The organism is Nonomuraea ferruginea, from assembly GCF_039540635.1.
Classification (GTDB): domain Bacteria; phylum Actinomycetota; class Actinomycetes; order Streptosporangiales; family Streptosporangiaceae; genus Nonomuraea; species Nonomuraea ferruginea.
In genome coordinates, this window is sequence record NZ_BAABFD010000004.1 from 394,009 (window position 1) to 450,069 (window position 56,061).

Annotated in this window: 52 protein-coding genes (2 of these 52 cut by a window edge); 27 read left to right on the forward strand and 25 right to left on the reverse strand. The window is 72.0% G+C overall.

The annotated features are described in order from the left end of the window. Positions 1-305, forward strand: the 3' end of a protein-coding gene (locus tag ABD999_RS10665) for an OmpA family protein (protein ID WP_345482658.1). The gene continues 1,237 nt to the left of window position 1, outside the view; 305 of the gene's 1,542 nt are visible here — the last part of the coding sequence; its start codon lies beyond the left edge, outside the window; it ends in the stop codon at positions 303-305. Between the two features lie 49 nt (positions 306-354). On the opposite strand, the gene ABD999_RS10670 is transcribed toward ABD999_RS10665, so the two are convergent. The 3 genes from ABD999_RS10670 to ABD999_RS10680 all read right to left on the reverse strand — a co-directional run bounded on the left by ABD999_RS10670 (position 355) and on the right by ABD999_RS10680 (position 2,212). Next, positions 355-837 (reverse strand): DUF4240 domain-containing protein, encoded by a 483-nt coding sequence (locus ABD999_RS10670; protein ID WP_271276827.1) that lies wholly within the window; start codon positions 835-837, stop codon positions 355-357. A gap of 135 nt (positions 838-972) precedes the next feature. Then, positions 973-1,713, reverse strand: coding sequence for a hypothetical protein (locus ABD999_RS10675; protein ID WP_271276828.1), 741 nt, complete (start codon positions 1,711-1,713; stop codon positions 973-975). Beyond that, complete coding sequence (locus tag ABD999_RS10680) at positions 1,700-2,212, reverse strand: SigE family RNA polymerase sigma factor (RefSeq protein ID WP_271276829.1); 513 nt, start codon at positions 2,210-2,212, stop codon at positions 1,700-1,702. Before ABD999_RS10680 ends, ABD999_RS10675 begins: the two co-directional genes overlap by 14 nt. Before the next feature lie 115 nt (positions 2,213-2,327). On the opposite strand from ABD999_RS10680, the gene ABD999_RS10685 reads away from it, so the two are divergent. Next, positions 2,328-3,215 (forward strand): hypothetical protein, encoded by an 888-nt coding sequence (locus ABD999_RS10685; RefSeq protein ID WP_271276830.1) that lies wholly within the window; start codon positions 2,328-2,330, stop codon positions 3,213-3,215. A gap of 9 nt (positions 3,216-3,224) precedes the next feature. On the opposite strand, the gene ABD999_RS10690 is transcribed toward ABD999_RS10685, so the two are convergent. Next, positions 3,225-4,349 (reverse strand): acyl-CoA dehydrogenase family protein, encoded by a 1,125-nt coding sequence (locus ABD999_RS10690; protein ID WP_271276831.1) that lies wholly within the window; start codon positions 4,347-4,349, stop codon positions 3,225-3,227. 2 nt (positions 4,350-4,351) lie between these two features. Further along, positions 4,352-5,374: an acyl-CoA dehydrogenase family protein gene (locus ABD999_RS10695; RefSeq protein WP_271276832.1), complete on the reverse strand. Its 1,023-nt coding sequence runs from the start codon at positions 5,372-5,374 to the stop codon at positions 4,352-4,354. Between the two features lie 93 nt (positions 5,375-5,467). Between ABD999_RS10695 and ABD999_RS10700 the strand changes: the two genes are divergently transcribed. After that, complete coding sequence (locus ABD999_RS10700; RefSeq protein WP_271276833.1) at positions 5,468-6,223, forward strand: enoyl-CoA hydratase-related protein; 756 nt, start codon at positions 5,468-5,470, stop codon at positions 6,221-6,223. Positions 6,224-6,380: 157 nt separating this feature from the next. After that, positions 6,381-9,278 (forward strand): hypothetical protein, encoded by a 2,898-nt coding sequence (locus tag ABD999_RS10705; RefSeq protein WP_271276834.1) that lies wholly within the window; start codon positions 6,381-6,383, stop codon positions 9,276-9,278. 7 nt (positions 9,279-9,285) lie between these two features. Here the strand turns inward: ABD999_RS10705 and ABD999_RS10710 are convergent, their stop codons facing one another. Both ABD999_RS10710 and ABD999_RS10715 read right to left on the reverse strand, forming a co-directional pair. Next, entirely contained in the window at positions 9,286-10,818 is a 1,533-nt protein-coding gene (locus tag ABD999_RS10710; protein ID WP_345482659.1) for an AMP-binding protein, read from the reverse strand. A gap of 53 nt (positions 10,819-10,871) precedes the next feature. Then, entirely contained in the window at positions 10,872-11,279 is a 408-nt protein-coding gene (locus tag ABD999_RS10715; RefSeq protein ID WP_271280449.1) for a nuclear transport factor 2 family protein, read from the reverse strand. A 49-nt stretch (positions 11,280-11,328) separates the two neighbouring features. Between ABD999_RS10715 and ABD999_RS10720 the strand changes: the two genes are divergently transcribed. The 4 genes from ABD999_RS10720 to ABD999_RS10735 all read left to right on the forward strand — a co-directional run bounded on the left by ABD999_RS10720 (position 11,329) and on the right by ABD999_RS10735 (position 14,927). Further along, entirely contained in the window at positions 11,329-12,084 is a 756-nt protein-coding gene (locus tag ABD999_RS10720; protein ID WP_271280448.1) for an enoyl-CoA hydratase/isomerase family protein, read from the forward strand. Between the two features lie 134 nt (positions 12,085-12,218). After that, positions 12,219-12,998 (forward strand): ABC transporter ATP-binding protein, encoded by a 780-nt coding sequence (locus ABD999_RS10725; RefSeq protein ID WP_148035411.1) that lies wholly within the window; start codon positions 12,219-12,221, stop codon positions 12,996-12,998. Further along, positions 12,995-13,849 (forward strand): ABC transporter permease, encoded by an 855-nt coding sequence (locus ABD999_RS10730; protein ID WP_148035410.1) that lies wholly within the window; start codon positions 12,995-12,997, stop codon positions 13,847-13,849. The genes ABD999_RS10725 and ABD999_RS10730 overlap by 4 nt, the downstream gene beginning before the upstream one ends. A 34-nt stretch (positions 13,850-13,883) precedes the next feature. After that, positions 13,884-14,927, forward strand: a complete 1,044-nt coding sequence (locus tag ABD999_RS10735) for an ABC transporter substrate-binding protein (RefSeq protein WP_219542914.1) — start codon at positions 13,884-13,886, stop codon at positions 14,925-14,927. Positions 14,928-14,981: 54 nt separating this feature from the next. On the opposite strand, the gene ABD999_RS10740 is transcribed toward ABD999_RS10735, so the two are convergent. Further along, the gene (locus tag ABD999_RS10740; RefSeq protein WP_148035408.1) at positions 14,982-15,770 is read right to left on the reverse strand and encodes a FadR/GntR family transcriptional regulator; all 789 of its coding nucleotides are present in this window, start codon (positions 15,768-15,770) and stop codon (positions 14,982-14,984) included. A gap of 90 nt (positions 15,771-15,860) precedes the next feature. Further along, positions 15,861-17,423, reverse strand: coding sequence for a class I adenylate-forming enzyme family protein (locus tag ABD999_RS10745; RefSeq protein ID WP_271277338.1), 1,563 nt, complete (start codon positions 17,421-17,423; stop codon positions 15,861-15,863). 94 nt (positions 17,424-17,517) lie between these two features. Between ABD999_RS10745 and ABD999_RS10750 the strand changes: the two genes are divergently transcribed. The 8 genes from ABD999_RS10750 to ABD999_RS10785 all read left to right on the forward strand — a co-directional run bounded on the left by ABD999_RS10750 (position 17,518) and on the right by ABD999_RS10785 (position 26,964). Continuing rightward, the gene (locus ABD999_RS10750) at positions 17,518-18,330 is read left to right on the forward strand and encodes an enoyl-CoA hydratase-related protein (RefSeq protein ID WP_271277339.1); all 813 of its coding nucleotides are present in this window, start codon (positions 17,518-17,520) and stop codon (positions 18,328-18,330) included. A gap of 9 nt (positions 18,331-18,339) precedes the next feature. Continuing rightward, positions 18,340-19,896, forward strand: a complete 1,557-nt coding sequence (locus ABD999_RS10755) for a FadD3 family acyl-CoA ligase (protein ID WP_271277340.1) — start codon at positions 18,340-18,342, stop codon at positions 19,894-19,896. A 91-nt stretch (positions 19,897-19,987) separates the two neighbouring features. Further along, entirely contained in the window at positions 19,988-21,196 is a 1,209-nt protein-coding gene (locus tag ABD999_RS10760) for an ABC transporter substrate-binding protein (RefSeq protein WP_271277341.1), read from the forward strand. Then, positions 21,193-22,050, forward strand: coding sequence for a branched-chain amino acid ABC transporter permease (locus tag ABD999_RS10765; protein WP_271277342.1), 858 nt, complete (start codon positions 21,193-21,195; stop codon positions 22,048-22,050). The genes ABD999_RS10760 and ABD999_RS10765 overlap by 4 nt, the downstream gene beginning before the upstream one ends. After that, a complete protein-coding gene (locus ABD999_RS10770) occupies positions 22,047-23,864 on the forward strand; it encodes a branched-chain amino acid ABC transporter ATP-binding protein/permease (protein WP_271277343.1) in 1,818 nt (605 codons plus the stop codon). The genes ABD999_RS10765 and ABD999_RS10770 overlap by 4 nt, the downstream gene beginning before the upstream one ends. After that, a complete protein-coding gene (locus tag ABD999_RS10775) occupies positions 23,861-24,580 on the forward strand; it encodes an ABC transporter ATP-binding protein (protein ID WP_271277344.1) in 720 nt (239 codons plus the stop codon). The genes ABD999_RS10770 and ABD999_RS10775 overlap by 4 nt, the downstream gene beginning before the upstream one ends. A gap of 21 nt (positions 24,581-24,601) precedes the next feature. Then, positions 24,602-25,747 (forward strand): acyl-CoA dehydrogenase family protein, encoded by a 1,146-nt coding sequence (locus tag ABD999_RS10780; protein ID WP_148035400.1) that lies wholly within the window; start codon positions 24,602-24,604, stop codon positions 25,745-25,747. Beyond that, the gene (locus tag ABD999_RS10785) at positions 25,744-26,964 is read left to right on the forward strand and encodes an acetyl-CoA C-acetyltransferase (protein WP_271277345.1); all 1,221 of its coding nucleotides are present in this window, start codon (positions 25,744-25,746) and stop codon (positions 26,962-26,964) included. Before ABD999_RS10780 ends, ABD999_RS10785 begins: the two co-directional genes overlap by 4 nt. A 3-nt stretch (positions 26,965-26,967) precedes the next feature. On the opposite strand, the gene ABD999_RS10790 is transcribed toward ABD999_RS10785, so the two are convergent. From ABD999_RS10790 to ABD999_RS10815, 6 genes are all read right to left on the reverse strand, one after another. Then, on the reverse strand, positions 26,968-28,473 hold the full coding sequence (locus ABD999_RS10790) for a class I adenylate-forming enzyme family protein (RefSeq protein ID WP_271277346.1): 1,506 nt from the start codon (positions 28,471-28,473) through the stop codon (positions 26,968-26,970). Between the two features lie 4 nt (positions 28,474-28,477). Next, positions 28,478-29,365, reverse strand: a complete 888-nt coding sequence (locus ABD999_RS10795; protein WP_271277347.1) for an alpha/beta fold hydrolase — start codon at positions 29,363-29,365, stop codon at positions 28,478-28,480. Between the two features lie 4 nt (positions 29,366-29,369). Beyond that, positions 29,370-30,326, reverse strand: a complete 957-nt coding sequence (locus tag ABD999_RS10800; RefSeq protein ID WP_271277348.1) for a D-2-hydroxyacid dehydrogenase — start codon at positions 30,324-30,326, stop codon at positions 29,370-29,372. A gap of 78 nt (positions 30,327-30,404) precedes the next feature. Next, complete coding sequence (locus ABD999_RS10805; RefSeq protein ID WP_219542931.1) at positions 30,405-31,244, reverse strand: ABC transporter permease; 840 nt, start codon at positions 31,242-31,244, stop codon at positions 30,405-30,407. Next, on the reverse strand, positions 31,241-32,215 hold the full coding sequence (locus ABD999_RS10810) for an ATP-binding cassette domain-containing protein (RefSeq protein ID WP_148035394.1): 975 nt from the start codon (positions 32,213-32,215) through the stop codon (positions 31,241-31,243). Before ABD999_RS10810 ends, ABD999_RS10805 begins: the two co-directional genes overlap by 4 nt. Before the next feature lie 10 nt (positions 32,216-32,225). Continuing rightward, positions 32,226-32,783, reverse strand: a complete 558-nt coding sequence (locus ABD999_RS10815; protein WP_271277349.1) for an NADPH-dependent FMN reductase — start codon at positions 32,781-32,783, stop codon at positions 32,226-32,228. 104 nt (positions 32,784-32,887) lie between these two features. Between ABD999_RS10815 and ABD999_RS10820 the strand changes: the two genes are divergently transcribed. Continuing rightward, complete coding sequence (locus tag ABD999_RS10820) at positions 32,888-33,478, forward strand: RNA polymerase sigma factor (protein ID WP_271277350.1); 591 nt, start codon at positions 32,888-32,890, stop codon at positions 33,476-33,478. After that, positions 33,475-34,065: a hypothetical protein gene (locus tag ABD999_RS10825; protein ID WP_271277351.1), complete on the forward strand. Its 591-nt coding sequence runs from the start codon at positions 33,475-33,477 to the stop codon at positions 34,063-34,065. The genes ABD999_RS10820 and ABD999_RS10825 overlap by 4 nt, the downstream gene beginning before the upstream one ends. Positions 34,066-34,077: 12 nt before the next feature. Here the strand turns inward: ABD999_RS10825 and ABD999_RS10830 are convergent, their stop codons facing one another. Together ABD999_RS10830 and ABD999_RS10835 are read right to left on the reverse strand one after the other, a co-directional pair. Then, positions 34,078-34,473 (reverse strand): ATP-binding protein, encoded by a 396-nt coding sequence (locus ABD999_RS10830; protein ID WP_219542935.1) that lies wholly within the window; start codon positions 34,471-34,473, stop codon positions 34,078-34,080. Beyond that, entirely contained in the window at positions 34,466-36,337 is a 1,872-nt protein-coding gene (locus ABD999_RS10835) for a SpoIIE family protein phosphatase (protein ID WP_271277352.1), read from the reverse strand. The genes ABD999_RS10830 and ABD999_RS10835 overlap by 8 nt, the downstream gene beginning before the upstream one ends. A gap of 178 nt (positions 36,338-36,515) precedes the next feature. On the opposite strand from ABD999_RS10835, the gene ABD999_RS10840 reads away from it, so the two are divergent. The 3 genes from ABD999_RS10840 (at position 36,516) to ABD999_RS10850 (ending at position 40,740) form a co-directional block, all read left to right on the forward strand. Next, entirely contained in the window at positions 36,516-37,667 is a 1,152-nt protein-coding gene (locus ABD999_RS10840) for an MFS transporter (protein ID WP_271277353.1), read from the forward strand. A 569-nt stretch (positions 37,668-38,236) separates the two neighbouring features. Further along, complete coding sequence (locus ABD999_RS10845) at positions 38,237-39,964, forward strand: ABC transporter ATP-binding protein (RefSeq protein ID WP_219542937.1); 1,728 nt, start codon at positions 38,237-38,239, stop codon at positions 39,962-39,964. A 14-nt stretch (positions 39,965-39,978) separates the two neighbouring features. Then, on the forward strand, positions 39,979-40,740 hold the full coding sequence (locus ABD999_RS10850; protein ID WP_187281494.1) for a glycoside hydrolase family 16 protein: 762 nt from the start codon (positions 39,979-39,981) through the stop codon (positions 40,738-40,740). 47 nt (positions 40,741-40,787) lie between these two features. Here the strand turns inward: ABD999_RS10850 and ABD999_RS10855 are convergent, their stop codons facing one another. Beyond that, on the reverse strand, positions 40,788-42,452 hold the full coding sequence (locus ABD999_RS10855) for a glycosyl hydrolase family 18 protein (protein ID WP_345482660.1): 1,665 nt from the start codon (positions 42,450-42,452) through the stop codon (positions 40,788-40,790). A 173-nt stretch (positions 42,453-42,625) separates the two neighbouring features. Here ABD999_RS10855 and ABD999_RS10860 point away from each other — a divergent pair, with 173 nt between their 5' ends. Then, complete coding sequence (locus ABD999_RS10860; protein ID WP_271277355.1) at positions 42,626-44,296, forward strand: serine/threonine-protein kinase; 1,671 nt, start codon at positions 42,626-42,628, stop codon at positions 44,294-44,296. Here the strand turns inward: ABD999_RS10860 and ABD999_RS10865 are convergent. Next, positions 44,293-44,646 (reverse strand): hypothetical protein, encoded by a 354-nt coding sequence (locus tag ABD999_RS10865; protein WP_148035382.1) that lies wholly within the window; start codon positions 44,644-44,646, stop codon positions 44,293-44,295. The two genes, ABD999_RS10860 and ABD999_RS10865, sit on opposite strands and share 4 nt — an antisense overlap. A gap of 141 nt (positions 44,647-44,787) precedes the next feature. Here ABD999_RS10865 and ABD999_RS10870 point away from each other — a divergent pair, with 141 nt between their 5' ends. From ABD999_RS10870 to ABD999_RS10885, 4 genes are all read left to right on the forward strand, one after another. Next, positions 44,788-46,221 carry a nitronate monooxygenase gene (locus ABD999_RS10870; protein ID WP_271277356.1) on the forward strand — a complete coding sequence of 478 codons (1,434 nt, stop codon included), beginning with the start codon at positions 44,788-44,790 and terminating at the stop codon, positions 46,219-46,221. A gap of 10 nt (positions 46,222-46,231) precedes the next feature. After that, the gene (locus ABD999_RS10875; RefSeq protein WP_219542942.1) at positions 46,232-46,675 is read left to right on the forward strand and encodes an RrF2 family transcriptional regulator; all 444 of its coding nucleotides are present in this window, start codon (positions 46,232-46,234) and stop codon (positions 46,673-46,675) included. 62 nt (positions 46,676-46,737) lie between these two features. After that, positions 46,738-47,922 (forward strand): globin domain-containing protein, encoded by a 1,185-nt coding sequence (locus ABD999_RS10880; protein WP_271277357.1) that lies wholly within the window; start codon positions 46,738-46,740, stop codon positions 47,920-47,922. Positions 47,923-47,974: 52 nt separating this feature from the next. Continuing rightward, a complete protein-coding gene (locus tag ABD999_RS10885; protein ID WP_219542944.1) occupies positions 47,975-48,400 on the forward strand; it encodes a hemerythrin domain-containing protein in 426 nt (141 codons plus the stop codon). A gap of 1 nt (position 48,401) precedes the next feature. Here the strand turns inward: ABD999_RS10885 and ABD999_RS10890 are convergent, their stop codons facing one another. The 6 genes from ABD999_RS10890 to ABD999_RS10915 form a co-directional block, all read right to left on the reverse strand. After that, on the reverse strand, positions 48,402-49,121 hold the full coding sequence (locus ABD999_RS10890; RefSeq protein WP_271277358.1) for a YqjF family protein: 720 nt from the start codon (positions 49,119-49,121) through the stop codon (positions 48,402-48,404). Positions 49,122-49,136: 15 nt separating this feature from the next. Further along, positions 49,137-49,523 carry a DUF2795 domain-containing protein gene (locus ABD999_RS10895; protein ID WP_219542946.1) on the reverse strand — a complete coding sequence of 129 codons (387 nt, stop codon included), beginning with the start codon at positions 49,521-49,523 and terminating at the stop codon, positions 49,137-49,139. Positions 49,524-49,549: 26 nt separating this feature from the next. Next, positions 49,550-49,984, reverse strand: a complete 435-nt coding sequence (locus ABD999_RS10900) for a hypothetical protein (RefSeq protein WP_271277359.1) — start codon at positions 49,982-49,984, stop codon at positions 49,550-49,552. A gap of 9 nt (positions 49,985-49,993) precedes the next feature. Beyond that, positions 49,994-50,515 (reverse strand): DUF5709 domain-containing protein, encoded by a 522-nt coding sequence (locus ABD999_RS10905; protein ID WP_271277360.1) that lies wholly within the window; start codon positions 50,513-50,515, stop codon positions 49,994-49,996. A gap of 75 nt (positions 50,516-50,590) precedes the next feature. Then, a complete protein-coding gene (locus tag ABD999_RS10910; RefSeq protein WP_271277361.1) occupies positions 50,591-52,369 on the reverse strand; it encodes a flavin-containing monooxygenase in 1,779 nt (592 codons plus the stop codon). Between the two features lie 63 nt (positions 52,370-52,432). Next, positions 52,433-52,891, reverse strand: coding sequence for an Lrp/AsnC family transcriptional regulator (locus ABD999_RS10915; RefSeq protein WP_148035372.1), 459 nt, complete (start codon positions 52,889-52,891; stop codon positions 52,433-52,435). Positions 52,892-53,043: 152 nt separating this feature from the next. On the opposite strand from ABD999_RS10915, the gene ABD999_RS10920 reads away from it, so the two are divergent. Beyond that, positions 53,044-56,061, forward strand: the 5' portion of a protein-coding gene (locus ABD999_RS10920; RefSeq protein WP_271277362.1) for an indolepyruvate ferredoxin oxidoreductase family protein. Its footprint extends 381 nt past the window's final position; only the first 3,018 of its 3,399 coding nucleotides appear in the window; it begins with the start codon at positions 53,044-53,046; the stop codon falls past the right edge of the window.

Consider the following 56,061-nt stretch of genomic DNA (forward strand, 5'->3'; position numbering starts at 1 on the left):
CGCGCGAGATCACGATGCAGGACGCCGCCCTGGACGAGGACGCCCGGAGGTCCACCGGCACCACCGACATCGCGGCCTTCGAGTTCTTCTGGCTCTCGCTCGCCGACGCCGACGACAACCGCTATCACGTGCTGCGCACGTCCGGTCCGCCCGCTCACCACTGCCTGTGCAGCCAGCTCGGCAAGCTGCCGCAGGGCGGGCGGGTCAGGACGTTCGCCCTGATGACCTCGCCACCGCCGGACGTGCGGACGGTGGACGTCGAGCTGTTCGCCTTCGAGCCGATGCGCGACGTACCCATCACCTGAGGAGTCGCTGTCGGCGGGCACGCGGCTGGATCGCCGTGGGCGTTCTCCGTCAGCCGCCGCGGTAGTGATACGCGGTCCTCGGCAGCCGCCGGACGAACTCGGCCGGGTCCTCGAAGTCCCACGCCTCGCCCTCGGGTTCCTCCTCGTAGCCGCAGAAGGGGAACCTCGCCTCGACCCCGCGATCCCGGAGCCCTTTCATGTAGTTGTCGTCGGAGCCGCCGGCCTCGTCGTACGCCTGATGCGCCACGTACCCCAGAAGCTCGAACTCCGGCCACTCCTCGTCCGGCCATTTCTGCAGCCTCGTGCACGTCTGCCGGTCCAGCCGGAACCCTCCGTCCCGCGACCAGCTCGTCCGCTCGTGTCTGTACGTCCGCGTCAACCACCGGAGCCGCTGGACGTGCGGCAACTCGACGATCTTGTCAGGACACTCGACGAGTTCCTCGTACGCGTCCCGCCCGAAACTGATCAGCCACTGGACGAAGTACTCGAACCCGTTGTACGACCCGAACCCTGTGATGGACGAGGTCGACATCCATCACCGGATCATGGCAGACACGGCCGGGGCTTCCATGTCCTGTCCGGTCAATGTCCTCTCGCCGTCCTCGAACGGGATCCATGGCTCGGCGATGCTGTGCGAACGCGATCAGGACCGCCGGTCCCCTGGGCGTCACATGGTGGAGGTGAGTCCTTTCGCGATCTTCCTCAGCTCGGTGTTGACGGCCTCGGCGCCGGAGAACTCCTTGGCGTACACGGGGCTGAAGGTGATCTCGGCCCACTGCCGGTCGCCGATCTTGAGGAAGAGGGTCGGGGAGCCCGCCATGCCGTCCTCGCCGACGTGCTGCACGATCAGATAGCCGCTCCGGTCGCCGATCATCACGTCCTCGCCGTCCTTCTCCTCGCGATAGCGCTGGATCCGTTCGGTGATCTCCTTAACGGCCTCCTCCTCGAACATGAAGATCTGAACCCGGTATAAGCCCTTCTCATCGCCCTTGTAGTTGTACGAGGTGGAGTACGCGTCGCCGTGGTCGATCGACCAGGTGGACCATCGCAGTCCTTCGGGCAGGTAGCCGACCTTGACGTGCCCGAACGCCAACCCGTCGCCCAGGTCCCCGAGGTTCTTCGGCTCGGTCCGCACGGGCGGGGTGTCGTCGATGGCGGGCTCCAGCGTCGCGGAGGTCGTGGCCTGCGTGCTGGGCGTGGCCCGCTGGGCGGCGGTGGCCAGGTAGACGGCGGGCGCGGCGACGACGGTCACGGACGCGAGCACGGACGCGGTCACCATCGCGGTCTTGACCCTGGCCCGCCGTGCCCGGCGCAGGCGCATCACCCGGTCGAGCAGGTCGGGAGCGGCGTGCAACCGCGCGGTCTCGCCTTCCATGAGCCGGCGGATCTCGTCCTCAAGCCTGGGCATTGTCGCGCGCTCCTTCCATGATGTCCCGGCCGAGCGCCGTACGGAGCTTGGCCAGGGCCTTCGACGCCTGACTCTTGACCGTGCCGACGGCGCATCCGAGCACCTCGGCGGTCTGCGTCTCGGTGAGGTCCTCCCAGTAGCGCAGGACGATCACCGCGCGCTGCCGGGGAGGCAGGGCACGCAGCGCGTTCATGAGCACGTGGACGAGGTCGGAGTCCTTCTCGCGGGCCGACGTCTCCGGCGGGCTGTGCATGGGGATGATGTTGAGGATCGCCCGGCGGCGGGCGCGGCTGATGGCCGCGTTGATGATGACGCGGCGCACGTAGGGCTCGGGACTGTCGTGGCGGACCCGGTGCCAGTTCCTGTAGGTACGCTCCAGCGCCGTCTGCAACAGGTCCTCGGCCTCCGTCTGGTCGCCGCAGGCGAGATAGGCGACCCGTAAGAGGCTGGTGGCGCGAGCGGCCACGAAGGAGCCGAAGTCACGTTCTGCTCCGTTCACGTCTGTCCGTTCGATTTCACGCCTTCTAATACGCCCCGGTCCCGGGAACCGTTGCCCGCCGGGCTCGTACGATCTCGCGGGCAACCGTTCGGGCGGCTCAGGCGTATGGATGGTCATGACCGCGTTTCCCCGCAGCAGATCGATGACCTTCACCGCCGCCCTGGCCTTGGCCGGCACCGTCCTGAGCGCTCCCGCGGCCGTCGCGGCCGCTCCTCCCGAGGGCGCCTACTGGCACACCAGGTCGGTGACGACCTCCACCCACCCCTGGCGGTTCGGCACCAAGTCGCACCCCTATGCGCTCCTGGAGACAAGCGTCTCGGAGGAGTGGGCGACTCCCGCCGGCAAGGCCTGGAACGGATACCGGGAACTGGCGACGCGGCCGGAAAGCCCGGCGGACAAGAAGGCGTGGCGGCGTGACGGCTCCCCCACACAATGGGGCAAGACGATCGACGGCAAAATCGTGAAGCTGTCCGGCAAGCACTCCAAGGGCCATGTGGGTCTCCTCCTGCCGGATCGCGGCCAGTTTTGGGTCGCGGGGCAGTGGCTGACGTACGAGGAGGTCCAGCGCCTGCCCGCCGACCCGGAACGGTTGGAGGACTGGCTCACGAGGGCGGCCCGCGTCGGCGGGCTCACTGAGTCCGTCGCGAACTGGCTCACCTCGGTCCTGCCGCAGCTCCTGCACCAGTTTCCCGCTCCGAGGGAGGTCCGCGCCGCGGCCTGGGAGGCTCTGCTGAAGTCTCCGAACGTCCGCATGGAAGGCACCGCGAAGGACAGCCTGGGCAGGTCCGGCACCGTCGTCGTGATCAACACAACGTATGGGACGGGCGAGAAGAGGAACGTGGTCGAGCGGAGGCTGATCGTCGACACCGGCAGGATGGTGCTGTTGTCGGACAGCCAGAAGTCCACACTCGGCGGCAAGCCGCTCCTTGAGGGGTCGTACGACAAGACGCTGATCGAGGTGGGCTGGACCGACTCCCCGCCCACCGTGCCCGCCTTGCCTTGAGCGCCGGGTTCAGCCCCGGGGGAGCCCCAGGACGCGCTGGGCGACGATCTGGCGCTGGATCTGCTGGGTGCCGCCGTAGATCGACTGGGCTCGGGACCACAGGTAGTCGCCGTACGGCGCGGGGTCGCCGAGGACGAACGACGTGCCCGCGAGGTCGCCGACCACGTGGTGCAGGTTCTGTTCGATCCGGGTGGTCAGCAGTTTGTCCACCGATCCCGCCGACCCGCCGGGGTCGCGGTCGGCCAGGGAGCGGGCCACGTGCCACTGCAGCACCCGCAGGTCCACCGACGCGGCGGCGAGGCGGCGGCGCAGCGGCTCGTCGGCGGGGAGGCGGCCCGAGCGGACGTCGTCGCGGGCGGCGGCCAGCACCCGGCCGAGCCGTCCCACCCAGCCCATGTCGGCCGGGCCTCGCTCGTACGAGAGCATGTGCATGGCGATCCGCCAGCCCTGGCCGCGCTCGCCGACCAGGTTGGCCGCGGGCACCTCGACGCCGTCGAAGAACACCTCGGCGAACTCGCGGCTGCCGCTGGCCAGGACGATCTCGCGCCGGTCGACGCCGGGCGACTCCATGTCCACGACCAGCATGGACAGGCCGCGGTGGCGGGGTTCGTCGCGTTCGGTGCGGGCGAGCAGCAGGCACCAGCGTGACCACATGGCGCCGCTGGTCCAGATCTTCTGGCCGTCGACCACGAACCGGTCGCCGTCGGGGGCGGCGGCGGTGGTCAGCGAGGCCAGGTCGGATCCGGCGCCCGGCTCGCTGAAGCCCTGGCACCAGACCTCGGTGCAGCCGAGGAGGCCGGGCAGGACCCGCGTCTTGAGGTCCTCGCCGGCGAAGTCGGCGACGGCGTGCGCGATGTGGCCGATCGGCGGAGGCGGGGGCGCGCCGGCCGTGGCCAGCTCGTCGTTGAGCACCGCCTCGTACAGGTCGGGCAGCCCGTGCCCGCCGTAGGCGGCGGGGAGCGACAGGCCCACGTAGCCGGCGGCGGCCAGGGCGCGGTGCCAGCGCAGGGTCCGCTCGACGGATTCGGCCGACTCGTAGCCGGTGGCGTCGCGGTGCTCGTCCAGGTGGTCGCGGAGCCAGGCGCGCAGGCCGGCGCGGAACTCGGCCACCTCGGGGTCGTCGGAGTAGTCCACGGTCAGCTCCCGGAGAACTCGGTGGCGGCGATGACGGCTTCGTGGTGGTGCTCGTCGCCGAACGCGGCGCGGGCGGCGTGGGCGCGGCGCAGCCAGATGTGCGCGGGGGCCTCCCAGGTCATGCCGATGCCGCCGAAGACCTGGATCACGTTCTCGCACACCTCCACGGCCGAGCGGGAGGCGTACGCCTTGGCCACCCGGGCGGCGCGCAGCGCTTCCTCACCGGGGAGCGCGTCGACGGCCCAGGCCGCGTACCAGCAGGCGCTCCGCGACGCCTCGGTGAGCACGTGGCTGTCGGCGAGGAGCTGCTGCACGGCCTGGAACGCGCCGACGGGGCTGCCGAACTGCACGCGGGTCCTCGCGTGGTCGAGCGCCGCGTCGAGCGCGGCCTGCATGGTGCCGAGCAGGTCGGCCACCAGCAGGCTGAGCGCGAACGCGGAGGTCCGCGCGGCCGTCTCGCCGTCCGGCGCCGTCAGCTCGGTCAAGGTCCGCACGGGCTCACCCAGCGGCCGTACGGCGCGCGTCTGATCAGCGAACGGTACGGGCTCCCCGAGCGCATACGCGGTCCCCGCTGCCGGAACCACCGCGAACTCGGCCCCAGCGGCGTCCCACGCCAGCGACCTCGTGGCGTCGGCGAAGCCGGTCAGATCCGGGGTGAGGGCGGGGGCGAGGCGGCGGGTGCCTTCGGCGATCTCCTCCAGGAGCCCGGACGCCGCGCCCCAGGACTGGAGCTGCTCGGCCGCGATCACCGTGCCCAGGACGGGAGAGGCGACCGCGTGGTGGCCGAGCTGTTCGGCCAGGATCATCATGTCGACGGCGCCGGCCTCCGCCCCGCCGTTCTCCTCGCGCAGCCGCATGGCGAGCCAGCCGGCCTCGGCGACGCGCGACCAGGACGCCTCGTCGGGCGCGGACGGGCCGACGTCATGGGGGCCGCGCCCGCGGTGCCAGCGGGACGCCAGGTGGGCGGCCAGCTTGCCGCAGGACTCGCGGAAGGCCCGCTGCTCGGCGGTGAGCTCGATCTCCATGCCACTCCGAGGACTATCTTTTTTATCATTTACAGAATAGGGCCATTATAGAACCCCCGCCGCCCGCGCGGCAACGAACCCGAGGAGGAAGCGATGGCGGACGACAGGAAGGCCGTGCTCGTCGAGGTGGAGGACCACGTCGCGTGGATCACCCTGGACGACGTCCGGCGGCGCAACAGCCTTAACCCGGTGCTGGTGGGGCAGCTCGCCGAGGCGTGCGCCGGGCTCGGCAGGGACGTGCGGGCCGTGGTGCTGCGGGCCAACGGACCGGTCTTCTCCTCGGGCGGCGACATGGACGCGCTCGGCGCGCCCGCGGACGACCCGACGGCCGTCTACCGGGGCTTCGACGCCCTGGCCGCGCTGCCGGTCCCGGTGCTGGCCGCGGTGCACGCGCCGATGATCGGGGCAGGGGTGAGCTTCGCGCTGGCGTGCGACGTGGTGGTGGCCGCCAGGAGCGCCACGTTCGACCCGCGCTTTCTCGACCTCGCCATCCACCCAGGCGGCGGCCACCTGTGGCGGATGGAGCAGCGCGTCGGCCGGCAGGGCACGGCGGCGATGGTGCTCTTCGGCGACCGGCTGACCGCCGAGGAGGCGGAGCGGCGCGGCCTGATCTGGCGCTGCGTGGAGGACGGCGAGCTGATGGACACGGCACGCCGCATGGCGGCCCGGGTGGCGGGCCGCTCCCCGGACGCGGTACGCCGCGCCAAGGCCACCATGCGGCTCAGCCGTTCCCTCACAGATCCTCGGATGGCCGCGGGCGTCGAGCAGATCGCCCAGGACTGGTCGATGCGCCAGCCCGCGTTCACCGACGCGGTCGCCGCCCTCCGCGAACGCGTCCGCCGCCGCTGAGAGCGGACCCCGGACGAGGGCGGATGGCCATTGTCCCGTTCCAAAAACCGTGGCCGATCGCATTGACGCGGGTCGGTCCGGCATCGAGCATCGGGTGGGGGCCCACCGTCATCTGTCCGTCCCAGCGCATGGGACAAGGGGAGGAAGCATGTCGGTAATGTCGAACGATCCTGTGCTGCCCGCGGGTTGGCAGGAGTTCGTCGGGAAGCCCGACCCGACCACGGCCAAGGCGGTGGCGAGGGCGCTGACGCAGCTGGGCTCGCCCGCCGCGCTCGAATCCGTGAAGCTCATCGCCGAGACGCTGGCCGAGCGCTCGGCGGCCGAACGCAGCGAGAAGTCCCGGCTCATCGCGGCCCAGCTGAGGGGCGAGGTCGCCCACGCCTTCATGAAGGCGACCGCGGCGACCCGCCTGGCCCACTCCACGGTGCGGACGCCCGTGGAGAAGCCGGCGCCGCAGCACCAGAACGTGGCGCACTACCTCGACGTCCTGCCGCCGAAGCAGCCCGGCGAGCGCCCCGAGACGACCCCGGGCGGCCACGACCCGCTGACGCTGGAGGCGCTCGACCTCGCCACGGCCGACCTGGCCGCGCTCGCTGACCGCGTCGCCGACGAGCGCGACGCCTCGTCCATGGGCCATCTCCGGAAGGCGGCGGAGCTCGTCGACTCCATCAACGCCAAGCCGACGACGTACTCACAGGAGCGCCGCGCCGAGCTCGCGGCGGCGGTGAAGGGCACGACGCAGGAGCACATCGTCGAGCAGATCGGCTTCCGGGCGGCGAAGACCCAGCGCGACAAGGAGCGGGGCCTGTCGGCCGAGAACGAGCTCGCGGCCAGTTACTGGCGCACCAACTACGTCGACACCCTGCAGAAGTTCCTGGCCAAACTGGGCACCGTGATGCCGGACCCGGACGACATCCTCGTCAACAGCCCGCGCGTGCTGGAGAAGCTGGCGATGATGGTGGACCCGAAGGTGGTGGCCGGGCTCAGAATCAAACCGGTCGTGGGGCGGACGGGCATCAGCGTGCTGAGCGGCATCTCCGCCTTCGCGAAGCAGGACATCGCCTGGAAGTCGATCCTTCAGGAGCTCGGCGCGACGCCGTCGGCCTACCAGCTCTACGAGCTCATGGACACGGGCAAGCCCGACGCCCAGGCCGACTCCACCGTCAACACCTGGGCCGACCTCGTGGCGCTCATCACCGGCAGCCCGTTCGCCCGCCTGCAGGAGATCGCGCGGCAGAAGACCGAGCTGGCGCCGGTGTGCGCCATGGTCGAGCACCTCGTGCTGGGCCTCACCGACGAGGCCGGCCCGAAGCGCACCGACGCGCTGACCGCCAACGCGCTGCGCTCGCTGGGCCGGCTCCTCGACATCGTCGTGGCGAACCAGCACAACCCGTCGGTGGCGCTGCGCGCGGTCGACCTCATGATGGACGAGATCGGCATCGTGGTCGCCGTGGCCGGGAACTACACGGGGGACGACTACCGGCGGGCCGTGCGGCGGGTCATGCTGGAACGCGCGCCGAGCATCGCGCCGCTGGTCGAGGGCGAGCAGGTCCACATGTACAGCTACCTCACGACCAGCGGCATGGAAGCGCTCGGGACGGCGCTGTGGATCGCGCTGTCCTGGCGGGGGCACGAGCAGGTCTCGCGCTCCACCGAGCCGATCGACTACTTCGAGACCGGCGAGCTGCTCAGAAGGCTCAGAGAGGGCGACACGTTGACGCCGCACCAGGACGTCCTGGTCGCGACGCTGAACCCGAGCGCGCCCTACTCCAAGCCGTCGCCGGAAGAGCTCGTGGTCTCGGTGCGCGAGGCCCTGGCGGCGCAGAAGAAGGGCGCGGCGCCGTGCGTGCTGATCATCGACGCCACGATCCAGCTCGCGCCCGGGTCGACCGGCGGCAGGGGCCGGCTCGACGTCATCCTCGGCAGCCTGAAGGAGGACATCGCCGCAGGCAGGCTGGAGGTCTTCCTGTGCAAGAGCTACCAGAAGTACGCCTCGTTCGGCACCGGCAAGGTGGCCGCCGGCGATCTCACGCTGCTGTCCCAGAAGGGCAACCTCGAATCCGTGTTCGCGCGGGCCGAGGCGCTGCTGCAGGACATCCAGCTCGATCTCGCCCGGCACGACGAGGGACAGCTCGTGATCCACATGCTCCGGCACGGGCACCGTGACGAGCTGGCGCTGATCGACAGCGCCGCCCGGAACGCGAAGTTCGTGGACGAGTTCTGCTGGCCGATCGACCCGAAGAACAAGCGCCAGGGCACCACCTACGTGGACGGGATCCCCCTGCTCCTGCGCGCGACGTCCACCGGCAAGATCGACACCCTCTTCGGCAAGCTCGTCCTGATCGACTGGCGCGACAGCTTCTCGTTCCTGCGGACGTCGTACGTCGGCAGGATCCCGGGGCCGTGGGGGGCGTCGCCGGCGGAGCAGAAGGAGGAGTGGTACGTCCGGATCAACCCCGGCCACGAGTCCAAGGAGACGATGGTCGAGTGCTTCTACGCCTTCGGCCACCTGGCGACCAGCACGCCTCCCGGCGCGGGGCAGCCGGGCCAGAAGCAGGTCGATCTCGGCCAGCTGCCGCTGGAGGCGGTGCTGGAGCACCTGAAAGCTCTGGACGAGGTCAAGGGTGACGCCGGCGTCGAACGGTACCGCAACAACATCGCGGCCTCGTACTGCGTGTTCGCCGTCCAGAACGTGGGTTTCGGCAAGGACGCCCTGGTGCCGCTGCTCGCCGGCTTCTTCGCGAAGCGGACGGGCGGCGTCACGATCGAGACCCAGCGCTATCTCGCCGGTGAGCTCTTCTCGCTGCTCAAGGAGAAGACCGTCGACGTGGTCCACGACACGGGCCCGGTCAAGCTGCCTCCGCCGCCGGCGTCGGGCAAGAAGAAGGTCCTCAGCGTGGACCTCACCACGGTCGCGGGGCTGTGCCGCGCGGCGGCGGTCCTTCCCGCCTGGCGGTTCACGGCGCTGGCCAAGGAGTTCGAGCTGGGCCAGATCGGCGTTTCCGCCGAGGAGAAGCGGCTGAGCGCCCTGGTCGCCAAGGCCGTCAAGGGCTAGGCGGCGGTCAGCCCGGCCGGCGGAGCAGGTCCACGGCGAGCTCCTGGAGGCGCGGTTTGGCGATCTTGCCGACCGCGCCGCGCGGGAGCTCGTCGAGGATCCAGACGCGCCGGGGCACCTTGAAGTTCGCCAGCCGCTCGCGGCACCAGGCGAGGAGTTCGCTCTCGTCCAGCTCTCCGGAGACGACCACGAAGGCCGCCGTCACCTCGCCGAGGCGGTCGTCGGGCACGCCGACGACCGCCGCGTCCGTCACCGACGGATGGTCGGCGAGGACGTGCTCGACCTCCGCCGGGTAGACGTTGAACCCGCCCACGATGACCATGTCCCTGGTCCGCCCGGCGATGCGCACGTAGCCGTCCTCGCCGATCCAGCCCAGATCGCCCGTACGGAGCCAGCCGTCGCGCATCACCTCGGCCGTGGCGTCGGGGTCGTCGAGATAGCCGGCCATGACGTTGGAGCCGGTCACCTCGATCTCGCCCACCACGGGGCTGCCCGTCGCGTCCGGCGCCCAGACGCGCGCCCGGACGCCGTCGATGGGCCGGCCGATCGTGTCGCACACCAGGTCTAGCGGGTCGCCGGGGCGCGTCATGGTGCACACCCCGGTCGCCTCGGTCAGCCCGTAGCCGATGACCACGTCGCCGACCCCCAGCTCCTGCTTGAGGTCCCGTACGAGAGCGGGCGGCACGATCGCGGACCCGATGACCGCCACGCGGATGGCCGGCTCGCCGGGGATGTCGCCGTTCCGGCGGGCCGCGACCACGTACCGCTGCGCGGCGGGCGGCGCGTTGAGCACCGCGACCGGCAGCGTGCGGACGACCTCGGCGATCGACTCCGCCGACACCACGGGGATCAGCACCGCGGTCGCCCGCACCTGGAACGGCGAGATGAGACCGGTCTTGAACCCGCCGATGTGCGCGAGCGGATAGGTCACCGGGTAGACGTCGCCCCGGCCGAGCCCGACGACCTCGGCCCAGGTGCGGGCGGTGGTGAGGAACGGCTCCTGCCGGAGCACCGCGCCCTTGGGCCGCCCGGTGGTGCCCGACGTGAACTGGATCGCGATGATCTCGCCCGGCTCGACCCGTGCCGCCGCACCCGCGCCGGCGCGGAACTCGTCCCATCCCACCGCGCCCTCGGGCACGTCGGGGCCGAGGGCGATCACCTGGGCGCCGCCCGCGATAGGGAGCGCCTCGGCCGCCAGCCGCCGCCCCGCGAGCAGGCCGGGGGCGACCAGGAAGGGGGCGGAGACCCGGGGCAGGATCGCGGCCACCTCGGCGCTCGTGTAGCGCGGGTTGAGCGGGACGAGCACGCCCCCGGCCACGATGGCCGAGAGCATGGCGACGGTGCAGTCGATCGTGTTCGCGGCCCAGCAGGCCACCCGGTCGCCGGGGCGCAGGCCGTGCGCGATCCAGGCGGCGGCGCCCTCGCGCACGCGCGCGTGCAGCTCGGCGTACGTCACCGACTCTCCCTCGCACATCAGCGCGGGGACGTCCGCGGCGTCTCCGGCCGCGGCTGCCAGCAGCGTCTCGATCGTCGTCGTCATGGTGAGTGGCCCTCCCGAGTAGAGGACATCATTGCCGAATCACGCACGAAAGGTCATCCCGCCCGGCTCGTCCGGCTGCTGATGCGCCAGCCCTCCGGCGTACGGACGAGCTCGTCGGTGTAGACCCCGAAGACCCGCACCGCCGGTGTGCCGGTGGTGTCGCCGAAGAACAGGAAGTACGAGACCGCGGTGGCGGTATCGCCGGTCACGGTCACGTGCAGCGGGACCACCAGGTGGCGGGTGTTCGTGCCGGGCCCGCTGACGCCTTCGGCGCGGCGCTGCCGGGTGGCGGCGACGATCTCGTCCGCGCCGTGCTGGGTGCTGCCGCCGAAGCTCCAGGTGGCGTCGGAGGTGTAGAGCGCGCGGTAGTCGTCCGGCTCGCCCTCGTCGGCGAGGTGGGCGGCGAGCCCGATGAGGGAGCGGATGAGGACCTCGTCCTCGGCGTGGCTGGTGTCGACCATTGCCGCAATCTATCATTTTAATGATGTAAATCATAAGAGGAGAGTGCTCATGATCGTGGTGTCCGAGCCCCGGCCGCGCGTCCGTCTCGTCACACTCGACCGTCCCGCCCGCCGCAACGCGCTGGACCTGGCGGGCTTCCGCGACCTGGCCGCCGCCTGGCGGGAGGTGGCGGCCTCCGGCGCGGGGGTCGTCGTGGTGACGGGCGGGAGCGACTTCTCCTCCGGCGCCGACCTCGCAACGTTCTCCGCCGACGTCGCCGCGGCGATCCGCGGTGGCCGGTCCTCCGCTGGGGCCTCCGCGCCCGACGCCGGCGGGCCCGCCGCGGCGGTGTGGGCCGATGTGCACCACGCGCTGCTGCGTGACGTGGTGCTGGAGGTCCCGGTCGTGGCCGCGATCGAGGGCATCTGCTTCGGCGCCGGGATGGAGCTGGCGGGCGCGACCGACATCCGGATCGCCGGGGAGTCGGCGCTGTTCTCGTTGCCGGAGGTGCGGCACGGGTTCATCGCGAGTGGCGGGTCGGTGGCCCGGCTGCCCCGGCAGATCGGCTACCCGGCGGCGATGCAGGTGATGCTCACGGGTGAGCGCTTCGGCGCGGAGCGGATGCGCGCGTGGGGGTTCGTCGGCGAGGTGGTGCCGGACGGCGCCGCGCTCGGTCGCGCCCTCGACCTGGCCGAGCTGATCGCCGGCCACCCGGCCGCCGCCGTGCGCGGGATCAAGCGCGCCGTGGGTGAGGGCGTGCGCGGCACGCTCGCGGACGCGTACGCCGTCGAGTCGCGGGTGTCGGACGAGGTGCTGGGCGGGTGAGCGGCCGTGGATCGGAAGGTTACGGGTTGGCCTTAACCGGGGCAACGGCCTTGTCGCTGACCCATGCTTTGCGTATCTTATTAATGATTGAGTATTAGATCAGTGCTGATGGCAGCGCTCAGAAAGGCGTTCGCATGCCGCCCACACAGCCCGTGAAGATCGCCGTGCGCAAGCTCGGCAAGGTCTTCTCCAGCGGCGCCGGCTCCGTCCGCGCGCTGGACGAGATCGTGCTGGACGTCCACGACGGCGAGTTCCTGTGCCTGCTCGGCCCCTCGGGCTGCGGCAAGACCACCCTGCTCAGGGTCATGGCCGGGCTGGAGCGGCCGTCCAGCGGCACGATCGACATGCGGCACGACGACCCGTCCCGATCCCTGTCGGCCGTGGTCTTCCAGGACTACTCCGTCTTCCCGTGGAAGACGATCAGGGAGAACGTCATCTTCCCGCTGCTCCAGACCGGAGTCCGGAGGGCGCGGGCCAAGGAGATCGCCGATCACTGGCTCGCCCAGCTCGACCTGTCCGGCTTCGAGAACGCGTACCCGGACACCGTCTCCGGCGGCATGAAGCAGCGGGTCGCGATCGCCAGGGCGCTCGCCGTCGAGCCCGAGACGCTGCTCATGGACGAGCCGCTGGCCGCGCTCGACGCCCAGCTCCGCCTGCTGCTCCAGGAGAAGCTGCTGGACCTGTGGCAGGCCAACCAGAACACGGTCGTCTTCGTCACCCACTCGATCGACGAGGCGCTGCTGCTCGGCGACCGGATCGCGGTGATGAGCGCGCGGCCCGGCCGGATCGCCACGGTGATCGACGTGCCCTTCGACCGGCCGCGGCACCCTGACGAGATCCGCGCCTCGCCCGACTTCGCCGCCCTGCGCGACGAGATCTGGCACCGACTGCGAAGGGAACTCCAGCCCGCATGAGCCCCGTCACCCGCGACCAGGAGGCCGTCGAGAGCACCGGCACCTGGCGGACGATCGCCCCAGGACCGGCCGAGCTCGACCCGCGCGGCTACGCCCGCCGCCGCACGCTCATGGAGCGCGGCCTGGCGATCCTCGTGCCGGTCGCGCTCATCAGCCTGTGGCAGCTGCTGGCCGGGGCCGGGGTGCTGGAGAGCAACTACTTCCCCCCGCCCAGCGACATCGCGGCCTCCTGGGCCGATCTCCTGGCCAGCGGCGTCTACCAGGAGTCGGTGCTGGCCAGCCTGAGCCGCATCGTCTCCGGCTACCTGCTCGGCACGTCCTGCGCGGTCGCGCTCGGCATGGTGATCGGCTCCGTACGGCTGCTCAGGGTGGCGCTCGAACCCACGATCTCGGCGCTCTACACGGTGCCGAAGCTGGCGATCCTGCCGCTGCTGCTGCTCATCTTCGGCCTCGGCGAGACCAGCAAGATCCTCCTGGTCGCGCTGACCTGCTTCTTCGTCGTGCTCATCAACACGATCGACGCGGTCAGCAGCGTCTCCCCCCGCTACCACGACGTGGGGCGCTCGTGCGGCGCCTCGCGCTGGTCCACGCTCGTGCACATCACGCTGCCGGCGGCGCTGCCGCAGACCCTCACCGGGATGCGCATCGCCTCCGGCCTCGCCGTCATCGTCATCGTCGGCGCCGAGTTCGTCGCCGCCGACGCCGGCCTGGGATTCCTCGTGTGGAACTCGTGGAACCTCGGCGTCCCCGAGCACATGTACGTGGGCATCGTCTCGATCTCGCTGATCGGCGTGATCGTCGGCCTGGTGCTCCGGGGCGTCGAATGGCTGCTCACCCCCTGGAACCGGTGACTTCCCCCCACCGGCCGATCGAAAGGAACGACCCGTGACCGCACGGCTCTCGTTGAGCAGGCGCGTCATGGCCGCGCTCGCCCTCCCCATCCTCGCCCTCGGCGCGCTGACCGCCTGCGGCGCCGAGGAGGAGACCGGCACGCCCGCCAGTGACACCACCCGCACGCTCAAAGTCGGCTACATCTCCGGCACCTCGCTGGGCCCGGCCTTCGTCGCCGACGCCCTCGGGTGCTACCGCGACGAGGGCCTGACCATCGAGTTCGAGCCCATCAAGAACCCGGCCGACGCGATCGCCTTCCTCGCCACCGACAAGCTCGACGCCTACGTCGGCTCGCCGTCGGCCGGCATGTTCAACCAGGTCGCGAAGGGCGCCGAGCTCAAGATGGTCGCCTCGCTCGGCTCGGTGAACACGCCGGAGGGCGAGGCCGCGCCGAGCGGCCTGTTCGGCGCCAAGTCGATCAAGTCGGTGGAGGAGCTCAAGGGCAAGCGGGTGGCCCTGCTCGGCTCCGTCGGCTCGGCCACCTCCTACCTGCTGGGCAAGTCGCTCGAAGCCGGCGGGCTGAGCTTCGGCGACGTCGAGCTGGTCACCCTCGGCAGCTCCGACATGGTGCCCGCGCTCAAGAACGGCGGCGTGGAGGCCGCGCTGCTGTTCGCGCCCGAGACCCAGAAGGCCATCGACCAGGACGTGGCGCACGCCCTGGTCGACTCGAAGAAGGCGTACGGATCGAGCACCACGGCCGGCATCATCTTCGGCACCAAGCTGCTGAAGACCGAGCGGGCCACCGGGGTGAGCTTCCTGAAGGCCAACGCCTGCGCGGCCAAGCGGTTCGAGGGTGACTGGCGCAAGGACGCCGAGATCGTCAAGATGCTGGCCGACTTCATGAAGGTGCCGGAGAACACCATCAGCGGCGGCGGTCTCTACGCCTTCGACAGCAGCCTGGCCATCAACGAGGGCACGCTGACCGAGATGCAGGAGATGTTCGTGAAGGTCGAGGGCATCCTCACCTACACCGATCTGCTCCCGGCCGACAAGCTCGTGGACGACACGCTCAGGGCCGAGGCCGTGGGCGCGGCCTGACCCGTACGGACGAGAAACGGCCGCCGGGAGACCGGCGGCCGTTTCCGTGTGAGGTCAGCGCGTGCCGTAGTCGATGTTGTCGAGCAGGTCGGTGTTGACCAGGTCGTTCTGCGAGGCGCCCAGGCTGGAGCTCCGCGTCGCGTCCAGGTGGGCGGTGGCCAGCTTGACGGCGCGGGCCCCGTCGCCGGCCTCGATCGCGTCGACGATCTTCTCGTGGTCGCGCAGCGCCGCCCTGAGCGACTTGCGCGCCATGGGGGAGTCGGTGTCGTCGCCCGCCGGGACGTCACCCCACACCGTGGACTCGTGGGCGGTCCAGATGAGCTCCAGCGAGCCGATGATGACGATCATCGTCTCGTTGCCGCACGTCTCGACGATCTTCTCGTGGAAGCGCCGGGCCAGCAGCGGGAACTGCTCCGCGTCGTCGAACGCCGCCTGCTGCTCCGCGATGACCTTGCGGAGCTCGGGCACGGTGGTCTCGGCCCGGTCGGGGCGGGCGGCGCAGAGCGCGACACAGGTCGGCTCCAGGCTCAGCAGCGCCCCGCTCACGTCGGACATCGTGGTGCGGCGGGTCTGCAGCACCATGCTGATCGTGCGGGCGATGCGCTGCGGAGTGGGCAGGTGGACGACGGCGCCGCCGACGTTGCCGCGGCGCACCGACACCAGCCCTTCGGTCTCCAGGATGCGCATCGCCTCGCGCACGGCCGGCAGGCTGACCCGGAACTCCGTGAAGAGATGCTCCTGCCTGGGCAGGCTGTCTCCTTCGGTGAGCCGGCCCGAGAGGATGTCGTCGCGCAGCTTCGCGGCGACGATCTCGGCGAGACGCGGCTGTCGTAGCTGTCGCACGCGTGCCTCTTCTCTCCTATGGTTTCCGGGAGCGGGCGAGGCGCCGGACAGGCGCTCGCGACACCGCTGTCAATCTTACAATCTTTATGACTACAGCATAACTTCCTTGGGCGGGGCGCTTGTCCGCAACTGGCGGCGCAGCACCTTGCCCACGTCGTTGCGCGGCATGGCGTCGACGGCGACGAAGGACACCGGCACCTTGTAGGGCGCCAGGTGCTCCCGGCACCACGCGGTCAGCTGCCCTTCGTCCACCTCGCCGTCGACCGGCACGATCCACGCGCAGGGCACCTCGCCGAGCCGGCGGTCGGGCACGCCCGCGACGGCCGCGTCGCGCACCGAGGGGTGGCGCCGCAGCACCTCCTCCACCTCGTCGGGGAAGACCTTGAGGCCGCCCCGGTTGATCATGTCGCTGACCCTGCCCTCGATCCACAGGAACCCGTCGGCGTCGAGCCGGCCGACGTCGCCGGTGCGCAGGAACCCGTCGAGCATCCGGTCGGCGTCCTCGTCGCCCGCGACCGCGTACCCGCGCATGCGGTAGGGGGAGCGGACGTGGATGTGGCCCGGCTCGCCCGCCGGCAGGTCCTGGTCGTGCTCGTCGAGTATCCGGACGTCCACGTCGTCGTAGGGGCGGCCGACCGCGCCGAGCTTCTCCGTGCCGTAGGTGCGGATGTCCTCGATCGTCCAGCCGACGACCTCGCCGCCGAGCTCGGTCTGCCCGTACGAGTTGAGCACGAGCACGCCGTACCGGTCGTGGAAGCGCTGGGCGACGGCGGGGGAGAGCGGCGCGGTGATGGAGCGCACGATCTGCAGCGGCTCCAGGGTGTCGACCCCGTCCGCCTCGCTGAGCATGGTGATCATGGCGGGCGCGAGCACCGTCGAGGTCAGCTCGTGCTCGCGCACCGCCCTGGCGAACTCCTCCGGCGTGAACCGGTCGAGCAGCACCACGCCGAACCCGGCGCGGAACGAGAAGAGCGTGTTGAAGATCCCCGCCCACAGCGCCAGGGACAGGGGGATCAGGTTGGCCCGCAGCTCCGCCCGGGGCTCGCGCGGCCCCGAGCTCCGCCGGCGCAGCTTGCGCAGGCTCGCGTCCAGCGCGTCCAGCGTGCCGTCGTGGCGCAGCAGGACCGCCTTGGGCTTGCCGGTCGTCCCCGACGTGCGCAGCACCAGGGCGATGTCGTCGTCGTACGTGGTCGCGTCCGCCGGCACGGGCCTGCGGGTGCGGGCGCTCCAGGTGGTCTCGTCGAGCTCCACGACGCCGATGCCGGCGTCCCGCCCCTCAAGGTCCCCGGTGGTGCCCAGGAGCAGGCACACGGGGGTGTCGTCAATGAGCGCCGCCACCTCGTGGCCCGTCATGCGGTGGTTGACCGGCATGTAGACGGCCCCGGCCCGCCAGGCCGCGAACATCGCCACCACGCCGGAGGCGCCGGACCCGACCAGCGCCCCGACCGGATGACCCGGCCGGACCCCGGCCCTCGTCAGCTCGCCGGCCACCCGGGACACGGCGGCGCGCAGCTCTGCCAGGGTCAGGGTGCTGCTGGTCGAATGCACGACGGTGGCCTCGTCGAGCGCGGGCAGCTCGTCGAGGAGCTCCGTCAGCGATCGCCCGGCCGGCCCGGTGGCCTGCCCGTCCCCCCGTGGAACGCTCGTGCTCATCCGCGTCCTCTCCATGAAACGCAATCATTACAAAGATAGTAACATCTATACGTAGGAGTGACGGGATCAAAGAGTGCATCTTTATAATGCTTGCATGTATAGCGAGTATCCCGCTGTGGAAGGCCTGGTCACAGGGCTTTCCGAAGGCGTGCTCTCCCTGCGCCTGGCCGACCCGCGCCGGCGCAACGCGCTCAACGACCGCTCCCTGCGCGCCGTCATCGACGCCCTGGAGCTGGCCCATAACGACGAACGGGTACGCGCCGTACTCCTGTCGGGCGAGGGCGGCGACTTCTGCAGCGGCTTCGACATCGTGGCGCGCAACGCGGGCTCCGGCGGCCGGCCCAGGCCGGGCGCGATCCAGCGGCGGCTGCCGTCGCAGGCCCACCGGCTGATCCCCCAGCTGTGCGAGCTGCAGGTGCCGGTGGTGTGCGCCGTCACGGGGTACGCGGTCGGGATCGGCTTCCAGCTCGCCCTGGCCTCGGACTTCGTGGTCGCCGACACCACGGCGACCTTCTGGCAGCCGTTCATCACCCGGGGCATGACGCCGGACAGCGGCGCCACCTGGCTGACCGCCCGCGCGGTCGGCCCGCTGCGCGCCCGCCGCCTGCTCATGCTCGGCGAGCGCCTCGACGCCGACACCGCGAGCGCGTGGGGCGTCGTGCACGAGGTCGTCGAGCCGGGCCGGGCGGACGAGGCGGCGGGCGCGCTCGCCGCCCGGCTGGCGGCCGGGCCGACGGTGGCGCTGGGCCTCACCAAGGCCCTGATCAACCAGGCCGCCGACGCCGCGCTCCGCGAGCAGCTGCCGGCCGAGGCGTTCGCGCTGGAGGTCTCCTCCCGCGCCCAGGACTTCCGCGAGGGCCTGAGCGCCTTCGTGGAGAAGCGCGAGCCGAAGTTCACCGGGAAATAGGAGGCCTTGATGGACACGGAGCGGACCGTTCCGCGCATGCTGATGGCCGGGGTCGAACGGTTCGGCGACCGGCCGGCGGTCATCGACGGCGAGACTGAGCTGACGTACCGGGAGCTGCTGGCCGCGGCGCTGGAGGTGACGCGCGGCGCCATCGCGCTCGGCGTCCGGCCGGGCGACCGGGTGGGCATCTGGGCGCCCAACACCCACCGCTGGATCGTCGCCTCGCTGGGCCTGCACTGCGCCGGCGCCACCGTGGTCCCGCTCAACACCCGCTACCGCGGCCGCGAGGCCCGGGAGATCCTCGGCCGGGTCCGGGCGAAGGCGGTCTTCCTGGACAACGGCTTCCTCGGCTACGACTACGCGGCGGCGCTGCGGGAGCGTGACGGGGACGAGCCCGCGCTCGGCGAGCTCGCCGTGGTCGACATGCTCGACGGCGGGAGCTGGGGCGACTTCCTGGCGGGCGGCGCGGCGGTGAGCCCGGAGACCGCGAGGGAGACGGCGCTGGCCGTGGACCCCGCCGACCTGAGCGAGGTCATCTTCACCTCCGGCACCACCGGCCGGGCCAAGGGCGTGACGATCCCGCACGGCACCTGCCTGGACCTGTACGCGGCGTACGGCCGGATCTGGGGGCTGCGGCCCGGGGACCGCTACCTGGTGTCGCTGCCGTTCTTCCACACCGGCGGCAACAAGGCGGGCATCATCACGAGCCTGATGAACGGGCTGACGATCGTGCCGCTCGCCGTGTTCGACCCGGTGGAGGTCATGCGGATCATCGAGTCCGCCCGGATCTCGGTGATGAACGGGCCGCCCACCATCTACTACTCGCTGCTGGAGAGCCCCGGCCGGGAGTCCTTCGACCTCGGGTCGCTGCGCGTGGCCGCCACCGGTGCGGCCGTCGTGCCGGTGGCGCTGGTCGAGCGGGCCCGCTCCGAGTTGCCGTTCGAGCACTTCATCACCGCGTACGGGATGAGCGAGTGCTTCGGCACCGCGACGATGTGCCGCGCGGGCGACTCCGCCGACGTGATCGCCCGCACCAACGGGCGCGCGCTGCCGGGCGTCGAGCTGCGGGTCGTGGACGCCGAGGGCCGCGACCTGCCGCCGGGCGAGCCGGGCGAGGTGCTGATCCGCGGCGCCAACGTCACCCCCGGCTACTGGGAGGACCCCGCCGCCACGGCGGAGGCGATCGACGCGGAGGGCTGGCTGCACTCGGGCGACGTCGGCACGCTCGACGCCGACGGCAACCTCAAGATCACCGACCGGATCAAGGACCTCTTCTTCGTCGGCGGGTTCAACGTCTCGCCCGCCGAGGTCGAGCAGGCGCTCGCGCGCCACCCGGCGGTCTCCGAGGTGGCGGTGGTCGGCGTGCCGGACGCCCGGCTCGGCGAGGTGGCCAGGGCGTACGTGGTGCGCCGGCGCGACGCCGAGGCCACCGGCGAGGAGATCATCTCCTGGGCGCGGGAGCGGCTGGCCAACTTCAAGGTCCCCCGTACGGTCGAGTTCGTCGAGGAGCTGCCCCGCAACGCCAGCGGCAAGGTGCTGAGGCGCGACCTGCGCGCGGCACTCTGACCTTTTCACCGTCGCCCCATTGCCAAGGAGAGACCCTTGTGCCAGCCTTCTCTTACTAGGATTCAATCATAGATAAGATTGGATTGATTCAATGAAGGGCCACCGGGCGAGGTGGGCGGTTCTGGCGGCCGCCCTGCTCGCGCTCCCGGCATGCGGCGCCGCCGCAGAGGAAGCCGGGACAGCGGGCGCGGACGACGCCCCCTACGTGATCATGGTGAGCGCCGGCAGCGATGCCGGGCCCGTCACCGACCAGCTCATCACCGGCGTGAACTCGGTCAAGGCCGGCGTCGCGACGGTCAACGAGTCCGGTGGCGTAAACGGGCGGCAGATCAAGCTCATCGAGTCGCCGGACAACGCCAACCCCACCAAGGCGGTGTCCGGCCTGCGCGCGCAGCTCGCCAAGGAGAAGCCCGACGCCTACATCGTGACGGCCGGCACCCAGGTCAGCTCGGCGGTCGCGCCGATCCTGAACCAGAACAAGATCCTGTTCATGAACTCGGCCAACATCGACGACACGGCCGACCCCAAGCAGCACCCGCTGGCCTTCAACCTGGCCGCCTCACCCCGCGTGGTGGTCGAGGACTACCTGCCGGTGTTCGAGTCCAACGGCTACAAGAAGATCGGCATCCTGCACGGCAACTCCCCGTACGCCAAGAACTTCGGCGAACTGTCCGAGACCGTGTTCAAGGAGAACGGCTACGAGGTCGTGGGCAAGGTCGAGTACGACTCCGCCGCGCTCGACATGACCGCCCAGATCTCCGCGCTCCGCGACGCCGACCCCGACGTGGTCGTCTTCAACGCCTACGGCGCCCCCACCGGGTACGTGCTCAAGGGCATCACCAAGCTGGGCTGGGACGTCCCGCTGCTCGGTGAGACGTCGGTCGCCTCGACCCCGCTGGTCACCCAGGAGCCCCCCGAGGGCCTGCTGGGCTCGGCCGAGGTGAAGAATCTCAAGATCGAGGTGAACGCGGCCACGGTCTACGACCCGGCGGCGGAGGCCACGAACAAGGCCGTCGCGAAGATGAAGGAGCTCGGCGGCATCAAGGGCGCGATGGTCAACGTCCTCGGCTACGACGGCGTCCTGCTCATCGCCGCCGGGGCCAAGGACGCCGGCAGCACCGACGCCGCGGCCATCGCCAAGTCGCTGGAGAAGCCGGAGGTCAACGGCAACGCGGGCACCGCGGTCTACGCGAGCTACCCGTACTCGGCGGAGTCGCACGAGCCGAAGCTGGCGCGCGGCACCCACACGTTCGTGGACCCCGCCCCGATCGTCAACGGCCAGATGGGCGCGTCCAAGTGACGCTCGTCTACGCAGGGCTGTCGCTGGGAGCCGTGTACGCGCTCGTGGCCATCGGTTACAACATCGTCTACGTGGCCTCGCGGTCGTTCAACTTCGCGCAGGCCCAGCTGATGATGATCGGCGCCTTCGTCGCCTACGCCGGCCACGTCACGTTCGGGCTCCCGGCGCCGGCCGTCATCCTCCTGACGATGGCCGTGGTCATGCTCATCGCCGCCATCCTGGAGCGCGTCGCCGTCCGGCCCGTCGCGGACCACCAGACCCAGCTGATCACCACGCTCGGCTTCGGCACGGTCCTGACGGGCCTGGCCCAGCTCATCTGGGGCACCCAGCCGCTGGAGGTGCCGTTCATCGGCTCCAAGGAGGCGATCACGCTCGCCGGCGGCCGGGTGTACACCTTCGAGCTCGGCCTGATCGCCATGGCCGTGCTGCTCGTGGTGGGCATCCACCTCTACACCCGCAGGCGGCTCAACGGCCTCGCCGTGGTCGCGATGTCGCAGGACGCCGAGGCGGCCGTGCTGCGCGGGGTCAACGTGCGCACGCTGGCCTTCGCCGCGTTCGCCGTCACCGGGCTGCTCGCCGGGCTGATGGGCTTCTTCATCGGCCCCAAGACGTTCGCCGTCGCGACGCTCGGCTCGGCGCTGGCCCTGAAGGGCTTCGTGGCGCTGGCGATCGGCGGCTTCGGCAGCTTCTACGGCGGGCTGGCCGGCGGCTTCACCGTCGGGCTGGTGGAGGAGCACGCGGCCCGCTACCTCGGCTCGGAGTTCAGCAACCTGAGCGTCTTCGCGATCCTCCTGCTGGTGCTGATGATCCGGCCCACGGGTCTGTTCGGCAAGGTCCAGGAACGGGCGGTGTGACGACGTTGAAGGCGTGGGCAGCCCTCCGGGCGGTGCCGTCGTGGGTGTACCCGGCGCTGCTGGGCGCTCTGCTGCTGGCGCTGCCGTTCCTGGGCGCGGACTACGGGCTCACCCGGCAGGTGGAGCTGACGCTCATCATGGCGCTCATCGTCAGCGGCCTGAACCTGTCGCTCGGGTACGCGGGCCAGCTCGCCATCGGTCAGGTGGCCATGTACGCGGCCGGCGCCTACACGGCGGCGATCATCTCCAAGGCCGGGACCACCGACCTGCTGGTCCACCTGCTCGTGGCGGGGCTGGCGGCGCTGGTCGTCGGCATCCTCACCGGCATCCCCGGGCTCCGGCTGGGCTCCTGGTCGCTGGCCATGACCTCGTTCTTCCTGGTGCTGCTGGTGCCCGACGTGGTGACGATCCTGGAGGAGCACACCGGAGGCGCGCACGGCCTCTCCGGCATCCCGCCCGCCACGCTGTTCGGCTACCAGCTCGGGCCCGAGGAGTTCTACTTCTGCGTGGTCGCGGTCACGATCCTGTGGTTCGCGGCGTTCCGCAACATCGTGGCCTCCCGGCACGGGATCGCCTTCCAGGTGCTCAAGCAGAGCCCGGTGCTGGCGTCGTCGGTCGGCATGTCCGTCTTCCGCACCAAGCTGGCCGGGTACGCGATCGGCGCCGTCCCCGCCGGGCTCGCGGGCGCGCTCTTCGCCAACCTGGACCTGTTCGTCTCGCTGGACGCCTTCAGCTTCCACGTCGCGACCGGCGCGCTGGCCGCCTCCATCCTGGGCGGCTCGGTCAGCGTGTACGGGGCGCTGCTCGGCGCGGGAGTCGTGGAGTACGGCAACTCCCAGTCGAGCAGCTTCCAGGAGTACTCGCTGGTGTTCTTCGGCCTGTTCCTCCTGATCGGCGGCGTGCTGATGAGCGGCGGCGTGGCCGGCGCGGCACGCAAGCTGGCCGCCCGTCTCGATCGGGCCGCCGGCGTGCTGCCCGGCGCGAAGGCCGGCACGGAGACGGAGATCGCGCCCATCACCGGCGGCACGATGGAGGTCACCGGCGTGGCCAAGGCCTTCGGCGGCAACCAGGCGCTCACGAACGCGGCGCTGCGTGCCGAACCCGGCCGGGTCACGGCCCTGATCGGCCCCAACGGCTCCGGCAAGACCACGCTGCTCAACCTCGTCTGCGGCTACTACCGCAGGGACGCGGGCACGATCACGCTGGACGGCAAGGAGATCGGCACGGCGGCGACGCACGCCATCGCCAGGCTGGGCGTGGCGCGGACGTTCCAGACCCCGCTGATCCCGCCCGGCATCTCCGTCAGGGACGTCGTGGCCTCCGGCCGCTACACCGCCGAGCCCGCCTCGTTCGGCGGCGCGATCCTGCGCACCCGGCGCTTCCGCCGGGTCCAGCGGCGCGACCGTGAGCAGGCCGGCCAGGCCCTCGCGCTCGTCGGGCTGGGCCACCTGGCCGACACCGAGGCGGCCACGCTGCCGCTCGGCATGCGCAGGCTGCTGGAGGTCGCGCGGGCTCTGGTCGCCGAGCCCAAGGTGCTGCTGCTCGACGAGGTGGCCTCCGGGCTGGACGAGGCCGAGGTGGAGACCCTGGCCGCGCTCATCCGCCGGATCCGCGACGCGGGCTGCACGGTCATCCTGGTCGAGCACAACTTCGGCCTGGTGCTGTCGCTGGCCGACGAGATCGTGGTGCTGGCCCGCGGCTCCGTGCTCGCCTCCGGCACCCCGGCCGAGATCGAGGCCGACCCGCGGGTGCGCGACGAGTACCTCGGCGTGACCGACGACTCGGTCACCACCGGCAAGGAGGGACACGCATGAGCGACGCCCTGCTGACCGTGGCCGGCCTCGCCACCGGCTACGGCGACCTGCGCGCGGTCTGGGACGTCTCGTTCGAGGCCAGGCCCGGCCAGGTCACCGCGCTGCTCGGCCGCAACGGCTCGGGCAAGACCACCACGCTGCGCGCCGTCGCCGGGCTCAACCCGGTGCACGGCGGCGAGCTGGTCTACGACGGCCGCCCGCTGGCCTCCGTTCCGGCGCACGCCCGGGTCAAGCTCGGGATCAGCTACGTCCAGGAGGGCAAGCGGGTCTTCCGGGAGCAGTCCGTACAGGAGAACCTGCTCCTCGGCGGCTACAGCCTCGGCCTGCGCCGCAGGGCGCTGGAAGGCGAGCTGGACCGGATCCACGAGCTGTTCCCGATCCTGCGCGAGAAGCGCGACTCCCCGGCGGGCGCGCTGTCCGGCGGCCAGCAGCAGATGGTCGCCATCGGGCAGGCCCTGATGGCCAGGCCGCGCCTGCTCATGCTCGACGAGCCGTCCGGCGGCCTGGCGCCGTCGGTGGTGGCCGAGGTGATGGCCAGGGTGTCGGAGCTGAAGGCGTCGGGGCTGGCGATCGTGCTGGTGGAGCAGGCGGTCGAGGCCGCGGTCGAGGTCGCCGACCACGTGACGGTGATCGACGTCGGCAAGGTCGTGGTGAGCTCCCCGGTGGCCGAGATCGACGACCTGGAGCGGATCAAGGACGCCTGCATGGGCAGGTGACGTGAGAAAGGAAGACGACACATGGACAGCGGGGACTTCGCCGCCGTTCTGAGCACCGTACGGGAGTTCGTACGCGAGGTCGTGGTGCCCGCGGAGGACGTGATCGAGGAGACCGACGAGATCCCCGAGCGGATCCGCGGCGCCGCCGCCGGGATGGGCCTGTTCGGCTACACCGTCCCCGAGGAGTACGGCGGGCTCGGCTGCGACGCCGAGCAGGACGCCCGCCTGGCCATGGAGCTCGGTTACACCACCCCGTCGTTCCGCTCGATGTTCGGCACCAACAACGGCATCGCCGGGCAGGTGCTGGTCAACTTCGGCACCGAGCGGCAGAAGGCGGAGTTCCTGCCGCGGATGGCGGCGGGGGAGTGCGTGGCCTCGTTCGCGCTGACGGAGCCGGAGGCCGGGTCCGACCCGAGCGGCCTGCGCACCCGCGCCGTGCGCGACGGCGACGACTACGTCATCGACGGCCACAAGCGCTTCATCACCAACGCCGACCGGTCGGACGTCCTCATGGTGTTCGCCCGTACCGGGGAGGCCGGCCCGAAGGGCATCTCGGTCTTCGCCGTGGACACGCGCACGCCGGGTGTGACCGTGGGCCCCAGGGACAAGAAGATGGGGCAGCGCGGCTCCCACACCAGCGAGATCCACTTCGACGGTGTCCGGGTGCCCGCCTCGCGGCTGATCGGCGAGGTGGAGAACGAAGGGTTCGCCGCCGCCATGCGCTCGCTGGCCAAGGGCCGGCTGCACATCGCGGCCTGCTGCGTCGGCCTGGCGCAGCGGCTGGTCGACGAGAGCGTGCGGTACGCCGCGTCGGCGAAGCAGGGCGGCACCGTGATCGGCACCTTCCAGCAGGTGCAGGCGATGATCGCGGACTCGCAGACCGAGCTGATGGCCGGCCGCGCGCTCGTGCTCTCCGCCGCCCGCGCCTACGACGACGGCACCGACCGGCGGATCGGGCCGTCCAGCGCGAAGCTGTTCTGCAGCGAGATGGCCGGCCGGGTCGCCGACCGCGCGGTGCAGATCCACGGCGGCAGCGGCTACATGCACGGGGTGCCGGTCGAGCGCCTCTACCGCGACGCCCGGCTCTACCGCATCTACGAAGGGACCAGCGAGGTGCAGAAGTTGATCATCGCCAGGAATCTGATGCGTGAGGTGGCCACCCGATGACCGGCTCCCGTGACGCCGTGATCTGCGAGCCGGTGCGGACCCCGATCGGCCGTTACGGCGGCTCGCTCAAGGCGCTCCCCGCCCCCGAGCTGGGCGCCCAGGCGCTGCGCGGGCTGCTCGCCCGCACCGGACTCCAGCCCGAGGCGATCGACGACGTCGTGCTCGGCCACTGCTACCCGACGAGCGAGGCCCCGGCCATCGGCCGCGTCGTCGCGCTGGACGCGGGGCTGCCCGTCACCGTGCCGGGGCTCACCGTCGACCGGCGCTGCGGCTCCGGCCTGCAGGCGATCCTGTACGCGGCCAGGGAGGTCGCGACAGGAAACGCCGACGTGGTCGTCGCCGGCGGCGTCGAGAGCATGAGCAACGCCGCCCACTTCTCCTTCGACCTCCGGTGGGGCGCCCGGCAGGGCGGGGTCCAGCTGCACGACAGCCTGGAGCGCGGCCGGGTCACCGCGGGCGGCCGCCACCACCCGGTGCCCGGCGGGATGCTGGAGACGGCGGAGAACCTGCGCCGCGAGTACGCCATCCCCCGCGAGGAGCAGGACGAGCTCGCGCTGCTGTCGCACCGGCGGGCCGTCGAGGCGCAGCGCGACGGCAGGAGCGCCGAGGAGATCATCCCGGTCACGGTCCCCGTCAAGGGCGGCGAGACGACCGTGGACCGCGACGAGCACCCGCGCGCCGATACCACGCTGGAGTCACTGGCCCGGCTGCGCCCCATCCGCGCCGCCGCCGACCCCGAGTCGACGGTCACCGCGGGCAACGCCAGCGGCCAGAACGACGCCGCCGCGCTCTGCGTCGTCACCACCCTCGACCGGGCCGCGGCGCTCGGCCTGCGCCCGCTGGTGCGGCTCGTGTCGTCGGGAGTCGGCGCGGTCGAGCCGCACCGGATGGGCATCGGGCCGGTCCCGGCCACCCGCGTCGCGCTGGACCGGGCCGGGCTGCGGCTGGCCGACATGGACCTCATCGAGCTCAACGAGGCGTTCGCGGCCCAGGCCCTCGCGGTCATGCGCGAGTGGCGGTTCGGCGAGAAGGACCTGGAGCGTACGAACCCGCGCGGCTCCGGCATCTCGCTCGGCCACCCGGTCGGCGCCACCGGCACCCGCATGGTCGGCGCCCTCGCCCGCGAACTGCACCGCCGCGAGCAACGCTACGGCCTGGCCACTCTCTGCATCGGCGGCGGCCAGGGCATCGCCGCCGTCTTCGAGCGGATCACCTGACGATCACGAGCCGGATGCCAGGAGTGCCTTCAGGCGCTCCTGGCTCACCTTCATTGACGGCGTACGAGGGAGCGCGTCCAGCGGGACGAAGCGGACCGGCACCTGGTAAGGCGTCAGCCGGGCGCGCGCCCAGGTCTCCAGCTCGGCCGGGTCGAAGGCGGCGCCGTCGGCCACCTCGACGGCCGCGACCGGCACCTCGCCGAGCCGCTGGTCGGGCAGGCCGACCACGGCGGCGTCGCGTACCGAGGGATGCTCCTTGAGCACCTCGGCCACCGCGCCCGCCGACACCTTGAAACCGCCCCGGATGATCACGTCGTCGGTCCGGCCGACGACCCACAGGAAGCCGTCCTCGTCGACCCGCGCCAGGTCGGTGGTCTCCTGCCAGCGGTCGGGGTCCGGCGACTGCGGCGTGCGCACGTCCAGCCGGCCGACCTCGCCCGTGGGCACCGGCTCGCCCGTCTCCGGGTCGCGCACCCGTACGCCCACCCCCGGATGCACCCGGCCCACGCTGCCCCACTTGGCGTCGCGGTGGCGCTCCCAGTCCTTCATCGTCCAGCCCGCGATGCCGCCGGCGAACTCGGTCGCCCCGTACGTGACCAGCACCGCGACGTCGTAGACGTCCTCGAACCGGCGCGCGACCTCCGGCCTGAGCGGCGCGGTGCCGCACACCACCGCGCGGACCCCGGCGAACACCGCCGGATCGACCCCGGCGTCCAGGACCATCCGCAGCGAGGTCGGCGTGAGCGCCAGCACCCGCGCGTCGTACGAGGTCACCAGCCGCACCAGGCCGTCCACCGTGAACCGCTCCAGCATCGCCACGCTCCGCCCCTCCAACAGGTTGAGCAGCAGCCGGAACAGCCCGCTGGTGTGCAGGATGGGCGCGACCACGATCGCCACCCCGGAGCGCAGCCGCGCCCGCCACGGCCGTCCCGACTCGTAGTGCGCGGCCCCGGCGAAGCTGGCCTCCAGGTTGCGGAAGCCGACCGGGACGCGCTTGGGCGGGCCGGTGGTGCCGCTCGTCAGCATGCTCACCGCGACCCCGGGCAGCGCCCGCGCCGCGATCTCCCCGGCGTCCAGCGCGCACCCGGTGACCACCGTGACCGTGCCAGGCTCGTACGCGGGCACGGACAGCCCGAGCACCCCGGCCGACCGGGCGGCCGTCACCAGGCTCTCCGACTCCCAGTCGGCCGCGTCGGCGACCACCGCCACCAGATCCAGGTCACCGACGTCCTTCGCCAGCGCGTCCGCCGGCTGCACGGGGCTGAGCGAGACGACGCAGTAACGCCCGGCCAGCGACCCGAGCACCGCCCCGACGACGCCGGGCCGGTTGCGCATCACCACGCCCACCCGCGCGCCCTCCGGCGCCCCGACCGCCCGCAGCCGCTCGTCCAGCGCGCGGGCGCCCGCGGCCAGGTCGCCCCACGCGCACCACCGGCCGTCCAGCTCCAGCGCCCGCGCGTCCGTGTCCACGTCGAGGACCGCTTCCAGCCGCTCCGGCAGACCTGTCATGTCATCACACTTCCTGGTCGGTCCTGGCGGGCGTCGTCGAGAGGCCCCAGCCCGCGAACACCCCGTCCAGCGCGGCGACGAAGGACAGCGGCTGGTCGAGCATGACGTGGTGGCCGCAGTCGGCGATCTCGACGACCGGCAGCGAGACGCCCAGCCGCCGGTGCATGGCGGCGGTCATCTCCGGCGGCGGCAGGCCGTCACCGGCCCTCATGAGCGCGACCGGGCAGTCCGGCGGGAACAGCTCTTCCATGGTGAGCCTGGGCTGGCCGAACAGGAGCGGGTCGAACTTCCACGTCCAGCCGCCCTCGACGGCCCTGACGGAGGTCTCGGCGAGATGGTCGACGACGAACCGGTGCGCCCGCCCGACCTCCGGGATCGGATGGAAGCGCGCCACCGCCTCCTCCCTGGTCGGGTAGAGGCGCGGCCGCCGCAGCGCCTCCTGCCGCCGCGCCACGTGCGCCGGGGTGTCGGCCTCCTCGCGCAGGACCGAGTCCACGCTGACCACGCCGCCGAGTTCGGGCCCGTACGAGAGAGCCGCGCGGAGGCAGACCAGCCCGCCCATGCTGTGCCCGACGAGCACCGGCGGGCCCGTGATCCCGGCGTCGGCCGCGACCGCCAGCACCTGCTCGGCCCAGGTGTCGTGGCCGTAGCGCGGGGCGTGGCCGCTGTCGCCGTGCCCGGACAGGTCGAGGGCGACGGCCCGGTGGCCGCCGGCGTACAGCGGCGCGATGTGGTCCCACCACCTGCTGTGGGCCGCGCCGCCGTGCACGAACACGATGCCGGGGCGTCCCGCCGCGCCCCAGGCCCGGTAGCGGATGGGCACGCCGGCGACGGTCACCTCGCCGGTGTCGACCGGATGGGCGAGCGCGTCGCGGAACCAGGAGGGGATCATGGGCTCAGTATCCGCGCGCCAGGTCGACCGGGTTGACCACCGGTTCACCCCGCTCGACCCGTTCCAGGTTGCGGGCGAACAGCTCGACCACCTGCCTGCCGTAGCCGGGGGAGCTCCACGAGACGTGCGGGGTGAGGATGGCGCCGGGCGCGTCCCACAGCGGGCTGACGGGCGGCAGCGGCTCCTTCTCGAACACGTCGAGCGCCGCGCCGCCGATCGAGCCCGCGCGCAGCCGGCCGGCCAGCTCGCGCTCGTCCACCACCTCGCCGCGCGACACGTTGACGATCAGGCACGACGGCCGGCACCGGTCCAGGACCTTCCCGTCCAGCAGGTGGCGGGTCAGCGGGGTCGCCGGGACGGCCAGGACGATGGCGTCGGCCCGCCCGGCCAGCTCGGCGAAGCGCCCGGCGGGATGCGTCTCGTCGAACTCCGGCACCGGGTCCGGGCCGTTGCGCACCCCGATCACGTCCATGCCCAGCGCCTTGGCGCGGCGGGCCACCTCGCGCCCCACCGGCCCCGCCCCCGCCACCAGGAGGGTCCCCCCGGACAGGACGACGGGATGATGCGGCTCCCACGCCCGCGACCGCTGGCTGGCCAGCACCTCGGGCAGCCGCTTGGCCAGCGCGAGGAGCATGGCCACGGCGAACTCGGCCATCGCCGGCGCGGACAGCCCCTTGGCGGCGGCCACCCGCACGTCAGGCGACAGCCCGGCCGCCGGGAGGATGCTGTCGGCCCCCGAGCCCACGAGGTGGATCAGCCGCAGCCGGCGGGCCACGGACCAGTCGGGCACCCGCATCCCCAGCCCCAGCACGGCTTCCACCCGGTCGAGCTCGGCGAGGAAGCTCTCCGGCGTGCGGCAGGCCACCACCTCACGGTCCCCGAGCACGGCTCCCGCCCGGGACACGGCGTCCACGGCGAACCTGCCGTAGCAGTGCACCGTGCCGATCCTGCCCGCCCGCATACCACTCCTAACGTCGAATCATTACTATAATAAAAGAAAAGACCCGGCCCTTGGAAGAGGGCCGGGCCGTGCGGGTGGTCACTTGCGGTTGTAGAGCCTCATGGTCAGCGCGCCGAAGACGGCGACGAAGAGCGCGGAGGCCACCAGCACCCCGGTGACGGCGCCGGTGTCGGGGGCTCCGCCCATCAGGGAGCGGACCGCCGAGACCAGCAGGGTGATCGGGTTGACGTTCACGAAGGACTGCAGCCAGCCCGGCATCGTCGACGGGTCCACGTACACGTTGCTGAGGAACGTGAGCGGGAACAGCACCAGCATGCTGACCCCCATCACCGACTTCTCGCTGCGCAGCAGCAGCCCGAACATCGTCCACACCCACGAGAACGCGAACGAGAAGACCAGCAGCAGCGCGATCCCGGCGATCACCCCCACGAAACCGCCCTCCGGACGGAAGCCCATGACCAGGCCGACGCAGAGGATGACCACCGAGGCCATGATGTAGCGCAGCATGTCGCCCAGCAGGTAGCCGACCATGGTCGACGGCCGCCAGATCGGCAGGGTGCGGAACCTGTCGAAGACGCCCTTCTCGATGTCCTTGTTCACCTCGACACCGGTGTACATGGTGATCATCACGACGCTCGTCACCATGATGCCCGGCAGCAGGAACTGCAGATACTCGGTCGGCGAGCCGGCCAGCGCCCCGCCGAACAGGTACGTGAACATCAGCGTCATCATGATCGGGAACGCGGTCACGTCGAAGAGCTGCTCGGGCACGTGCTTGATCTTCAGCATCGCCCGCCAGCCGAACGTGACCGACGCCGACAGCGCGCTCGGCCGGGGCGGCCTGGTCGCCGGCGCCAGGACCGAGGAGAGCATGCCGGGGGTGGGAACGTAAGCGGTGGTCTCCGCGGTGGTGGTCATGCCGCTGCCTCCTCGGTGGCGGGGTGGTCGGTGAGTGCCAGGAAGACCTCGTCCAGACTGGGCTGGCCGAGGGAGAAGTCGTCCACGACGATGCCCGCCCCGGCGAGCCGGGCCAGGGCGGCCGAGGCCTGCGCCGCGGCGACCTCGTCCCGGCCGTCGCCGATGCGCGCGGTCAGCGCGACCGGGTCGGCCTCCAGGTGGACGGGCGCGTCCAGGGCCTCGGCGAGCAGCCGCTCGGCCTCCGGGCGGTCGGCGGCCTCGCGCAGCCGCACGTGCACGGAGCCCGCGCCGACGGACGACTTCAGCTCGCCCGGGGTGCCTTCCGCGATCAACCGGCCGTGGTCGATGACCGCGATCCTGGACGCGAGCCGGTCGGCCTCCTCCAGATACTGGGTGGTGAGCAGCACCGTGGTGCCGTGCGCGACGACGACGCGCACGATGTCCCACACCTGGTTGCGGCTGCGCGGGTCGAGCCCGGTGGTGGGCTCGTCGAGGACGAGCAGGTCCGGCGTGCTGAGGATGCTGGCGGCGATGTCGAGCCGCCGCCGCATGCCGCCGGAGTACGTCTTGACCTGCCGCCCGGCGGCGTCCGTCAGCCCGAACGCCTCCAGCAGCTCGGCCGCCCTGTCCCTGGCCGCAGGCTTGCGGTGGCCGAGCAGCCGGGACAGCAGGATGAGGTTCTCCGCCCCGGTCATCTCCTCGTCGACCGACGCGTACTGTCCGGTCAGGCTGACGCGGGAACGGACCGCGTCGGCCTCGCGCACCACGTCGTGCCCGAACACGGTGGCCTCGCCGCCGTCGGGCCGCAGCAGCGTGGCGATCATGCGTACGGCGGTGGTCTTGCCGGCCCCGTTGGGTCCGAGGACCCCGTACACGGCGCCGGCCGGCACCTCCAGGTCGAGTCCGTCCACGGCGCGGGTCTCGCCGAAGACCTTCACCAGTTTCGATAGCCGAATCGCCGGCTCGTTCATGGGCTTCCTCTCAAGAGACGTACGGATGGGCGAGGCGCGCGTCCCGCAGCGCGCGGCCCCACCAGGTCAGCTGGTCGAGCATGGTGGCGACGGCGCGGAGCCTGCCGTCGGTGTCGCGGGGGCACCCGTCGCCGTCGGCGTCGGCGAGCAGGTCGAGCCCGACCCAGTCGCGGACGGTGACGGCGTGCAGGGCGCCGAAGACGGTGCGGAGCTGCTCGACGGCGTAGAAACCGGTCGAGCCGCAGCCGTAGGAGACGAAGCCCACCGGCTTGGCGTGCCACTCGTCGTAGGCGTAGTCGATCGCCTGCTTGAGCGGGGCGGGGAAGCTGCGGTGGTACTCCGGGGTGACGACCACGAACGCGTCCGCGCTCCCCACCGCCGCGGTGAACTCCCGCATGGCGGGGGTCGCCGTCCCCGGATAGCTGCCGGGGAACGCGTACCCGGCCAGGTCGAGCACCTCGACCGCGACATCGGCGCGCCCGCGGGCCAGCCTGGCGAACCACCGGCCGACCGTGTCGCAGGCGCGGCCGTCCCGGGTGCTGCCCAGGATCACCGAGACGCCCAGCATCGCCTTCTCCTCTCTCGCCGCCGTCACCTGTGAGGCGCGAGAAACCCGCTAGATCGGATCTAGCGGGCAGGGAACTCGTCCGGGATTGCCGGACAGTACGGCGTATGGATGTGATGCGGACCCGCATACGGGACGGCGATCAACGAGCGTTCGAGGAGCTTTTCGACCAGTACGCCAGAAGCGTCTACAACCACGCCTGGCGGCTGACCGGCGACTGGTCGGTGGCCGAGGACGTGGTGTCGCTGACCTTCCTGGAGGCGTGGCGGTCACGGGAGCGGCTCACACCGGACGGGGGCTCACTGCGGCCCTGGCTGCTCGGGGTGGCCACCCACGTGACGCGCAACCTGCGGCGAACCAGGCGGCGCCACGAGGACGTCATGGCCAGGATGCCCCGTGCCGACGCCGTCCCCGATTTCGCCGACGAGCTGGTCGGTCAGCTCGCCGACCAGGAGCGGCTGGCCGAGGTGCGCGAGGCGATCGGCCGAATGCGCCAGCACGAGCAGGACGTGCTGCTGCTGTGCGTGGGGGCCGGGCTCGACTACGCCGAGGCGGCCGAGGCGCTGGGCATCCCGATCGGCACTGTCAGATCCCGGTTGTCCCGGGCCAGGAAAAAGCTGGAACTGGCCCTGTCCCGACGACAGATGAATGGTGACCGCGGCACCGCGGTCCGGCCCGTCAAGGAGAGCACCCGATGAACATCTTCCCGCAGGAACGGGACCTTCCCGAGGGCCGTCACCAACTGCTCAAGGAGTTCGTGATGACCTCTCTTCAGGACCAGCCCAAGGCACGTCGCAAGCTGCCGCGCGCCGGCGTGCTGGCCCCCGCGCTGGGTCTCGCCGCCGCGGCCGCAGTGGCGCTCCCGCTGCTGTTCGGCAGTGCCCCCGCGTACGCGGTGGCCGAGAACCCCGACGGCACCGTGACCATCACCATCAACGAGGCCAAGGACCCCGAGGCCCTGGAGGCCGAGCTGAGGGGGATGGGCCACGACTTCGTCGTCGACTACCTGCCCGCCGGCAAGAAGTGCGCCACCCGTCCGCGCGGCGAGAACTGGCTGTCGAAGGAGGAGGCCCCGCTCGCCGTCTTCCCGCCCACCGTCGAGACGACCGGCTTCCAGATCGACCCGTCACAGATCAAGCCCGGCCAGACCGGCGTGCTGGAGTTCGCGGTGAACGACAACCCCGAGGCGGGCGACGTCGTGGCGGCGATCTGGGCGCGGGTCTCCGACGGCCCCGTGGCGCCGTGCGACCTGGTCGACGGCGACGCACCGCTCGGCGACTCCTAGCGGAGCCCTCGCTCAGGTGTACGTGACCTCCAGCATGACGCTGGTGCCGTCGCCGTCGCTGTGGATGCTGAGCCGGCTGGCGCCGTGCCTGGCCAGCAGCAGGCCCCGGCCGTTGGCGCTGGTGGACGGCGGCGGCTGCGCCCGCTCCCGGCCGGGGGGCAGGCCGCGGCCCCGGTCGGTGACCTCGCAGTAGAGCCGGTCGGCGCCCTTCCACAGGGTCAGCCGGCCGTGCCCGCCGCCGTGCCGTACGGAGTTGGTGGTGATCTCGTTGACCGCCACCACGAACCGGTACAGCGCCAGCCCGGCCAGCCCTTCCTCCTCGCTGTGCCGTTCCACCTCCCGGCGCAGGCTGATCAGGGACTCCAGATCGAAGTCGCGGCTGAGCAGCGTCTCCAGCTCCTCAGCCATGGGCGCCTTCCGGGGAGAGGGGCAGCCGGCGGGCGGCGAGCACACAGGTGTCGTCTTCCGGGTTGGCGTCGGGAAGCTGGGCTATCACGTCGGCGACCGGATGCCGGCTGCGCCGGGTGAAGGTCCTGTCGAGGGTCTCGATCACGGGGGCGAGCCCCTCGCGCAGCGTCTTGTCCCGCCGCTCGACCATGCCGTCGGTGTAGAGCAGCAACAGGTCGCCCGGCGCGATGGTGACGGCGGCGGTGCCGTAGGCGGCGGCGGGCACGGCGCCGAGCACCGAGCCGTCCGGGCGGTCCAGCTCGATGGTGTGCCCGCCCCGGCTGTGCAGCGGCGGCGGGTGCCCGGCCTGCGCCCAGCGCAGCTCGCCGGTCTCCGGCAGGTAGCGGGCCACCACGGCGGTGGCCGTGCTCGTCCCGGTGCCTCCCATGTACAGCAGGCGGTTGAGGTGGCCGAGCAGCTCGGCCGGTTCGCTCGTGGTGGTGACGGCCAGTGCCGCCAGCGCGTGCCGGAGCTGCGCCATGCAGGCCGCCGCGCGCACCCCGTGACCCGCGACGTCGCCGATGGCGAGCACCACGCTGCCGTCGCCCGCCTGCGCCGCGTGATACCAGTCGCCGCCGACCCGCTCCGCCTGCACGGCGGGCAGGTAGCGGACCGCCACCCGCAGCCGCGGCAGGTCGATCGGCTCGGTCGGGATGGGCAGCACGATCTGCTGGAGGGTGACGGCGAGCCGGTGCTCGGCCTCCAGGTTCCGCTGGTGCTCGCGCAGCTCCTGCTCGACCTTGGACAGCTTGGCCCGGGTGGTCTCGCGCGCGGTGACGTCCTGGATGACGCCGAAGATCTTGGCCGGCCGGCCCTCGGCGTCGCGCACCGCGTCGGCGACCATGCGCAGGTGTTTGACCCGGCCGCCGATCCTGACCCGGTAGGTGAGGTCGATGGTCTTGCCCCTGCTGAAGTCCTCGGCCGCCTGCGCCCGCAGCGGCATGTCCTCCTCGACCGTGAGGGTGTCGAGCACGTCGCGGGGCAGCGGACCGCTCGCGGGGTCGCGCTCGTACACGCGGTAGAGGCCAGGCGACCAGTCCACCTCGCCGGTGACCAGGTCCCACTCGCCCCACCCGAGGTTGCCCAGCCGCTCGGTCTGCGCCGCGCGCCCCTCCAGCTGGCTCTGCACGTCGTGCCTGACCCAGCTGTTGATCACACCGGGGCCCACCGGCCTGATCTGCACCGAGATGGTCATCTCGGCCGGCGCCCGCGCCGCCACGCTCACGTACGGGATGGGGCCGACCTGGCGCGGCATCCCGTCGGCGAGACACCGCTCCCACGCGTCCCACACGGGGCCGCCCACGAGCGTGGGGTAGACCTCGCTGAGCCGCAGGCCGACGATCTCCGAGCCGCGCCGTCCCGAGATGTCCACGAGCTCCGGGCCCGCCGCCATGAACAGGTAGTCCTCGACGCTCCCGTCCTCGGCGCGTACCGGCATCAGCACCGTGTGGTTGCCGGCCACGCCGTCCAGGACCTGCTGGGCGATGCGCGCCCAGTCGCCCGTCTGCGGCGCCTGCCGCAGCGGCCGCAGCGCCGACGCCACGGTGGCGCGCAGCCGCTCGGGCCCCTCATCGGAGTGCCCCTCCAACGCCGCCACCACCTCGGCGGCCAGCTCGGACACGTCGCGCCCCTGGTCGGCGGCGAGCCCGCGCAGGTACGCGTGCGCCTCGGCGATGCGGCACGACGTGCGCCCGGCGAGGATCCCGGCGGCCCGTTCCAGCGCCAGCGCGTGATCGCCGCGAACCCGCCCCAGCCGCGCGTCGAGGTCGGCCAGGCGGTCGAAGTAGTTCTGCGAGGGCTCCATCGGTTGTTCAGGACCGTCCATGTCACGGCCACCCGACCCGGCCGGACGGCGGCCTGCTCCTTTGTCCCGGCATATCGCTGTCTATCACCCGTAAGAAGGGGCCGCCAGCGTATCGGCCGCCTCAGTCCTGTCACGGGGACCGGCCACGACGGCTTGTAGCATGACACGCCGAACAGAGACCCACCTCCTTGGAGTGCCGATGCGGCGGCCGGTCCAGCTCGTGATCGTCCTGACGGTCTTCATCGACCTGCTGGGGTTCACGGTGATCCTGCCGTCGCTGCCGTTCTTCGCCGCCGACCTGGGCGCCACCGGCATCCTGTACGGGTTCACGGTGACGGCCTACTCCGTCGCGCAGTTCCTGGCCGCGCCCCTGCTCGGCCGGCTCTCCGACCTGTACGGGCGGCGCCCCGTCCTGCTGCTGGCGCTCGCCGGCTCCGCCCTGTCGCTGGCCCTGTCCGGCGCGGCCACGTCGCTGGGCTGGCTCATCGCCGCCAGGGCGCTGGCCGGGGCCTTCGGCGGCAGCATCTCGGTCGCCCAGGCATACCTCGCCGACGCCGTGCCGGAGGAACGCCGCACGGCCGCGATGGCGCGGCTCGGCATGGCCATCGGCACCGCGTTCGTGGCCGGCCCCGCGCTGGGTGCGGTCCTCGCCCCATGGGGCTTCCAGGCATCCGCGTACGCCGCCGCGGCGCTCGCCGCCGCCAACCTGGTCGCGGCCTGGCTCCTGCTCCCCGAGCCGCCCGGACGCCGGCGGGCCCCCGGCCGCACCGGCCCGCCGGGAACCGGCGTGCTGCTCCTGTCCGGGACGGGTTTCCTGACCATGGCGGCGTTCGTCGGCATGGAGACCACGCTCGCCTTCCTCGGCAGAGACAGGTACGGCTGGGGGCCCGAGGCGATCGGCCTGGCCATGGCCGCCGCCGGCCTCTCCATGGCGGCCGTCCAGGCGGGGCCGGTCACGCTGCTGGCCAGACGGTGGGGCGACGCCAGGGTGGCGGCGGCCGGGGCGGTGGTGATGGCGGCCTGCCTGCCGGTCGTCCCCGCGGGCCCCGCCTGGCTGTGCGTGCTGGCCGTGTGCGTCCTGTCGGCCGGGAACGGCCTGGTCACCCCCACCGTGGCCAGCCTCCTCGCGGCGGCGGGCCCACCGGACCGCCGCGGCGCCCGCCTGGGCGCCGGCCAGTCGGCGAGCGCCTTCGCCAGGATCGTGGGACCGGCGGGCGCGGGGGTGCTGTTCGACGCGGGAGTGGCGCTGCCTTACGTGGCGGGGGCGGGGCTGGCGGGGCTGGCGGCGGTGACGGTGCTGGCGGCACGGAACACGGACGCGCTTTCCGTGGGCCAACAGGAATCAAGCTGAGGGCCGGGGAGACGAACTCGTTCTGTTGCCGATGCGCTACTCTGCGCAGTTCCATGCTCGCGTGGCACCGTGTCCGGTTTGGGGTGACGGGTTCTCGGCCGGAGCGAGGGTGATCCTTGACCGGCGGCATGTTTGTCCACAGGCATGGCGTGCCTTGAAGGGCCTGAGAAGTGGTGTCCCGGAAATCGAGGTCGGGAATTTCCGGTCTTTCAAGATCGTATGTAGGCGAACTGGACGACTTTTGTGAAGGATTTGCCGGGAATAGAGCACGACTATTCCTGATGCCGGAGAGAAGTCAAAGTCTCTTTCGACAGATGTGTTTGGGGGGATTCCTGGGTATATCGGTGCTACCGTCCGAAAAAGACGGTTCGAATCCGATCGGGGGAGGCAGAAATGGCTCTGACGAGTGGATGCGGAAGGCGAGGCTGCTGCAGAAGGCGTAGGTGCTGCGGCGGCTGTCGCTGCAACCGATGCTGCCGTAGGTGGTGGTGTTGGTAGTGGAAAGTCGGGAGGGCCGGCGGGTTACCCGTCGGCTCTCCCTCCAGTTCTCCGATCGGGGCGAGCGGGGGATGCTGGCGCCGACGGTGACGTTGCGCCGGACATTTCGTGAATTCTGGCCCGATACCCGTGGGCTGCGGTGGTTCTTCGCAGCCGGGGTGCTCTTCGCGGTGCTGGCCTCCCTCTGTGAGGTGGCCGCGATCCGGTTGTTCGGCTACATCACCGACGAGGTGCTCGCCACTCGCGACATGACGTCGTTCTGGACGCCGGCGTTCGCCTGGCTGGGGCTGGCGGCCGTGGCCGCCGTGGCGTCGATCGGGGGCGCGTACGCGACGGCGGTGGGAGCCGAGCGGTTCCTGCTGCGGCTGCGTGACCGGGTGTTCGCGCACCTGCAGAAGCTGTCGCCGGACTTCGCCGAGAACCGCCGCCTGGGCGACCTGATGGCGCGGCTGACCGACGACATCGCGGCCATCCAGGAGCTGATGGGCTCGGGGCTGGTCAAGCTGCTGACGACGGTGACGAGTGCCATCTTCTTCGCGGGGGCGGCGTTCCTCATCCGCTGGGACCTGGCGCTGATCACGATCGCGCTGTTCCCGGCCTTCCTGATCGCCTCGAAGGTGTTCGCGTCCCGGTTCCGGACGGCCTCTGCCAGCGAGCGGGCCAGCAACGGCGACATGAACAGCGTCATCGAGGAGGGCCTGGCCAACCAGGCGCTGGTGCACGCGTACAACCGTGAGGAGACCGAATCGCGGCGGCTGCACCGCGCGGGACGCCGCTGGCTGTACGCGAACCTGCGGCAGGCGTGGCTCTCGGGCGTGTACGGGCCGCTGATGCAGGTGCTGGAGACCGTCTGCCTGATCGTCATACTCGGCGTGGGCGCCTGGGAGATCACCACGGGCCGGCTCACGCTCGGCGGGCTGCTGGCCTTCGCCGCGTACCTGGCCATGCTCTACCCGGCGGTGCAGAACCTGGGGGAGATCGCGCTCACCGTGTCGGAGGCGGCCGCCGGTTCCGACCGGGTCATCGAGGTGCTCAAGGTGCGGCCCGCGGTGACCGACCGGGAGGACGCGAAGCCGCTGCCGGGCCGCAGCCGCGGGCGGATCGCGTTCGACGGCGTCACCTTCACCTATCCGGGTCGCAGGCGGCCCACGCTGGTGGACCTCTCGTTCGCCGTCGAGCCCGGCGAACTGGTCGTGTTCACCGGGCCGAGCGGCGCGGGCAAGTCGACGCTGGCCAAGCTGCTGCTGCGGTTCTACGACCCGGAGTCCGGGCGCGTGCTGCTGGACGGTTCGGACATCCGGGATCTGACCACGGAGTCGCTGCGCGACAACATCACGATCCTGCACCAGGAGACGCTGCTGTTCTCGGGGTCGGTACGCGACAACATCGCCTACGGGCGGCCGGACGCCTCGACCGACGAGGTGATCAAGGCGGCCGTGCTGGCCGGGGTGCACGACTTCGTACGAAGCCTGCCGCACGGCTACGACAGCGCGGTGGGCCAGCGCGGCCGGCTGCTGTCGGGCGGCCAGCGGCAGCGGCTGGCGATCGCCAGGGCGATCCTGCGCGACGCCCCGGTGCTGGTGCTGGACGAGCCCATGACCGGGCTGGACGAGGCCACGGTCGCCCGCGTGATGGAGCCGCTGCGCCGGCTGATGACGGGCCGTACCACCATCATGATCACCCACGACCTGCGGCACGTCCCTGAGGACGCCCGGGTGATCGACCTGGAGCCCGTGGCGCCGCGCAGCCCGATCAAGTTCAGGCGGTGGGCCTCCGGCACTGATATGTCGGTCCGCTGACGTACCGTGTGCTGGTGCGTGAGGACGGGTACGAGCTGGAGTTCGAAGACACCTTCGACGACGACGAGCTGGACGCGCGCAGGTGGGTGGCGCGCTACCTGCCGCAGTGGACCACCGGCGACCGCTCGCCGGCCCGTTACCGCACCGGCGGCGGGCGGCTGCGGCTGCTGATCGAGGAGGACCAGCCGCCGTGGAGCCCCGAGCTGGAGGGCGGCCTACGTGTTTCGTCGCTGCAGACCGGCGTGTTCGCGGGCCCGGTCGGCAGCTCGGTCGGCCAGCACGGGCGCGGCGCCGCCGTGGTCCGCGAGGCCCAGGCGAACGTCCGCCTCTACACCCCTCATTACGGGCTGATCGAGATGCGGGCCAAGGTCACCGACGACCCGCGCGCCATGTGCGCGCTCTGGATGATCGGATACGAGGACGCTCCGGAGCGCTCGGCCGAGATCTGCGTCTGCGAGATCTTCGGCCGCGACGTCGGCCCGGACTCGACGGGCGTCGGCATGGGCGTGCACCCGTTCGGCGACCCCGCCATCACCGACGACTTCACCCGCGAGACGCTGCCCATCGACGCCCGCGACTTCCACACCTACGCGGCGGAGTGGACGCCTGACCGCGTGTCCTTCTTCGTGGACGGCGAGCACATCAGGACGGTCCGCCAGTCACCGGCCTATCCGATGCAGCTCATGCTCAACGTCTACGAGTTCCCCGGGCCCGAAAGCGGCCCGTACCCGAAGGAGTTCACCGTCGATCACGTGCGCGGTTACCGGCGGACGTGAAAGGGCCGGCCCCGGATCGCGGGGCCGGCCCTTCACCTGTCAGCGGGTCAGCGCAGGCCGTTCCGCATCGCGGTGATCAGTTCCCCGTTGGTCGTGTCACCGCTGAGCTCCCAGAAGAACGCGCCGCCGAGGCCCTGGTTCTTCGAGTAGCCCATCTTGCCGCCGATCGTGGCCGGCGTGTCGTAGCTCCACCACTGGTTGCCGCAGTGCGCGTACGCGGTGCCCGCGACGGTGCCGGTGGCGGGGCAGCGGGTCTTGAGCACCTTGTAGTCCTCGATGCCCGCCTCGTAGGTGCCCGGAGCCGCGCCGGAGGCGGTGCCGCCGGGGGCGGCCTGGGAGACGCCGGTCCAGCCGCGGCCGTAGAAGCCGATGCCGAGCAGCAGCTTGCTCGACGGGATGCCCTTGCTCTTCAGCTTCTGGATCGCGGCGTCGGAGTAGAACCCGGCCGTCGGGATCCCGTTGTAGGAGGTGAGCGGCGAGTGCGGGGCGGTCGGGCCCTGCGCCGCGAAGGCGCCGAAGTAGTCGTAGGTCATGACGTTGTACCAGTCGACGTACTGGGCGGCGCCCGCGTAGTCGGCGGCGTCGATCTTGCCGCCGTTGGTGCCGTCGGCGGTGATGGCGGCGGTCACCAGGTTGCCGGAGCCGAACCGGGCGCGCAGCGCCTGCATCAGGTTCCGGAACGCGGCCGGGCCGCTGGTGTCGCAGGTCAGGCCGCAGGCGTTCGGGTACTCCCAGTCGATGTCGATGCCGTCGAAGACGTCCGCCCAGCGCGGGTCCTCGACCAGGCGGTAGCAGGACTCGGCGAACGCGGCCGGGTTCCGGGCCGCCTGGCCGAAGCCGCCGGACAGGGTCCAGCCGCCGACCGAGAGCAGCACCTTGATGTGCGGGTGCTTCTGCTTGAGCTTGCGCAGCTGGTTGAAGTTGCCGCGCAGGGCTCCGGTGTCCCAGGTGTCGGCGACGCCGTCCACGCTCTCGGCCGCGCTGTAGAAGCGGTCGTAGTCGGCGTAGGTGTCGGTCAGCGCGCAGCCGCCGTTCCGCGCGTCGGCGAAGGCGTAGTTGATGTGCGTGAGCTTGGCCGCCGAGCCGCTGGTGTCGATGTTCTTGACGTGGTAGTTCCGCTGGTAGACGCCCCAGTTGACGAAGTAGCCGAGGACCTTGTCCCCGCCTCCGCCGCCTCCGGTGGAGGTTCTGGCGGTGACGGCGGCGCTGGCGGCGGAGCGGTTGCCGGCGGCGTCGCGGGCGCGGACGGTGTAGGTGTAGCTGGTGTCGGCGTTCAGGCCGGTGTCGGTGTGGGTGGTGCCGGTGACGGTGGTGACGAGGGTGGAGCCTCGGTAGACCTCGTAGCCGGTGACGCCGACGTTGTCGGTGGAGGCGTTCCAGGCGAGGGAGACGCTGGTGCTGGTGACGCCGGTGGAGCGCAGGTTGCCCGGCACCGACGGGGCCTGGGTGTCACCGCCTTGGCCGCCGGTCGGCAGCCACAGCGCCGGCACGTTCGGCGGCTCCCAGCCGGGCTGCGACGTGTGACTCTGACGGCACTCGTACTCGACGCCCTGATAGGTGATCCGGGTGCCTGTCGTGTACGAGGTCCACGGCGCCCACTCGGCGAGCGCGGACATGCCCGAGGAGGAGGCGGAGGCCGTCGCCGGCACGGCGACCAGCACGGTGAGCGGCATGAGTAACGCGGCAAGGATGGCCAGGACTCTGTGTTTCATGATGCTCCGACATCCGGTTGGAGGGGTGAACAGGGGGGTGGGATGGGAGTCGCGCGTCCAGGAAACTATTAGTAAAGTTTCCTTTATATTCGTTCCGAAGATAACCTCTGCCGGAGGCCGTCGTCAAGCAGCCTGCAAGCCGGACGATCGCCTCGTCCGGCACAATCGACGGCATGCCTTCGATCAGCGGCATCCGTCCCCTCCGCGCCAACGACCCCACCCAGATCGCCGGCTACGCGCTGCGGGGGCGCCTCGGCGAGGGCGGGCAAGGGGTGGTGTTCCTCGGCGAGTCGGACTCCGGGCAGCAGGTGGCGGTCAAGCTCCTGCATGCCGACTTCGGCAACGACACCGACGCCCGGCGCTACTTCCACCGCGAGCTGGCCGCGCTCCAGCGGGTCGCGCCGTTCTGCACCGCGCGGGTGCTCGCCGCCGACCCCGAGTCCGACCCGCCGTACGTGATCAGCGAGTACGTGGAAGGCCCGTCCCTGCACGAGGCCGTGCGCGACCGCGGCGTGCTGACCGGCACCGACCTGGACCGGCTGGCCGTGGCCACCGCGACGGCCCTGGGCGCCATCCACGCGGCGGGCATCGTGCACCGCGACTTCAAGCCCGGCAACGTGCTGCTGGCCGCCGACGGCCCACGGGTGATCGACTTCGGCATCGCCCGGCCGTTCGAGGGCACCGCCGCTCCGGCCAGCGGGATCGTCGGCACTCCCGCGTACATGTCGCCCGAGCAGCTGGCGGGGCATCCGGCGGGGGCACCGCTCGACATGTTCGCCTGGGCGTGCACGATCGCGTTCGCGGCCAACGGGCGCCCGCCGTTCGGGCAGGAGCCGATGCCCGCCGTGATCAACCGGATACTCAACGGCGAGCCCGACCTGGGGAGGCTGTCGGGACGGCTGCGCGAGTACGTGGCCGCCTGCCTGGTCAAGGACCCGGCCCGGCGGCCGACGGCCCAGCAGACGCTGCTCGGCCTGATGGACAAGCGCCAGGAAGCCTTCCCGACGGCCAGGCCGGGATCCCTCCCGCCGCCGAGCGGCCCGCCGGTGCCGCTTCCCCCGCCCGGTTCCACGCCCCCGCCCGGTTCCACGCCCCAGCCCGGGTACGTGAACACCCCGTGGGGGTCCGGGCCGACCGGGTCGCCCACCACCGAGCCCGGCCGCAGGCGTGCCGGGATGGCCATCGGCGCGTCGCTCGTCGCCGCGGCCGTGACGGTGGCCACCGTGGCCGTGACGCTCGTGCTCAACCTGGACCGCCCGGCGACCCCCACCCCCACCCCGAGCCCCGGCGGGTCGGCGGCCTCCGGCAGCCCCTCACCGGTCGAGAACCAGATCGCCCGCTCGCCCCGCCTGGGCATCGAGGTATGGCAGGGCGGCGCGGCGAGCACGATGGCGTTCACCGACGAGGACAAGGAGATCAGCACCGTCTCCATGAAGGCGGAGCCGTTCGAGCTGCGCCTGCCGAAGCTCCCGAAGGACACCGCCGCCCAGATCTGCGCCTGGACCGACGACTCGGTCTTCCGCATCGAGCGGGACACCAAGGTCGAGGACCACACCTGCTACAGCCCCGGCACCGGCATCGCCGACTACGAGCACGGGTCGGGCACGCTCTACCTGAACGAGGAGGCCCACAACTACCTGGTCGGCGACCGGCTCGCCGAGCACTCGGACACCACGGACAAGGTCCTGTTCTCGACCATCCAGAAGGGGGACGCCACGACCCCGGCCGCCGAGTGGAAGGGCGGCCTCCATCTGTCGATCTTCATCGACCGTGACGGCGACAAGCGGTTCGACCTGACCGGCCCGGCCGAGTACGAGTACCTGGTCCTCGACTTCCCGGACTAGGCGCGGGAGCGTTCGCGGCGGGCGCCCGTGGCGCCGATGCCGTGGCGGCCGTAGAAGTCGTCGACCGCCGCCAGCACGCCGTCGATCGTCGCGGGCGCGTACCCGCCGTCCCTGAGATGGCGGTGGTAGCCGTGCGCGGCGCGGATGGCGGCGGACATGTCGCCGAGCGGGTCGTGGCCCAGCACGCCGCGGGCGGAGGCGTCCGCGGTCCAGGTCAGGAAGGCGCGCACCCGGGTGAGGTAGCGGGACTTGCTGGATTCGGCGAGCCGGGCGCCGGCCAGGGCGGTGGCGTAGGCCGTGTACATCCCGTCGTAGGGCGGCGGGAGCCCGGCCTTGATGCGTGCGGTCACGAGCGGTCACTCCTCCAACGGTGCGAGGGCCTGCCAGCATGACATCGGCCGGTGGCGGTCCCTCGGTAGGGGCGGGGGTCACCGGCGGGAAGGACTTTGGCCCCTACAGCACCACCCGGCCCGCGTGCTGCACTGGCCACCATGGGCAGGAGTGTGCACGACGCCCCGCCCGTCCTGATCCAGGGCGGCATGGGCGTGGGAGTGTCAGGATGGCGGCTGGCGCGGGCGGTGTCCCGCGCCGGGCAGCTGGGCGTGGTGTCGGGGACGGCCCTGGACCTCACCCTGGCCCGGCGGCTGCAGCGGGGCGATCCCGGCGGAGACCTGCGCCGGGCGCTGGCCGCCTTCCCGGTGCCCGAGGTGGCCGCGCGGGTGCTGCGGCGCTACTTCGTGCCGGGCGGCATCCCCGAGGGCACGCCGTACCGGCCCGTGCCCCGGCTGGGCCTGCGGCAGAGCCGCGCGCTGGACGAGCTGACCGTGGTGGCCAACTTCGCCGAGGTGTACCTGGCCAAGGAGGGGCACGACGGACTGGTCGGCGTCAACTACCTGGAGAAGATCCAGATGGCCACGCCCGCCGCCGTCTACGGCGCGATGCTGGCCGGGGTCGACTACGTGCTGGTCGGCGCCGGCATCCCGGCGGAGATCCCGCACCTGCTGGACGAGCTGGCCGCGCACCGCCGGGGCGAGGTGGCCGTCACCGTGGCGGACGGCGACCGGCGGCCGGTCGCGGTCGAGCCGAACCGGCTGTTCGGGCGGACGCTCCCGCCGCTGCCGCGGCCCCGGCTGCTCGCGATCGTGTCCTCGCACGTGCTGGCCGCCTACCTGGCCCGTACGCCGCGCACCAGGCCCGACGGGTTCGTGCTGGAGTCGCCGGTGGCGGGCGGCCACAGCGCGCCGCCGCGCGGCCGGATGACGCTCGACGAGGCGGGCGAGCCGGTGTACGGGCCGCGCGACGAGGTGGACGTCGCCAAGGTGGCCGCGATCGGGCTGCCGTTCTGGCTCGCCGGAGGCTACGGCACCGCCGACGGCCTGGCCGGGGCGCTGGCCGCGGGCGCGAACGGCATCCAGGTGGGCTCGGCCTTCGCGCTCTGCCGGGAGTCGGGCCTGGACCCGGCGCTGCGGGACCGCCTGCTGCGGGGCGCCGCCGACGGCACGCTCCGGGTGCGCAACGACCCGCTGGCCTCGCCGACCGGCTTCCCCTTCAAGGTCGCCGATCTGCCCGGCACGCTCGCCGACCCGGTGGTCTACGCCGATCGCCCGCGCCTGTGCGATCTCGGTTACCTGCGCACCCCGTACGAGAAGGCGGACGGCGCGATCGGCTACCGGTGCGCGGCGGAGCCGGTCGACGTCTACGTGCGCAAGGGCCGCCCGGCGGAGGAGGCCGAGGAGCGGCGCTGCCTGTGCAACGGGCTGCTCGCGGCCATCGGGCTCGGTCAGCACCGTCCCGACGGCTACGCCGAGCCGCCCCTGCTCACGCTGGGCCAGGACACCGGCTTCCTGGCCGAACTGCCGCGGGACCACTCGGCGGCCGACGTGATCGACCGGATCCTGACGGGAGCGCGGGTGGGGACGGCCTAACCTGTGGGCCATGCGCCTGACCGCTTTCACCGACATCTCGCTGCGGATCGTGATGCGCCTGGCCGTGGAGCGGGGCGACGAGCTGATGACGACGCGGGCCATCTCCGACGTGCTCGCCGTCCCGTACACGCATGCCGCCAAGGCGGTGGCGCGGCTGAGCGAGATGGGGCTGGTGGAGGCCCGGCGCGGGCGCGGCGGCGGGCTGCAGCTCACGGAGCTGGGGCGCGGCGCGTCGGTGGGGTCCGTCGTGCGCGGCCTGGAGGGCGACGGCGAGGTGGTGGGCTGCGAGGACGCGCTGATGCCGTGCCCGCTGCGCGCCGCCTGCCGGCTGCGGGCCGCGCTCCGCGAGGCGCAGGAGGCCTTCTACGCCTCGCTCGACGAGATCACGATCGCCTCGCTGGTGGCGGCGCCCGCCGGGCCGGTGCTGCTGTCGCTGACCGCCCCGCCCGAATGAGGGACCGGAGGACCGCCCACTTAATATGCATCTCAGATTCCAATTATCTGGGAGGTTCCCCCATGCTTTCCGCGGAGAGCGCGGCCGTCGTCCGCGCCACGCTGCCCGTCGTCGGCGAGGCGCTGGACACGATCACCACCAGGTTCTACGAGACGATGTTCGCCGACCGTCCCGAACTGCTCGACGGCCTGTTCAACCGGGGCAACCAGCGCAGCGGCGAACAGCGCAGGGCGCTCGCCGGGTCCATCGCCGGCTTCGCCGCCGCGCTCCTGGAGCACCCGGACGAGCGCCCCGACGCCCTGCTGGCCCGCATCGCGCACAAGCACGCCGCCGTCGGCATCACCGAGGACCAGTACGTGATCGTCCACAAGTACCTCTTCGGCGCCATCGCCGAGGTGCTCGGCGACGCCGTCACGCCCGGGGTCGCCGCCGCCTGGGACGAGGTCTACTGGCTGATGGCCGGCGCGCTGATCGCCATGGAGGCCCGCATCTACGCCGAGGCCGGCGCGCGCGACGGCCGCACCTGGCGCCCCTGGCGGGTCGCCGACCGGCGGGAGGAGACGGCCGACGTCATGTCGCTCGTGCTGGCTCCCGTGGGCGACGAGCCCGTCCAGCCGGCCCTGCCGGGGCAGTACGTCAGCGTCCGGGTGCGCATGCCCGACGGGGTCCGGCAGCTCCGGCAGTACACGATCTCCGGCTTCGGCGAGGGCGGGCAGCGCCGCATCACCGTCAAGCGGGTGCGCGGCGAGGGCGCACCCGACGGCGAGGTGTCGAACCTGCTGCACGCCACCGCCAGGCCCGGCGACGAGCTGACCCTGTCGGCGCCGTTCGGCGACGTCGCGCTCGGCGACGGCGACCGGCCGCTGGTGCTCGCCTCCGCCGGGATCGGCTGCACCCCCATCACCGCGATGCTCCAGCACCTGGCGCTCACCGCCGACCGGCGCCGCGTCCTGCTGCTGCACGCCGACCGCTCGGCCGCGCACCACGCGCTCCGCCGCGACATGGAGGAGCTGGCGGACGCGCTGCCCGGCGCCGACCGGGTCTTCTGGTACGAGCACGGCCCCGGCGGCCGGGCCGGCCGGATCGACCTGACCGGGGTGGACGTCCCGGAGAACGCGGTCGCCTACCTGTGCGGCCCGCTCGAGTTCATGCGGGACGCGCGGGAGCGCCTGATCGGCGCCGGGGTGGCGCCGCGTGACCTCCACTACGAGGTCTTCGGCCCCGACCTGTGGCTTCCGGCCGCCTGACCCGGGACCAAGGTCCCTGCCCGGCCCGGCGCCCGGCGGTGAGACTGGAGGCATGTGCAACTACTGCGGATGCCGCGACTTCCCGCTGATCGGACGGCTCTCGGCGGAGCACGTGGAGATCGGGGAGGTCGCCCGCACGCTGCGCATGGCCGTCGACCGGGCCGCCTACGCCGAGGCGCGCGACCTGCTCGACGACCTGCTCGCCCTGCTCCTGCCGCACACCGCGGAGGAGGAGCGGGGCCTGTTCGCCGAGCTGCGCGAGGAGGGCACCCTGGCCGGGGAGGTCGACCGGCTGTGCGGGGAGCACGCGGAGATCCACGGCGTGCTCGCCGCCGTCGATCGGGCGGACCCCGACTGGGACCGGGTGCTCGGCGCGGTGAAGCGGCTGCACGAGCACATCGACAAGGAGGAGCACGGCCTGTTCCCCGCCTCCGTGATCGTCCTGCCGATCCCGGCCTGGGACCGGATCACGGCCTGACTCAGAGCGGCTTCCACATGCCGATGCGGACCGGCACGCCGGGGGAGGCGTGCACGAGGGGCTCGTCATCGGTGTCGGGCAGGCCCGCCGCGCGCCGCAGCGTCTCGTCCAGGTCCAGCAGTCCCGCGCGGTGCAGCGGCCAGGGCGGGTGCTCCACCTCGGCGGTGACGGGCCGCCCCGCGACCTGCGAGAACAGCCTGAACCTGGCCGTCAGGAAGTGCGCCGTCTCGTCCCGCTCGCGCTCCGACAGCACCAGGCCGACCTTGGACTCGGCGTGGCAGCGGGCGCCCCGCGGCCCCGGCCAGATCCTGCGGCACCGGTAACGCCATCGACCGGCGTCGACCCGTACCGACATGTCAGACCAGTGGTACGGCAGCCAGTAGCCGGCCCGGCCGCCCAGCACGGCGGGCAGCCGCCCGGCGTCGAGCGACAGGAACCAGATCCCGCCGCGCCCGTGCTCGTCACGCACGTAGGTGCGCAGGTTGGTCTCCGGGAACCGCGACACCCACGGCAGCCTGGGCAGACCCGGCGCCCGCACGTCCTCCATGAGGAACGGCGTCATCCCCACCCAGGCGCTGCCATCGAACGTCTCGACCGTGAGATGGCCGGGCACCAGCGGCCGGACCGTCTCCGCCGGGTAGCGCCAGTGCAGGAAGGTCATGCTGGACCAGCGGTGGTACAGCACCGGACGCGCGACGCGGGGCGAGGGCGGAGCCTTCATGGTCGGTCCCTGCCGTCAGTCGAACTGGCCCCGCCCGGCGATGCCGAGCTGCTCGGCCACCTCGTTCATGTTCTCGTAGCTGCGGTCCGGCAGCGACCGCAGCGCGGACAGCACCGCGTCCGGCGCGAACTGCTCCTGGGCCCGCTCCACCAGCTCCTTCTTGTCCGCCGGGAAGGCGTGCACGCCGCTGACCCAGCGGGCCAGGTTGCTGCGGCTGTCCACCTCCTCGGCGGTCATGCCCTCCGGAGAGCCGGGCTCCTGCGCGCGCGGCGCGGAGAGCCTCTCCTCGCCCGGCGCGTCGCCCGTCGGCTCGGGCCGCTGGTGCTCCTCCGACCGGCTGTCGTGCTTCTGCTCCTCGTCCATGCGGGGGCTGTGCTTGTCGCTGCCTCGCTGCTGCTCCATGCCACCGTTCCCTCGTTCGGTACGTGTCAGTAAGGCCGGCCGGTGCCCTCGCCCGGCAGGTAGTCGCCGTCATCCGCGTCGGTGCGGCCGGAGCCGGCGTCCGGGTCCTCGGCGAGGTCGGAGTCGACCCATTCGGTGTCGCCGCTCAGGTGGCCGCCGGCCGGCACGCGCTCGGCGAGGTTCTCGCCGTCGTCCTCGACCTCGCCCTCCCTGGCCTCGTCCACCGGACCTCGCACGCGGAAGCCCGGATCGCCGCCGTGGCCCTGGTCGCCACGCGCGCCGGGCGGCATCGGGTGCGGGCTGGGACCGGCGACGACCTCCTCGTGGCCCTCGATCTCGTCGGTGCGGGCGGCCACGGCCTTCTCGTCGGAGCCTGCCGTGACGGCGTACTCGTCGTCGCGACCGGCCATGTAGCCGGCCTCCTCGGAGTAACCGCCCTTGTCCCTTTCTTTTCTGGTCATGTGGTCTCCCTATTCCGGCTCGACCCGCATGGCGGACTCCTCGGCGGAGTAACCGTCGGCGTCCGGGCCGACGTCGCGGGCCACCTCGTCCGGTTCGGTGTCGGGGTGCGCGCCCTCGTCGGCGGCCACCAGGCGGCCGGCACGGTCCGGGTAGTCCCCCTCGTCCACCCCGCTGTCCTGCTGGAAGTCGGTGTCGAGGTCGGAACCGACGCCCAGTCCGCCTTCGTCGGTGAGCGGTTGCTCGTCGGGGTCGGGGGACGGGGCCCGCTGCACGGTCACCGGCGTGTCCGTGCCGAACGACGCCTCCTCCTCCGGCACCTCGCGCTCCAGCCGGCCCTCCAAGGGCTCGCCCCGGATCTGCTCGTCGACGGTGGTGCCGAAGTCGTCGACGGCGGTGGGATGGTCCGCCGGGAGCGGAGCCTCCTGCGGGTCCTCGGCCCACTGCTGCTCCGGCGTGCCGTCCTGAAGATCCGGGATCCCCTCGTCCTCGAACCGCGAGCGCGGATCGTGTTCAGGTATGTGCTCAGTCACAGCGTCCCCTCCAGGTTTTCAGGCCGTCCATCGCCCGCTACCCCGGACGGCCGGAACCTCACAGGAGACGCGACCTCAGCGGAAGGCGAGTCCCTCGAACGTGCCGGACGCGCGCCACCGGTCGATGTAGTCGAAGAACGCGGTCGCGCCGTGCGGGTAGCCGACGAAGAGGCGGCCGAGCATCCCGGCGTCCTGACCCTCGTTGTTGTAGTAGCCGGGAGTGCAGTCGGCCCCGCCGAGCAGCCCGCCCGTCCCCGTCAGCAGCAGCTCCACCCAGGCGTCCTCGGCCTCGGCGGTCACCTCGACCTCGCGGTGACCGTGGTCGAGTGCGTGCCGGACGATCGCCGCGATGGTCCTGCCGGATTCGGTGAGGTTGTGCGGGATGTTGGAGACGAGGTTGGCGCCCTGGGTGGGCTGCACGATGAAGACGTTGGGGAAGCCGTGCACGTGGATGCCGTGCAGCGTGCGCATGCCGTCGGCCCAGCGCTCCGACAGCCTGACCCCGCCGCGCCCGACCAGGTCGTAGCCGGCCCGCCGGGTGAACTCGGTGCCCACCTCGAACCCGGAGGCGTAGATCAGGCAGTCGAGATCGTACTCCCGGCCCGCGGCCACGACGCCCTTCGCGGTGATCCGCTCCACGCCCTTGCCGTCGGTGTCGACCAGGTGGGTGTTCGGCCGGTTGAACGCCTGCAGATACTCGTCGTGGAAGCAGGGGCGCTTGCAGAGCTGGCGGTACCACGCCTTCAGCGCGCGGGCCGTCTCCGGATCCTCGACCACGGCGTCCACGCGGTCCCTGATCTCCGCCATCTTCTCGAAGTCGGAGTCCTCGAACGCGGCCAGCATCCGCTCCAGGGTCCGCTCCTCCGGCGGCAGCTCAGCGATCCTGGTGCGGACCCTGCGCGCGATGTCGGTCCAGCCGTCCATCACCAGGTCCTCGTCGGCGAGCACGCCGGTCTGCATGGCGGTGAAGTTCTCCAGCCAGCGCCGCTGCCAGCCGGGGGTGGCGATCGAGGCGAACCACTCGGGGTCGGTCGGCCGGTTGTCGCGCACGTCCACCGACGACGGCGTGCGCTGGAACACGTGGAGCTCGCCGCAGGCCCGCGCCAGGTGGGGTACGCACTGCACGGCCGTGGCCCCGGTGCCGATGACGCCCACCCGCTTGTCGCCGAGCCGGTCCAGGGGCGCGCCGGACGGGTCGCCGCCGGTGTAGTCGTAGTCCCACCGGCTGGTGTGGAAGGAGTGGCCGCGGAAGTCCTCGATGCCGGGGATGCCGGGCAGCTTCGGCACGTGCAGCGGCCCGATGCCCATGGCCAGGAAGCGCGCCGTGAACGCGTCGCCCCGGTCAGTCGTGACGATCCAGCGGGACCGGGACCCGTCCCATTCGAGGCCGGTGACCTCGGTGTGGAACAGCGCGTCGTCGTACAGGCCGAAGTGCTTGCCGATGCGCCGGCAGTGTTCGAGGATCTCCGGCGCGTGCGCGTACTTCTCCGTGGGCATGTGGCCGGTCTCTTCGAGCAGCGGCATGTACACGTACGAGGCGGTGTCGCACTGCGCGCCCGGGTAGCGGTTCCAGTACCACGTGCCGCCGAAGTCGCCGCCCTTCTCGACGATGCGCACGTCCTCGACGCCGGCCTCCTTGAGCCGGGCCCCGGTGAGCAGGCCGGCGAAGCCGCCGCCGATGAACGCGACCGTCACGTCGTCGGTCTTCGGCTCCCGCTCGGTCCTCGGCGTGTACGGGTCGTCGAGGTAGCGGGCGAACCGGCCGGTGAGCCGGACGTACTGGTCGTTGCCGTCGGGACGCAACCGCTTGTCGCGCTCTTCCCGATATTTCAGGCGAATGGCCTCTTTGTCCACGATGCGCGCTCCGAAGGACGGGATTCCAGAATGGCATTCCGAAATAATGCCGACAAGAGCCCTTCAGGACGTCCGCGGCGTCAGCGTGTCGCGCGTCCAGGAACCCAGCACCAGCAATGTCTTGGTGCCCGTCACGTCGCCCGCCCTGCGCAGCCGGTCGACGACCTGCTGCAGGTGGCCCAGGTCGCGCACCCGGACGTGGATGAGCGCGTCGGGGTCGCCGGCGATCGTGAACACCTCCTGCACCTCCGGCACGGTCGCCGCGGTGCGGACGATCTCGGCGACCGGGGTCGTGCCCGGATAGCTCAGCTCGGTGAACGCCTCGATGCCCCACCCCAGCTTCGCATAGTCGATCTGGACGGTGAAGCCGGTGATCACCCCGAGCTCCCTGAGCCGGTCGACGCGCCGCTTGACCGCCGCCACCGACAGGCCGATCCGCTCGGCCATCTCCGAGAACGTGCGGCGGCCGTCCTCCCGGAGCAGGCGCAGCAGCCGGTGGTCGATCTCGTCGACGTCTGACATGGGAAAGCCTCCTCACCGGCGCAAAGAAAGCAGCCGAATCCCCCAACAGTCTCAAACTTTTTGCGTCTTTCAACACCCTCCCCGCTTGACTCTTGCGCGTCCATAGGCCTCGTTGCTGTGCTGGGGGTTCCCCCCGCACGAAGGAGGTTCGCGTGAGCGTGACTCCCGCTGAGGTGTCGATCGACGACAAGTACGCGGCCGAGAGCGGCCGGGTGCTGATCTCCGGCATCCAGGCCCTGGTCCGGCTGACCCTGGAGCAGCGCAGGCTCGACCGCGAGCGCGGCCTGGACACCCGGGTCTTCGTCTCCGGCTACCAGGGCTCCCCGCTGGGCGGCGTCGACCTGGAGATGGGGCGGGCGGCGCGCTTCCTGGAGCCCGCCGGCGTGGTGTTCAGGCCCGGACTGAACGAGGAACTGGCCGCCACCGCCGTGGCCGGCACCCAGCTCCTCGACGCGCTGCCCGGCCGCCGCCACGAGGGGGTCACCGGCTTCTGGTACGGCAAGAACCCCGGCCTGGACCGGGCCGCCGACGCCATCCGCCACGGCAACCTGGCCGGCACCGCGCCGCTCGGCGGGGCCGTGGCCTGGATCGGCGACGACCCCGGCAGCAAGTCCTCCACCGTGCCCAGCTCGTGCGAGCCGATGTGCCAGAGCCTGTCGATGCCGCTGCTCGCGCCCGGCTCCGTCGCCGAGATCATCGAGTACGGGCTGCACGCGGTGGCGCTGTCCCGCGCCAGCGGCCTGTGGACCGGCCTGAAGATCGTCGCCGACGTCGCGGACGCCGCCGCCACCGTCGAGGTCGGCGGCCACCACGGCGTCCCGGAGCCCGAGCGGCCCGGCCCGCGCAAGCCGCCGGTGCTGGTCGGCCCGGCCTCGCTGGACGCCGAGCACGACATGCTCACCCGCCGCCTCGACCTGGCCCGCGCCTACGGCCACGCGCACGGGCTGAACCGCGTCGTGTTCGACGCCCCGCACGCCAAGCTGGGCATCCTCGCCTCCGGCACCGGATTCGCCGTGGTCCGGCGCGCGCTGGCCGACCTCGGCCTGGACGAGAGCGCCATGACGGACCTCGGGATCCGGCTGATCAAGATCGGCATGCCGTTCCCGCTCGACCACGCCGCGCTGGCCGCCCAGACCGCCGGGCTGGAGCGGGTGCTCGTCGTCGAGGACAAGGTGCCGTTCCTGGAAGGTCAGCTCAAGCAGGCGCTCTACGGCGGCGAGCACACCCCGGCCGTGCACGGCCGCGACCTGCTCACCGCCCGGGGCACGCTCGGCGCCGACGAGGTGGCCGAAGCCGTCGCCCGCTGCGTCGGCCCGGACCGGCTGCCCAGGAAACCGGCCGCGCCCAGGCCCGCGCGCCGCATGCTGCCGCTGGTCGCCGCCCGCACCCCGTACTTCTGCTCGGGCTGCCCGCACAACACCTCCACCCGCACCTCCGACGACACGCTCGTCGGCGTCGGCATCGGCTGCCACGCCATGATCGCGCTGGACGGCGACGGGCGCGGCACCCAGGTCGGGCTCACCCAGATGGGCGGCGAGGGCGCCCAGTGGATCGGGCTCGCCCCGTTCACCGGCGACCGCCACTTCGTGCAGAACCTCGGCGACGGCACCTTCCACCACTCCGGCTCCCTCGCCGTCCGCGCCGCCGTCGCCGCCGGCGTGACGATGACGTACAAGCTCCTCTACAACGACGCCGTCGCCATGACCGGAGGCCAGCGCGCCGAGGGCCGCCTGGACGTGCCCGCCCTCGCCCACGAGCTGGCGCTCGAAGGCGTACGGGAGATCGTCGTCACCACCCCTGAGCCGGAGACGTACCGGGGCGTCCGGCTGCCCGGCATCGCCCGCGTCCGCCACCGCGACGAGCTCCAGCAGGCCGAGAAGGAGCTGGCCGCGGTCGACGGCGTCACCGTGCTCATCCACGACGACCGGTGCGCCGCCGAGGAGCGGCGGCTGCGCAAGCGCGGCAAGCTGCCCGTCCCGGCCGCCAAGGTCGTGGTGAACGAGCGCGTCTGCGAAGGCTGCGGCGACTGCGGCGACGTCTCCACCTGCCTGTCGGTGCAGCCGGTGCAGACCGAGTTCGGCCGCAAGACCCGCATCCACCAGCCGTCCTGCAACACCGACCTGAGCTGCCTCAAGGGCGACTGCCCGTCGTTCCTGCTGGTCGAGCCGGGCACCAGAAGCGCGCACCAGGTGCCGGACCTGCCCGTCGAACCCGGCGAACCGGACCGCAAGGTCGGCGACACCGTGCTCATCAGGATGCCCGGCATCGGCGGCACCGGCGTCGTCACCGTCTCCCAGATCCTGCAGATGGCCGCCCACCTCGACGGCCTGCACGCCGCCGGGCTGGAGCAGACCGGGCTCGCGCAGAAGGGCGGCCCGGTCGTCAGCGACGTCCGCATCTCCGCCCGGCCGCTCACCGGCTCGGTGCGGGCCACCCGCGGCGCCGCCGACGTGCTCATCGGCTTCGACCTGCTCGGCGCCGCCGCCGACGGCAACCTCTCCGTCGCCGCCCCGGACCGGACCATCGCCGTCGTCGACACCTCGGTCGTGCCCACCGCCGCCATGGTGACCGGCCGCGCCGCCGTGCCCGGCTCGCCCGCCGACGCGCTGGCCCGCATCGAGTCCGCCACCCGTTCGGGCCTCTACGTGGACGCGCACGGGCTCGCCGAGGCGCTCTTCGACGACCACATGCCGGCCAACATGCTCCTGGTCGGCGCCGCCTACCAGCACGGCTGCCTGCCCGTCTCCGCCACCGCTCTCGAGCGCGCCATCGCGCTCAACGGGGCCGCCGTGGACAAGAACGTGGCCGCCTTCCGCTGGGGCCGCGCCCTGGCTCACGACCGCGACGCCGTGCTCAAGGCCGCCGGGCTCGTCGTCCCGGAGCCCACCGGCCTGGAGGAGGCGCTCGCCATCCGCGTCGCCGACCTCACCGGCTACCAGAACGCCACGTACGCTCGCACGTACGCGGAAGACGTGCGGCGCGTCACCGCGCTCGCCGTCGAACGGGCCGGCCAGGAGGCCGGCACCCGCGTCGCGCTCGCCTACGCCAGGAGCCTGCACCACCTCATGGCCTACAAGGACGAGTACGAGGTCGCCCGCCTGCACCTCGACCCTGCCGAGCAGGCACGGCGGGACCGCGAGTTCGGGCCCGACGCCAAGGTGTCCGTGCTG

Bases quoted from the DNA above. Each gene is read 5' to 3' on its own strand.
- ABD999_RS10670 (WP_271276827.1), bottom strand. From the start codon at position 837: ATGTCGACCTCGTCCATCACAGGGTTCGGGTCGTACAACGGGTTCGAG.
- ABD999_RS10675 (WP_271276828.1), bottom strand. From the start codon at position 1,713: ATGCCCAGGCTTGAGGACGAGATCCGCCGGCTCATGGAAGGCGAGACC.
- ABD999_RS10685 (WP_271276830.1), top strand. From the start codon at position 2,328: ATGACCGCGTTTCCCCGCAGCAGATCGATGACCTTCACCGCCGCCCTG.
- ABD999_RS10695 (WP_271276832.1), bottom strand. From the start codon at position 5,374: ATGGAGATCGAGCTCACCGCCGAGCAGCGGGCCTTCCGCGAGTCCTGC.
- ABD999_RS10700 (WP_271276833.1), top strand. From the start codon at position 5,468: ATGGCGGACGACAGGAAGGCCGTGCTCGTCGAGGTGGAGGACCACGTC.
- ABD999_RS10705 (WP_271276834.1), top strand. From the start codon at position 6,381: ATGTCGAACGATCCTGTGCTGCCCGCGGGTTGGCAGGAGTTCGTCGGG.
- ABD999_RS10710 (WP_345482659.1), bottom strand. From the start codon at position 10,818: ATGACGACGACGATCGAGACGCTGCTGGCAGCCGCGGCCGGAGACGCC.
- ABD999_RS10715 (WP_271280449.1), bottom strand. From the start codon at position 11,279: ATGGTCGACACCAGCCACGCCGAGGACGAGGTCCTCATCCGCTCCCTC.
- ABD999_RS10720 (WP_271280448.1), top strand. From the start codon at position 11,329: ATGATCGTGGTGTCCGAGCCCCGGCCGCGCGTCCGTCTCGTCACACTC.
- ABD999_RS10725 (WP_148035411.1), top strand. From the start codon at position 12,219: ATGCCGCCCACACAGCCCGTGAAGATCGCCGTGCGCAAGCTCGGCAAG.
- ABD999_RS10730 (WP_148035410.1), top strand. From the start codon at position 12,995: ATGAGCCCCGTCACCCGCGACCAGGAGGCCGTCGAGAGCACCGGCACC.
- ABD999_RS10745 (WP_271277338.1), bottom strand. From the start codon at position 17,423: ATGAGCACGAGCGTTCCACGGGGGGACGGGCAGGCCACCGGGCCGGCC.
- ABD999_RS10750 (WP_271277339.1), top strand. From the start codon at position 17,518: ATGTATAGCGAGTATCCCGCTGTGGAAGGCCTGGTCACAGGGCTTTCC.
- ABD999_RS10755 (WP_271277340.1), top strand. From the start codon at position 18,340: ATGGACACGGAGCGGACCGTTCCGCGCATGCTGATGGCCGGGGTCGAA.
- ABD999_RS10760 (WP_271277341.1), top strand. From the start codon at position 19,988: ATGAAGGGCCACCGGGCGAGGTGGGCGGTTCTGGCGGCCGCCCTGCTC.
- ABD999_RS10775 (WP_271277344.1), top strand. From the start codon at position 23,861: ATGAGCGACGCCCTGCTGACCGTGGCCGGCCTCGCCACCGGCTACGGC.
- ABD999_RS10780 (WP_148035400.1), top strand. From the start codon at position 24,602: ATGGACAGCGGGGACTTCGCCGCCGTTCTGAGCACCGTACGGGAGTTC.
- ABD999_RS10785 (WP_271277345.1), top strand. From the start codon at position 25,744: ATGACCGGCTCCCGTGACGCCGTGATCTGCGAGCCGGTGCGGACCCCG.
- ABD999_RS10790 (WP_271277346.1), bottom strand. From the start codon at position 28,473: ATGACAGGTCTGCCGGAGCGGCTGGAAGCGGTCCTCGACGTGGACACG.
- ABD999_RS10795 (WP_271277347.1), bottom strand. From the start codon at position 29,365: ATGATCCCCTCCTGGTTCCGCGACGCGCTCGCCCATCCGGTCGACACC.
- ABD999_RS10800 (WP_271277348.1), bottom strand. From the start codon at position 30,326: ATGCGGGCGGGCAGGATCGGCACGGTGCACTGCTACGGCAGGTTCGCC.
- ABD999_RS10805 (WP_219542931.1), bottom strand. From the start codon at position 31,244: ATGACCACCACCGCGGAGACCACCGCTTACGTTCCCACCCCCGGCATG.
- ABD999_RS10810 (WP_148035394.1), bottom strand. From the start codon at position 32,215: ATGAACGAGCCGGCGATTCGGCTATCGAAACTGGTGAAGGTCTTCGGC.
- ABD999_RS10815 (WP_271277349.1), bottom strand. From the start codon at position 32,783: ATGCTGGGCGTCTCGGTGATCCTGGGCAGCACCCGGGACGGCCGCGCC.
- ABD999_RS10820 (WP_271277350.1), top strand. From the start codon at position 32,888: ATGGATGTGATGCGGACCCGCATACGGGACGGCGATCAACGAGCGTTC.
- ABD999_RS10825 (WP_271277351.1), top strand. From the start codon at position 33,475: ATGAACATCTTCCCGCAGGAACGGGACCTTCCCGAGGGCCGTCACCAA.
- ABD999_RS10830 (WP_219542935.1), bottom strand. From the start codon at position 34,473: ATGGCTGAGGAGCTGGAGACGCTGCTCAGCCGCGACTTCGATCTGGAG.
- ABD999_RS10835 (WP_271277352.1), bottom strand. From the start codon at position 36,337: ATGGACGGTCCTGAACAACCGATGGAGCCCTCGCAGAACTACTTCGAC.
- ABD999_RS10840 (WP_271277353.1), top strand. From the start codon at position 36,516: ATGCGGCGGCCGGTCCAGCTCGTGATCGTCCTGACGGTCTTCATCGAC.
- ABD999_RS10845 (WP_219542937.1), top strand. From the start codon at position 38,237: ATGCTGGCGCCGACGGTGACGTTGCGCCGGACATTTCGTGAATTCTGG.
- ABD999_RS10855 (WP_345482660.1), bottom strand. From the start codon at position 42,452: ATGAAACACAGAGTCCTGGCCATCCTTGCCGCGTTACTCATGCCGCTC.
- ABD999_RS10860 (WP_271277355.1), top strand. From the start codon at position 42,626: ATGCCTTCGATCAGCGGCATCCGTCCCCTCCGCGCCAACGACCCCACC.
- ABD999_RS10870 (WP_271277356.1), top strand. From the start codon at position 44,788: ATGGGCAGGAGTGTGCACGACGCCCCGCCCGTCCTGATCCAGGGCGGC.
- ABD999_RS10875 (WP_219542942.1), top strand. From the start codon at position 46,232: ATGCGCCTGACCGCTTTCACCGACATCTCGCTGCGGATCGTGATGCGC.
- ABD999_RS10880 (WP_271277357.1), top strand. From the start codon at position 46,738: ATGCTTTCCGCGGAGAGCGCGGCCGTCGTCCGCGCCACGCTGCCCGTC.
- ABD999_RS10885 (WP_219542944.1), top strand. From the start codon at position 47,975: ATGTGCAACTACTGCGGATGCCGCGACTTCCCGCTGATCGGACGGCTC.
- ABD999_RS10890 (WP_271277358.1), bottom strand. From the start codon at position 49,121: ATGAAGGCTCCGCCCTCGCCCCGCGTCGCGCGTCCGGTGCTGTACCAC.
- ABD999_RS10895 (WP_219542946.1), bottom strand. From the start codon at position 49,523: ATGGAGCAGCAGCGAGGCAGCGACAAGCACAGCCCCCGCATGGACGAG.
- ABD999_RS10900 (WP_271277359.1), bottom strand. From the start codon at position 49,984: ATGACCAGAAAAGAAAGGGACAAGGGCGGTTACTCCGAGGAGGCCGGC.
- ABD999_RS10915 (WP_148035372.1), bottom strand. From the start codon at position 52,891: ATGTCAGACGTCGACGAGATCGACCACCGGCTGCTGCGCCTGCTCCGG.